The sequence below is a fragment of the Candidatus Zixiibacteriota bacterium genome, assembly GCA_034439475.1.
In the GTDB taxonomy this organism is placed as follows: Bacteria; Zixibacteria; MSB-5A5; order GN15; family FEB-12; genus JAWXAN01.
Window position 1 is genome coordinate 1 of record JAWXAN010000007.1, and the last position, 57,671, is coordinate 57,671.

52 protein-coding genes and 1 riboswitch (1 of these 53 running past the window's edge) are annotated in these 57,671 nt (G+C 48.2%); of the genes, 15 read left to right on the forward strand and 37 right to left on the reverse strand.

Annotated elements, in window-relative coordinates; genetic code table 11:
• Nucleotides 1-172 precede the first annotated feature (172 nt).
• The 3 genes from SGI97_00415 to SGI97_00425 all read left to right on the forward strand — a co-directional run bounded on the left by SGI97_00415 (nt 173) and on the right by SGI97_00425 (nt 2,132).
• Nucleotides 173-1,087, forward strand: a complete 915-nt coding sequence (locus SGI97_00415) for a hypothetical protein (GenBank protein ID MDZ4722365.1) — start codon at nt 173-175, stop codon at nt 1,085-1,087.
• A gap of 2 nt (nt 1,088-1,089) precedes the next feature.
• A complete protein-coding gene (locus tag SGI97_00420) occupies nt 1,090-1,554 on the forward strand; it encodes a hypothetical protein (GenBank protein ID MDZ4722366.1) in 465 nt (154 codons plus the stop codon).
• A gap of 68 nt (nt 1,555-1,622) precedes the next feature.
• A complete protein-coding gene (locus SGI97_00425) occupies nt 1,623-2,132 on the forward strand; it encodes an FG-GAP repeat protein (protein ID MDZ4722367.1) in 510 nt (169 codons plus the stop codon).
• A gap of 122 nt (nt 2,133-2,254) precedes the next feature.
• On the opposite strand, the gene SGI97_00430 is transcribed toward SGI97_00425, so the two are convergent.
• The 4 genes from SGI97_00430 to SGI97_00445 form a co-directional block, all read right to left on the reverse strand.
• On the reverse strand, nt 2,255-3,748 hold the full coding sequence (locus tag SGI97_00430; protein ID MDZ4722368.1) for a leucyl aminopeptidase: 1,494 nt from the start codon (nt 3,746-3,748) through the stop codon (nt 2,255-2,257).
• Nucleotides 3,749-3,832: 84 nt separating this feature from the next.
• Nucleotides 3,833-5,359, reverse strand: coding sequence for an aldehyde dehydrogenase family protein (locus SGI97_00435; protein MDZ4722369.1), 1,527 nt, complete (start codon nt 5,357-5,359; stop codon nt 3,833-3,835).
• A 67-nt stretch (nt 5,360-5,426) separates the two neighbouring features.
• On the reverse strand, nt 5,427-5,711 hold the full coding sequence (eutM, locus tag SGI97_00440; protein MDZ4722370.1) for an ethanolamine utilization microcompartment protein EutM: 285 nt from the start codon (nt 5,709-5,711) through the stop codon (nt 5,427-5,429).
• A 146-nt stretch (nt 5,712-5,857) separates the two neighbouring features.
• Entirely contained in the window at nt 5,858-6,826 is a 969-nt protein-coding gene (locus tag SGI97_00445) for a YafY family protein (GenBank protein MDZ4722371.1), read from the reverse strand.
• Nucleotides 6,827-7,060: 234 nt separating this feature from the next.
• On the opposite strand from SGI97_00445, the gene SGI97_00450 reads away from it, so the two are divergent.
• Genes SGI97_00450 through SGI97_00460 form a run of 3 tightly spaced genes read left to right on the forward strand, consistent with a single transcriptional unit; the run spans nt 7,061 to nt 12,200 of the window.
• Nucleotides 7,061-9,106: a hypothetical protein gene (locus SGI97_00450; GenBank protein MDZ4722372.1), complete on the forward strand. Its 2,046-nt coding sequence runs from the start codon at nt 7,061-7,063 to the stop codon at nt 9,104-9,106.
• A 15-nt stretch (nt 9,107-9,121) separates the two neighbouring features.
• A complete protein-coding gene (locus SGI97_00455) occupies nt 9,122-10,423 on the forward strand; it encodes a DUF5723 family protein (GenBank protein ID MDZ4722373.1) in 1,302 nt (433 codons plus the stop codon).
• A gap of 28 nt (nt 10,424-10,451) precedes the next feature.
• The gene (locus SGI97_00460) at nt 10,452-12,200 is read left to right on the forward strand and encodes a M6 family metalloprotease domain-containing protein (protein ID MDZ4722374.1); all 1,749 of its coding nucleotides are present in this window, start codon (nt 10,452-10,454) and stop codon (nt 12,198-12,200) included.
• Between the two features lie 93 nt (nt 12,201-12,293).
• Here the strand turns inward: SGI97_00460 and SGI97_00465 are convergent, their stop codons facing one another.
• The 3 genes from SGI97_00465 to SGI97_00475 all read right to left on the reverse strand — a co-directional run bounded on the left by SGI97_00465 (nt 12,294) and on the right by SGI97_00475 (nt 16,609).
• A complete protein-coding gene (locus SGI97_00465; protein MDZ4722375.1) occupies nt 12,294-12,494 on the reverse strand; it encodes a zinc-ribbon domain containing protein in 201 nt (66 codons plus the stop codon).
• Between the two features lie 127 nt (nt 12,495-12,621).
• Nucleotides 12,622-14,658, reverse strand: coding sequence for a hypothetical protein (locus SGI97_00470; protein ID MDZ4722376.1), 2,037 nt, complete (start codon nt 14,656-14,658; stop codon nt 12,622-12,624).
• 283 nt (nt 14,659-14,941) lie between these two features.
• Nucleotides 14,942-16,609: a hypothetical protein gene (locus SGI97_00475; protein ID MDZ4722377.1), complete on the reverse strand. Its 1,668-nt coding sequence runs from the start codon at nt 16,607-16,609 to the stop codon at nt 14,942-14,944.
• A 178-nt stretch (nt 16,610-16,787) separates the two neighbouring features.
• On the opposite strand from SGI97_00475, the gene SGI97_00480 reads away from it, so the two are divergent.
• From SGI97_00480 to SGI97_00515, 8 genes are read left to right on the forward strand one after another with little or no spacing between them, the layout of a single operon-like run.
• Entirely contained in the window at nt 16,788-18,530 is a 1,743-nt protein-coding gene (locus tag SGI97_00480; GenBank protein MDZ4722378.1) for an ATPase, T2SS/T4P/T4SS family, read from the forward strand.
• Nucleotides 18,514-19,728, forward strand: a complete 1,215-nt coding sequence (locus SGI97_00485) for a type II secretion system F family protein (protein ID MDZ4722379.1) — start codon at nt 18,514-18,516, stop codon at nt 19,726-19,728. The genes SGI97_00480 and SGI97_00485 overlap by 17 nt, the downstream gene beginning before the upstream one ends.
• 11 nt (nt 19,729-19,739) lie before the next feature.
• Nucleotides 19,740-20,234: a prepilin-type N-terminal cleavage/methylation domain-containing protein gene (locus SGI97_00490; protein MDZ4722380.1), complete on the forward strand. Its 495-nt coding sequence runs from the start codon at nt 19,740-19,742 to the stop codon at nt 20,232-20,234.
• 10 nt (nt 20,235-20,244) lie between these two features.
• Complete coding sequence (locus tag SGI97_00495; GenBank protein ID MDZ4722381.1) at nt 20,245-20,712, forward strand: prepilin-type N-terminal cleavage/methylation domain-containing protein; 468 nt, start codon at nt 20,245-20,247, stop codon at nt 20,710-20,712.
• A 12-nt stretch (nt 20,713-20,724) separates the two neighbouring features.
• Nucleotides 20,725-22,338, forward strand: a complete 1,614-nt coding sequence (gene pilM, locus SGI97_00500; protein MDZ4722382.1) for a pilus assembly protein PilM — start codon at nt 20,725-20,727, stop codon at nt 22,336-22,338.
• Entirely contained in the window at nt 22,335-22,907 is a 573-nt protein-coding gene (locus SGI97_00505) for a hypothetical protein (protein MDZ4722383.1), read from the forward strand. Before pilM ends, SGI97_00505 begins: the two co-directional genes overlap by 4 nt.
• A complete protein-coding gene (locus SGI97_00510; GenBank protein ID MDZ4722384.1) occupies nt 22,897-23,361 on the forward strand; it encodes a hypothetical protein in 465 nt (154 codons plus the stop codon). The genes SGI97_00505 and SGI97_00510 overlap by 11 nt, the downstream gene beginning before the upstream one ends.
• A gap of 5 nt (nt 23,362-23,366) precedes the next feature.
• Nucleotides 23,367-24,644, forward strand: coding sequence for a hypothetical protein (locus tag SGI97_00515; GenBank protein MDZ4722385.1), 1,278 nt, complete (start codon nt 23,367-23,369; stop codon nt 24,642-24,644).
• On the opposite strand, the gene SGI97_00520 is transcribed toward SGI97_00515, so the two are convergent.
• The 13 genes from SGI97_00520 to ribD form a co-directional block, all read right to left on the reverse strand.
• Nucleotides 24,645-25,088 carry a MauE/DoxX family redox-associated membrane protein gene (locus SGI97_00520; protein ID MDZ4722386.1) on the reverse strand — a complete coding sequence of 148 codons (444 nt, stop codon included), beginning with the start codon at nt 25,086-25,088 and terminating at the stop codon, nt 24,645-24,647.
• Nucleotides 25,076-25,591 carry a rhodanese-like domain-containing protein gene (locus tag SGI97_00525; protein MDZ4722387.1) on the reverse strand — a complete coding sequence of 172 codons (516 nt, stop codon included), beginning with the start codon at nt 25,589-25,591 and terminating at the stop codon, nt 25,076-25,078. Before SGI97_00525 ends, SGI97_00520 begins: the two co-directional genes overlap by 13 nt.
• An 83-nt stretch (nt 25,592-25,674) precedes the next feature.
• Nucleotides 25,675-26,418: a ZIP family metal transporter gene (locus SGI97_00530; GenBank protein MDZ4722388.1), complete on the reverse strand. Its 744-nt coding sequence runs from the start codon at nt 26,416-26,418 to the stop codon at nt 25,675-25,677.
• Nucleotides 26,419-26,580: 162 nt separating this feature from the next.
• Complete coding sequence (locus tag SGI97_00535; protein MDZ4722389.1) at nt 26,581-26,754, reverse strand: hypothetical protein; 174 nt, start codon at nt 26,752-26,754, stop codon at nt 26,581-26,583.
• 231 nt (nt 26,755-26,985) lie between these two features.
• Complete coding sequence (locus SGI97_00540) at nt 26,986-27,300, reverse strand: LuxR C-terminal-related transcriptional regulator (GenBank protein MDZ4722390.1); 315 nt, start codon at nt 27,298-27,300, stop codon at nt 26,986-26,988.
• A 14-nt stretch (nt 27,301-27,314) separates the two neighbouring features.
• Entirely contained in the window at nt 27,315-27,860 is a 546-nt protein-coding gene (locus SGI97_00545) for a hypothetical protein (GenBank protein MDZ4722391.1), read from the reverse strand.
• A gap of 388 nt (nt 27,861-28,248) precedes the next feature.
• Nucleotides 28,249-29,259 (reverse strand): lysylphosphatidylglycerol synthase transmembrane domain-containing protein, encoded by a 1,011-nt coding sequence (locus tag SGI97_00550; protein ID MDZ4722392.1) that lies wholly within the window; start codon nt 29,257-29,259, stop codon nt 28,249-28,251.
• The gene (locus SGI97_00555) at nt 29,243-30,379 is read right to left on the reverse strand and encodes a glycosyltransferase family 4 protein (protein MDZ4722393.1); all 1,137 of its coding nucleotides are present in this window, start codon (nt 30,377-30,379) and stop codon (nt 29,243-29,245) included. The genes SGI97_00550 and SGI97_00555 overlap by 17 nt, the downstream gene beginning before the upstream one ends.
• Nucleotides 30,376-33,354, reverse strand: coding sequence for a DUF2723 domain-containing protein (locus tag SGI97_00560; protein MDZ4722394.1), 2,979 nt, complete (start codon nt 33,352-33,354; stop codon nt 30,376-30,378). Before SGI97_00560 ends, SGI97_00555 begins: the two co-directional genes overlap by 4 nt.
• Nucleotides 33,355-33,495: 141 nt before the next feature.
• Nucleotides 33,496-33,930, reverse strand: a complete 435-nt coding sequence (gene nusB, locus SGI97_00565) for a transcription antitermination factor NusB (GenBank protein MDZ4722395.1) — start codon at nt 33,928-33,930, stop codon at nt 33,496-33,498.
• Nucleotides 33,923-34,399, reverse strand: coding sequence for a 6,7-dimethyl-8-ribityllumazine synthase (ribE, locus tag SGI97_00570; GenBank protein MDZ4722396.1), 477 nt, complete (start codon nt 34,397-34,399; stop codon nt 33,923-33,925). Before ribE ends, nusB begins: the two co-directional genes overlap by 8 nt.
• Before the next feature lie 406 nt (nt 34,400-34,805).
• Nucleotides 34,806-36,659 (reverse strand): bifunctional 3,4-dihydroxy-2-butanone-4-phosphate synthase/GTP cyclohydrolase II, encoded by a 1,854-nt coding sequence (locus tag SGI97_00575; protein MDZ4722397.1) that lies wholly within the window; start codon nt 36,657-36,659, stop codon nt 34,806-34,808.
• A gap of 2 nt (nt 36,660-36,661) precedes the next feature.
• A complete protein-coding gene (ribD, locus tag SGI97_00580) occupies nt 36,662-37,858 on the reverse strand; it encodes a bifunctional diaminohydroxyphosphoribosylaminopyrimidine deaminase/5-amino-6-(5-phosphoribosylamino)uracil reductase RibD (GenBank protein ID MDZ4722398.1) in 1,197 nt (398 codons plus the stop codon).
• A riboswitch (FMN riboswitch) is annotated at nt 37,843-37,966 on the reverse strand. Its footprint overlaps the gene before it by 16 nt.
• A 311-nt stretch (nt 37,967-38,277) precedes the next feature.
• Between ribD and SGI97_00585 the strand changes: the two genes are divergently transcribed.
• Nucleotides 38,278-39,039 carry a hypothetical protein gene (locus SGI97_00585; GenBank protein ID MDZ4722399.1) on the forward strand — a complete coding sequence of 254 codons (762 nt, stop codon included), beginning with the start codon at nt 38,278-38,280 and terminating at the stop codon, nt 39,037-39,039.
• Nucleotides 39,040-39,237: 198 nt separating this feature from the next.
• Here SGI97_00585 and rnhC read toward each other — a convergent pair whose 3' ends face one another.
• From rnhC to SGI97_00670, 17 genes are all read right to left on the reverse strand, one after another.
• Nucleotides 39,238-39,891: a ribonuclease HIII gene (gene rnhC / locus SGI97_00590; GenBank protein ID MDZ4722400.1), complete on the reverse strand. Its 654-nt coding sequence runs from the start codon at nt 39,889-39,891 to the stop codon at nt 39,238-39,240.
• Between the two features lie 3 nt (nt 39,892-39,894).
• A complete protein-coding gene (gene efp / locus SGI97_00595) occupies nt 39,895-40,455 on the reverse strand; it encodes an elongation factor P (protein ID MDZ4722401.1) in 561 nt (186 codons plus the stop codon).
• A 73-nt stretch (nt 40,456-40,528) separates the two neighbouring features.
• Entirely contained in the window at nt 40,529-42,370 is a 1,842-nt protein-coding gene (locus tag SGI97_00600) for an ATP-binding protein (GenBank protein MDZ4722402.1), read from the reverse strand.
• 54 nt (nt 42,371-42,424) lie between these two features.
• A complete protein-coding gene (locus SGI97_00605; GenBank protein MDZ4722403.1) occupies nt 42,425-43,207 on the reverse strand; it encodes a prepilin peptidase in 783 nt (260 codons plus the stop codon).
• 27 nt (nt 43,208-43,234) lie between these two features.
• Nucleotides 43,235-43,984, reverse strand: coding sequence for an RsmE family RNA methyltransferase (locus tag SGI97_00610; GenBank protein MDZ4722404.1), 750 nt, complete (start codon nt 43,982-43,984; stop codon nt 43,235-43,237).
• Between the two features lie 3 nt (nt 43,985-43,987).
• A complete protein-coding gene (locus SGI97_00615) occupies nt 43,988-44,872 on the reverse strand; it encodes a 50S ribosomal protein L11 methyltransferase (GenBank protein MDZ4722405.1) in 885 nt (294 codons plus the stop codon).
• Entirely contained in the window at nt 44,872-46,023 is a 1,152-nt protein-coding gene (dnaJ, locus tag SGI97_00620) for a molecular chaperone DnaJ (protein ID MDZ4722406.1), read from the reverse strand. Before dnaJ ends, SGI97_00615 begins: the two co-directional genes overlap by 1 nt.
• Nucleotides 46,024-46,060: 37 nt before the next feature.
• Entirely contained in the window at nt 46,061-48,019 is a 1,959-nt protein-coding gene (dnaK, locus tag SGI97_00625; GenBank protein MDZ4722407.1) for a molecular chaperone DnaK, read from the reverse strand.
• Nucleotides 48,020-48,095: 76 nt separating this feature from the next.
• Nucleotides 48,096-48,695, reverse strand: a complete 600-nt coding sequence (locus SGI97_00630) for a nucleotide exchange factor GrpE (protein MDZ4722408.1) — start codon at nt 48,693-48,695, stop codon at nt 48,096-48,098.
• 3 nt (nt 48,696-48,698) lie between these two features.
• Nucleotides 48,699-49,745 (reverse strand): heat-inducible transcriptional repressor HrcA, encoded by a 1,047-nt coding sequence (gene hrcA, locus SGI97_00635; GenBank protein ID MDZ4722409.1) that lies wholly within the window; start codon nt 49,743-49,745, stop codon nt 48,699-48,701.
• A 234-nt stretch (nt 49,746-49,979) separates the two neighbouring features.
• Nucleotides 49,980-51,794: a translational GTPase TypA gene (typA, locus tag SGI97_00640; GenBank protein MDZ4722410.1), complete on the reverse strand. Its 1,815-nt coding sequence runs from the start codon at nt 51,792-51,794 to the stop codon at nt 49,980-49,982.
• A gap of 148 nt (nt 51,795-51,942) precedes the next feature.
• Nucleotides 51,943-52,371, reverse strand: a complete 429-nt coding sequence (locus SGI97_00645) for a hypothetical protein (protein MDZ4722411.1) — start codon at nt 52,369-52,371, stop codon at nt 51,943-51,945.
• An 11-nt stretch (nt 52,372-52,382) separates the two neighbouring features.
• The gene (locus SGI97_00650) at nt 52,383-53,996 is read right to left on the reverse strand and encodes a DUF4384 domain-containing protein (GenBank protein ID MDZ4722412.1); all 1,614 of its coding nucleotides are present in this window, start codon (nt 53,994-53,996) and stop codon (nt 52,383-52,385) included.
• Between the two features lie 21 nt (nt 53,997-54,017).
• Nucleotides 54,018-54,899 (reverse strand): hypothetical protein, encoded by an 882-nt coding sequence (locus SGI97_00655; protein ID MDZ4722413.1) that lies wholly within the window; start codon nt 54,897-54,899, stop codon nt 54,018-54,020.
• A 189-nt stretch (nt 54,900-55,088) separates the two neighbouring features.
• Nucleotides 55,089-56,438: a sigma-54 dependent transcriptional regulator gene (locus SGI97_00660; GenBank protein ID MDZ4722414.1), complete on the reverse strand. Its 1,350-nt coding sequence runs from the start codon at nt 56,436-56,438 to the stop codon at nt 55,089-55,091.
• A 93-nt stretch (nt 56,439-56,531) separates the two neighbouring features.
• On the reverse strand, nt 56,532-57,209 hold the full coding sequence (locus SGI97_00665) for an outer membrane beta-barrel protein (protein ID MDZ4722415.1): 678 nt from the start codon (nt 57,207-57,209) through the stop codon (nt 56,532-56,534).
• Between the two features lie 454 nt (nt 57,210-57,663).
• Nucleotides 57,664-57,671, reverse strand: partial view of a M14 family zinc carboxypeptidase gene (locus SGI97_00670; protein MDZ4722416.1) — the final stretch only. The gene runs 2,161 nt beyond the window's last position; the window shows 8 of its 2,169 coding nt (coding positions 2,162-2,169); its start codon lies beyond the right edge, outside the window; it ends in the stop codon at nt 57,664-57,666.

The following is a 57,671-nucleotide window of genomic DNA, read 5'->3' on the forward strand; positions in this document are numbered from 1 at the left end:
AAATCTATGAATCAAATCATCAATGCTCACACTTGTAACTCTGTGCGGAGCAATCCCGCCACAGCGGGCAGGCTCAGCACAGACAACACAACCGCTATCACAGACCACAGGACACACTAAAGAAAATTGCGAAAGCCCTTGACATTAGTGTTGATGATTTAATAAACTGGCCATGAATATTCTTTTTTACATCGGAATCTTTCTATTCGCAGTTGGTGCTTGGCAAGCATTCATGCGAGGCACGCACTCTGAAGTTATCAGCGGGATATCGCTTATATTGGGAACGGTTTTTGTTTTTATCGGCAATTGGCACGCTGGCTTGTTCTTTATATTTCTATTTGCCTCACGGTTTTTGTTAATGCAAATATTTCGTTTTTCAACTTATCACGAATACTTTTACAAAATTTCTCTCGTACTAATCGGTTATGCTATTTTAGTTGCCTTTCTGCTTCTGAAATTTGGTTTTGAAAATTACTTTTGGTGGTATTTGATTCTAAGTGGTTTATTCTTGCTCATCAATCACAAAAAGCAACATCAAGCTAAGAATTTTCTTGATTTGCTCTCTGGGGACGACAAAGAAAAACGCGCGGAAGCAGAAAGTTCCTTTAACAAAACTATTAAATATCACCTTTTAAGTGCGGTGGTATTTATTATAAGTTTTGCTATAGCGTTTTCTTACTTCTCCGGCGGTATAAAAACAGATCAATTCTTTTTTAAAATTCCAGCGGTATCCGTTAGAAGTAGCAATATTGAACATTTCAGCAAATCAATAGATTTCGCCAATAAAGCGACTAAAATTTCTAATAGCGGTGGTGCGTATCAACAAATGGGAGCGGAAGAAATAAAAGGAATGGTTGAAAACTATAAACAAGCATTGTCCGAAACAAAACAAGTGCATATTCAAAAGCTCAATTCTGATTATCAAGGATTCGGCGACCATTATAAAAACGAACTCATCGTCGGAATGGAAATGTTTATAGATGGTTCTGAAAAGTCTGACGCGCAAAAATTCCTCCAAGGACAAGTGCTGTTATCGCAATGGGGCGATTGGTACGAAAGAAACTTTGACGCTATTCGCAATTTATAAATATGAAAAACAAGGGACAAATCGTAGAATTTTCGTGGAATGTGAACGACTTACTGTCTCAATATGTCGCAATTCACGATAATGTTTTCAAAGCTTCAATTCGCCACGTGATACCAATTCCCGGAATTTTCAAGGCGATTGATTTTGGTGCTCATCTTGGAAAGGTTGAAAACATCATCTTCGAATTAGAGAATTCCGACAACAAAATAAAATCCTTTGCTGAAAATGTAAGCGGGCAAGAACGAGAATACCTTGATTTACTCTTCCAATATGTTGATGCGTTAGTTGAGACAGTAAGTCGTCTAAAAATTGTTTTGGGGGCGCTTTACGCCAAGAGCCAAAGTTTCGCTAATTCAAATTACGATTGGAAAAATTACAAAAGTGATCTTGCGAAATACGAGCAATCAGTGCAAGATTATATGGCGATTGGCGGACACTTGAACGAATTGTTTGAAAAAATAAAATAAGGCGGCGCGCCAGTTTCACTGGCACGAAATTCGGCGGCGGCGGAAAAGCGAGGGCGGGCAATTATTATGTGCTGGGGAGCTCTCCCCGGTCGGTTACTTCCGCCGACTTTGACGGGGACGGGAAACCTGATCTGGCGGTCGCGAATACAGGCTCCCGCAATGTCTCGATCCTGAAAAACATCAGCAATTGGCCATCCTGCTGTGCGGGATTAACGGGCAATGTCGATTGTTCGTCTGATGATGTTTCAGATGTTTCGTACCTAACGGCTTTGATTGATTATCTGTTCATTTCGCTGACGCCGCTCTGTTGTCCAAGCGAGGGCAACATTGAGGGATCACTGGACGGTGTGGCTGATGTTTCTGATTTAATCCGGTTGATAGATTATCTCTTTATCACGCTTGCTCCGACCGCGGCCTGTCAGAGAGACAGCAGGGAATGGTGCAACCGTGAGATGGGTGGTGTTGTCGGTAGGAGCCGGAATGAACAGAGAACTGAGATTGCCGCGTCGCTTCGCTCCTCGCAACGACTCATTGGAAATGTCACCCCAGCGAAAGCTAGGGGATCCATCATCTATTGATTCTTGTACTACACCGCTTGCGGTGTGGTATTACCGATGGTGACTCGTACCACACTCAAAACCCGCCACGCGGGCAGGCGCGGCGGCGTAGTCGACTCCCCCCAGTGCCGTAACGGGGTGGGTTAGCCCTTCTTCCACCCCGATAGCACCTCAACCAGAAGCCGCACACCAAATCCAGTCGCCCCTTTAGGTGTATATGGTCTTCCCTTCTTCTCCATATCGACATAGGCGATGTCAATATGCGCCCACGGCCAGTCGCCGATAAACTCTTGAAGAAATGCCGCTGCGGCAAGTGTTCCGGCCACTGGCGGACCTGAGTTTACAAGGTCGGCAATCGATGATTTCATCTGCTCAAGATAATCTTCCCAGATCGGCAGTTCCCAAACACGCTCGGCTGTTATATCAGCAGCCCGTTCGAGAGATTCGATCAAGAGCTTGTTGTTCCCCATAATCGGTGCGCCGGCAAAACCAAGAATAAATCTGGCTGCTCCGGTGAGCGTCGCAATATCGATGACCGCTTGCGGATTAAAGGTGTTGGCGTAGTCAAGAGCATCAGCGAGAATAAGGCGCCCTTCAGCATCGGTATTGATTATCTCCACCGTCTTCCCATTGCGCATTTTCAAAATGTCACCCGGCTTGATTGCCGTGCCGGATGGCATATTCTCAGTGGTCGGAATCAGCGTAACGATATTGAGCGGTAGTTTGAGCCTTGAGGCCGTGAGGATCGTCGCAAGCATGACCGCCGAGCCGGCCATGTCCTGTTTCATCTCATGCATATCAAGAGCTGGCTTTATGGAAATACCGCCTGTGTCAAATGTTACACCTTTCCCAACAAGAACAATCGGTTTCGCTGTGGCAGCCCCACCTTTGTACTGGAGAATAATGAATCGCGGAGGCTCGACTGACCCTTGGGCGACTCCCAGCAGACCGCCCATTCTCTCCTTTGCGATCACTTTTTCATCGAGAATTTGACAAGATATCTTGTGCTCCAATGCGAGTTTTTTCGCCCGCTCGGCATAGATTCGCGGGGTCAGATCGTTTGGAGGAGTTTCAGCAAAGCGTCGAGCCAAAAGCTGACCTTCGGCGATTATTGCCCCGCGTGTGACATCGTCTGCAAGCTTTGCAACCAAAACCTTTCGCGTAGTGATGAATGTTAATTCCCCAAGCTTGCTTACTTTCTTGTCTGATTCCTTTGTCTTATAGTCAAGCATCTTATACGACCCGAGAAGATACCCTTCAACTGCCGCCTGATAATTCGCATCTTCCTCACAATCTCCCATATACACCGCGGCCTTGGTTGAACCGCGCAAACCTTTGTGACGTGAAAGATTTCCAAGGGCTTTCCTGAAACTATCCGGCAAGAGCTTTTTTGTCTCGCCAAGTCCCACGAGCATCAATCGTGAGCATTTGAACCCGGCCGGATGATAGATAACGGAAATCTCGTTCTCCTTGCCGCTAAATTCTTCGGACCCAAGCAATGTTGTCACCACTCCGTCCGATGCCATATCAATTTCTTTTAATATCGAAGATTTGATTTTATCTAACTTTGCAGCAGGGATGATCAGCGTATCGCCGGAGTATTCCTGCGGCCGAGTTGCAATGACATTAAATTTCATGAATTCTCCTCAAATCGAAGCAGATAATAAAGATGATAAAATCCAGATGAACGCCAAGAACACAATATCCGCGCGTCCGACACATCAGATTATTCGGAAATAGTCAACGAGGGTACATCGGCGCGGACGGGTAAATGTACTCGCTTTTGTGATCCCTTCACCAGTCGTTCCGGCAATGGACATGCTTGCATACCCTTCACCGCCAAAGCCAAGCCCGGCCATGTTCGAACCATTCTTTACAAAGATATTCGAGCGACAGAGTTGCGACATATTGGACAAATTAACAATCGAGGTTGAGTGCATGACAAATGTGTGCTTGTAATTATGCTCAGCAACCACCGCCTTCTCCATCCCTTCTTCGACTGTCTTGACACGCACAAACGGAATCACCGGCATCAATTGCTCAGCCATCACCATCGGGTGATCCCAGGCCGATTCGAAAAAGACAAGTTTAGTCCCGGGCGGCGGCACAACATCGATCTGTTTGAGAATTTCCTCAGGCGATTTTCCAATGAATTTTCTGTTCACTTGAACATGACGGTAGCCCGATTTCTCAAGATCGCTCTCGATGAGAATCTTCATCAGCTTGTCAATATTCGCGCCCACTAATTCGTACGCCCCATTGGCAACCATCTCATGTTTGAGTTTGTGGGCGACCTTGTCGACCACAAAGATTTCTTTCTCATCAGTGCAAAGAACATTGTTGTCAAAACTCGCGCCAACAACAATGTCCCGTCCTGCCTGGGACAAAATAGCTGTCTCATCGACCAACACCGGGGGATTACCCGGTCCGGCGCAAATGGCCCGTTTGCCGCAGGTCATCGCTTGCTTGACTACAGCCCCGCCGCCAGTCACAAGAATCAGATCAATTTTACGGTGCTTCATGAGCGTTTGCGCGGTCTCTATTGTAGGCGAAATCAGGCAGACAATCAAATTCTCAGGGCCGCCAGCTTCAGTAATCGCATCATGAACCAATTTGGCCATTTCAGCCGAAACACCTTTGGCCATAGGATGCGGACAAAACACAGCGCCATTTCCAGCAGATATAGCCGAGATGGAATTATTGAGTACAGTCGCCGCAGGATTGGTTGACGGAGTAATAATTCCCATCACTCCCCAAGGAGCCGGTTCGACAAGGGTAAGTCCTCTGTCGCCGCTATATGCGACCGGATGCAGATCCTCAGGTCCGGGAGTTTTGTTCGCACAGAGAATAATTTTGTTCATCTTGTCAGGCATTTTGCCCATGCCGGTTTCGGTCACAGCCATCCGGCCAATCCGCTCGGCCTGTGCCAGAGCATGAAAGCGGATATTCGCCACAACTCGCAATCGCTGTTCAAGACTGATATCGAGCCAGCGGCGTTGCGCAATCCGACAGGCATCGATTGCTTGATCCATTTCCGAAAAGAGAGAAAGGCCGTCGCGTTCTGCTGTCGGTCGGAGCCCGAGCCTGTTTTGGATTATGGATTGTCTAGGAAAGGCGGCCAGAGTTGTGGTGGATTCGTTGACAGCCGCTTTTGAAGCATGACCGTTTGTTGTCCCATTATCTGTAATTTCAGAAAGGACACGTCGGACGAGTTCTTCGACCGATTTTTGTTGTGTTGAATCAGCCATACACGGAGATGCAAAAAAAATATGTTACCGGATACACAAAGTCGTATCCGATTGATTAGTGTATCCTTTATTTCTCGCCTGGAAGTCGTGCCGGGAATATCTCAAAGACATTGGCATGCGGTCGCGGTATAACATGACAGGAGACCAGCTCTCCAATCTTTTGCGCCGCCGAGGCGCCGGCATCGGTTGCGGCCTTCACAGCCGCGACATCGCCGCGAACAATTGCTGTAACAAATCCTCCGCCAATCTTCTCGTATCCGACCAAAGTTACTTTGGCCGCTTTGACCATCGCATCCGATGCTTCGATCAGCGCGACCAGTCCTTTAGTTTCTATCATCCCAAGTGCTTCCATCGGTTCTCCTCAAAGGCAAATAGCAAAGATTACTTTACTAAAATAGTACGTTCGCCTCAATACAATGTCAAATAAAAACAGAAATTCTTTGGATTTGAACGTGGATTAGAAAAAATCGCTTATGCGTCCTGCCGCTCGGCAATGGATCACTGCCGAGGCGGTTTCTTCTTTTCTGGGTACGTGAACGAAAGGTGTCTCCCGACATTTCGCAGGTTATCTACCAATTCCGGAGGCGAAACAACCGATGCCTCGCTCCCAAAACCCAGTATCCAGCGCTGGATCTCCTGTAAACCGCTGACCGTCACTGTATAGAGAACTTCGTTCTTCCCGTGGGCAAGAACTGATTCGTTGGCATGATGTGTCGCGCTCTGCACCACTTTGGCCGCTGTGCCGGTCAGCCGGACGACAACTTCGACAGATTTACCCTGATATATTTCCCAGCTTCCTTCAAAATAGCTGTCGGCATTGATTCCCTTTTGGCGGTTGAACCGCGCGCCAGTCGTTGAAATACCAATAACCCGATCGATGCGGAATGTCCGAAACTCCTTGCGGTTAGTACAGTACGCTACAAAATAAAAAGATCGGCCGCGGAAGACTATAAAATACGGCTCGACCCTCCGCGAAGTCACACCTGAAGCCAACGAATCATAGTCTATATCAAGGGCGTTCGAATTCTCAATTGCCTCTTCGATTATAGAGAACCATTTTTCGACAGACTCCGAATTGTGCGATGTCACAATATCGACCTGCAGATTCTTTTGAGAACGCTTCTTCCCTTCTTTGACAGCCTGCGAGAGATTGGCCTCGATTTTGGCCGAAAGTTCTTTGATAATCTTTCGATACTTGGCCGTGCTTTTGAGTGGTGAGGAATCTATCATCAATTTTAGACAGGTATACTCGTCGAGATTAAAATTAAGCGGAGGCAAAAAATTATCGGTAGCCATTTTGTATCCCCGATCATAATAAATTGGGACATTGGCTTCCGACAAGGCAATCAGATCGCGGTAGATCGATCGTTCGGTCACATCGCATTCTTTAGCGAGACTTGCCGCATTCAGATTTCGCCGCGAGCGTAACAGATTCAGTATAAAAAGCAACCGGTCATATTTGGACATACCCATACGATATTCTCCCTGTGCGCAATATACTGGTATTCTCTTTTTCGTCAATATAGGGACTTCCCCATAGATGTCACTTGGGTTTCCCTTAGGTTTCGTGCGCGGCTATCGTTGATATCCCCGTAATGCCATGTCAACAAGCGCCTTATAAAAGGCGCGATCCCCGGCACTGGCTTTGCAAGAGAAACACTAAACCATAGCGAAGAAACCTCAAGGACTCGGGGGCAAAGAATGAACAAAAGAGTAAAAGACTTTTCATCGCGGGGCGGGTCGCATCAGGAATCAAGCCTCGCGCAGTTTGCAGCCAAGGCGATGTTTGCCATTGTCTATATCGTAATGTTATTGACCCTGGCCCAGTGCACAATCAAAAAGCCAGAAGCGCCGGAGTGGAACACTCAGCTCACCATTCCGCTGGTGCATCGCACCTATCAGATGGCGGAAATAATCGACAAGATTGATCAAGAAGGAATCTCAATCGATTCGCTTGACAATGTCGTTTTCAGTTTTAACCAGGAGACTGACACCGCGACACTTGACACCGACAAGCTGACCACGCCTGCGTTGTCCTATTTCCTATCACAACAACTTGGCCTTGTCAGCATTGTCCCGCCTGTTATTGCGCCTGTCGATCTGGCAATTTCTTCAATAGCTCCACTGGCTGCGGCAATACCGGGCAATATCCCAGCGATGAATTTCCAGGTTGACAACAACCTGCCTTCGATCACATCATTTTCAAGCGTGACTATCGCAAACGGACAGCTCTACGTTGTCATCGATAATACACTTGGCATTGATCTGGATGTTGTCACTGTGGACTTATTCGATCAGAGTGGCCCGACGCTTATTTCATCCCAGTCCTTTCCTACAGGAATTCCCAGTGGAACAGTCGATTCGGTCGCCATATCGCTGAATGGCCGGACTATCTCGAATAATCTTCTGGCACAGGTATCCTGCCACACACCGGGCGGGTCGGTTCTCTCCGCATCAAACAAGTCTTTGTCTACCGCCGTTCATTTCAGCAGCCTACTCAATGTGAGCGCAGCAACCGCGGAGATTCCGGCTCTAAATCGCAATTTCTCCCAACAGATTCAGTTGAATGAAACCGATGCCGTTCATAGCGCGACACTGTCGAACGGAACATTATCGCTCACAATAACAAACACAACACCTTTGCAATCATCGGTCACCTTGACTTTCCCCGACCTTGAACTTAATGGCACCCCGCTCTCCCTCATCCAGTCGGTCAATCCAAATGGCAACACTGTCGCAAATATAAACCTCGCGAACTACACTCTTTCACCTAATGACTTGTCAGTACCTCAGCAGATTGCAGTGATTGTGGTCGCTGCGGTTCCGTCGACAGCGCCATCGCAGGTCACTGTCGATCAAAGCCAGCAATTTTCCGTGACGGCTCAGCTCGACAATCTGACCTTCGGTTCGGTCACCGGAGTCTTCGCGGCAACCAACGCGACAATTGATCCAATAGTAAAGCTTGTAAATGTTCCCACAGGATTTGATGCCGTCACTCTTACCTCAGGCATACTCACCATAGAGATAGAAAATGCCGTCGGACTTCCAGGAAGTTTGGATCTTGTTCTCAATGGAAGCAACGGCAAGAGCCTAAATATAGGCGGAGCAGTCGCGCCTAAATCAGGCGGCAGTGCGACTGTGACTGTCTTGATTGACACAACCGTCGCGGATTTCATGACCCCGCTGCCTGACAGTGTGGTTATTTCTGGCACTGCGACCTTCGGTAATGGCTCAACCGTCGGGACGATAAGCGCCGGAGATTATATATTCGCCACAATCGGAATATTCGCTCCGCTCGAAGTTATTCTTACAGAAACCACGATTGAGACCGACATCGAGAGCCAGGATATTGAGCAGGACAATATTGATGCCATCACAGATCATGTTGTCGAGGCCCGTTTTATCTACTCAATTACAAACCACCTCCCGCTCGGTGTGCGGGTCAATATTTTCCTCGGCGGAGATTCTGCCACCGTTGCCAGCGCCCCACTGCTCGCCTTTGATACTATCGCTATTTTGGCCGCTCCCGTTGTCGGTGGTATTGTCAGCGACACCATCTCGACTGGCTACCGCACAATTATTCTTGACAGCGCAGATATTCAAGTGCTGAAGAATAATCCGCTTTTTATTGCCACCGAACTTGTTCTCAGCGGCTCAAACGGACAGCCTATCAAGCTTACCACAAACGACTACATCACTATCAATGCGCGAATCGAAGTCGAATATCGATTCGACGGTGAATTTTAAGGAGGGGTTATGAATATGAATAAATTTCAAACACAGACGCTCAAGGCGGTTCAAATCCTCAAATACTCGCTTTGGCTGCCTTCGGTTCTGATATGGCTTGCATCGACAGTAGTCCTGACTTACGAGGATTCTCTTGCCGCCGGACTCTCATCAGCGCGGACCATGGCGATGGGTGGAGCTTTCACCGGTCTTGCCTCCGGAGTCAACGCCGCAAAGTACAATCCGGCAAACCTCGGCCTTACTGGCTACAAGAATAGCGGATTACAGTTGATAGGCATTAGCGCCAACGTCTCAAACAATTCATTTACTTTGGGCGATTATAACAAGTACACCGGCGCATTTCTCACAGAATCTGACAAAAGCTATCTCTTGGCGCGAGTACCAAATGACGGTCTCAAGTTAAGGGCTGATGTCGAAGCTACTGCGATGTCACTCGCCGTGGGAAGCGTCGCCTTCACCCTGAGCGGAGTAGCCTCTGCAGATATAAATCTTTCGAGAGACGTTTTTGATTTATTGCTCAACGGAAACTCTTTCGGGGATACAATCACTATTACCGGATCCCACGTCGACGGAATAAGCTATGTCTCTGCAGGTCTCTCTTACGGTAGGTCCGTTTACTCCAATGGAAGCCGGCAATTGACTATTGGAATAACTATGAACTATCTGCATGGCTTAGGGGTTCAAAAAGTAATGGAATTGCGGGGCAACGCCACCACAAACGAAAGTGGCTTTGCAGGAGAGGGTCAGATAATATCACGCAACGCGATCGGAGGCTCAGGTTATGCAATCGATCTCGGCACAGCGCTCAGACTCAATTCGCACTATACGCTCGGCGCTAAATTGGAGAATCTGCGTGGAAGTATTTCATGGGATAAGAACACAACAGAGCAGGGCTATCTTTTTAGTTTCGACACAATGACAGTGGATAACTCAGGCGAGGACTATGTACTTACCGACGACTACGATAAAGAGATCGAGAGTTTCTCAACCTCGCTTCCCAGAACGCTTACCGTCGGATTTGCCAACACAAGCGGCAAGTTCCTCTGGGCCGTTGACTGGAAGCAAGGGCTCAACAATGCCTTTGCCGTCTCAACAAAACCGGGAATCGCTGTCGGCGCAGAGTGGAAACTCATTAATCTTCTCCCCTTGCGCGCCGGATACTCGGTGGGCGGGGATCGCAATCCAGTATTTTCTTTCGGATCCGGATTGAACCTGCTCGGCTTTTATCTTGATGCGGCAGTCATGACCGGCTCCTCATTTTCTAGTTCGTCAAGCAAGGGGGCTCACTTTGCGCTTTCAACTGGGCTCGTGTTTTAATAGGGAAGTAACAGAAGACAAGGGGTATATGATGAAAACTCAAATAACACAGAAAAGGCATCTCCTTTTAGGATTGCTGACAGTCGCATTCTGCATTACAGGAAGCGCATTTTCCGCGCCTCCCCATCCAGACCTCATTGAAAGGCGGCAAAGTGAAATTGCTTTGTCACTTCCGCTAACCCCGCTCCCGAGCAACGCGGAGATGCATCAACAAGGCATTTGTACGCCCGATGATGACTTCTTTGTCCGGTATATAAACGGCAAGCAAGAGTCGAGAGGCGCAAACCTCTCCGCCGCAGCTGCTGGATTTCGCATACTTGCGATTCTTGTTCAGTATTCAGACAAGAACTCCCTTGTCCCTTCCACCTCCTTTGATTCGCTTCTCTTTAGCAGCACCGGCAATACTGTCCGCGATTACTTCGACGAAATCTCATACGGACAGATTGATCTCATCACAGTCAACAATCCGTCATCTCTTGGCTGGAGAACTGCCCCGCAGACATATGCCTACTATGTCAACGGCCAAAATGCGACTGGCTCATATCCACAAAACTCGCAGAAGATGGTCGAAGACTTGGTGGATCAGGTCGATCCGCTTGTTAACTTTGGCGACTATGACAATGACGGCGACGGATTCGTCGATTGTCTCCTGATTATTCACACTGGCACTGGAGCCGAGTTTTCCGGAAACGCCAATGATATTTGGTCGCATAAATGGTCGATCACTCCCCGGCTGAAGGATGGCGTGAGGATAAGAAGCTTTACCGTGCAACCCGAGTATTGGAATGTCCCCGGTGATATGACTATCGGAGTATATTCACATGAGCTTTGCCATGGATTCGGGCTTCCCGACCTTTATGATATCGATAACTCCTCTTACGGAATCGGGAAATGGTGCGTTATGGCCGTAGGCAGTTGGAATGGACCCACTGGTCTTGGAAGTTCACCGTCGCACCCGTGCGCCTGGAGCCGCGCTAAAATGGGCATCGCAACACCAGTCAATGTCACGGCCAATCTCGTCTCACAGTCAATTGCCAATGTCGGTACAGGCGGGACAATTTATAGGATGTGGACTTCCGGCCTTTTGGCTAATGAATATTTTCTTGTCGAAAACCGTCAACAGACAGGATACGATACCCATATACCTTCCTCTGGTTTGCTGATTTGGCATATCGACGACTCCAAAACTGATAACAGCCAAGAATGGTATCCAGGCCAACCCGTGGCAAATCACTTTGCCGTCGCCCTTGAACAGGCCGATGGGTTGTTCCAACTCGAGCAGAAGACGAGCTATGGAAACACCGCCGATCCCTTCCCCGGCTCCGATAACAAGCTGAATTTTAACGGCACAACTACTCCCAATTCAAATGGCTATCTCTCAGGGGCTACATTTGTGGGAGTTAATAATATCTCAAGTTCCGGCCCGACCATCACAGCCGACTTGATTGTCGGTCTTGCGTCAGGAATCGACGACGACCAGTCGCTTTCAGGACTTCCGGAAAAATATGAACTGTCGCAGAATTATCCGAACCCGTTTAATCCATCAACAACCATCCAGTTCTCAATTTCAAACCCCGGACAAGTGAGCCTTGTTGTGTATAACACTCTTGGACAAGAAGTTGCCACCATCTTTGACGGCCCAGCGCCGTCTGGCATCACGACGACCACGTGGGAAGCTCAAGATGGAAAGGGCAGCGCCCTTGCATCAGGAGTTTATTTTTATAAGTTGGTTATTGATGAAACTGAAGTCGTCAAAAAGATGGTCTTGCTTCGATAGCCAGCCGTCCCGGCGTAAGCCTAAATCCCTGAAATTTGAAAAAGGCTCTGATATATTCATCAGAGCCTTTTTTGCATGTCAGAAGTTCCGAGCTTAAAACTCTTCGCTGACCGATTCTTCAGCAGGGCGCGGGACACGTCCGGATTTCTTATACTGCATATGACAGCTCTTGCACCGCTTCGGATCCTCACTATAACCGCGCTCAGCAAAATATTCTTGCGCGGCGATGGTGAAGACGAATTCTTCCTTGCATTCGGTACAAATCAGAACGCGCGATTTAGATCTCGTATCCATTCATCCCCCTCTCTGCCGTATGCGGCTTCTTCCCTGATAACCACCTGAACGGCTGCGGATTTTGGACAGCGGTTAAATAGTTGAATGCAATTGTTAAGTCAAGTAAAAAGCGAGAGAGGTATGTTTACTAATACGGGTTACAGGGCGAGGGCGCAAGGCTGATAAAGAGATTGCCAATCAGAGCTGTCAAATCGGAAATATCTACAGGGTCAGCGCAATCCATCTCACCGGATAATTGAATCGGTTGGGGTGGCGGCCCACCAATAAACAGATAGCTAATAAGATACGTGAGGTCAGAAATGTCGACTTGCCCATCGAAGTCCACATCACCGCGCTGAACCACCGTCACCGCCCGGCTGGTGTGACTGCTCGTGACTAACTGATCATTCAATGAAGTTGCTGTTCCAAGGAGATTGCTTACCACCCCAAGGGGCGTCGAGACAGGCGGCATGACAGGAATAGAATAAACAATAGTGTCCATTGCAGTAAGAAAGACATCAATGGAATCCAACGTTACCCAGCCCATATCATCTGAGTATTTCACTCGAATGACATCGCCGAAGCCCGACGTGTTAACTACTTGATATTCAAAATCGCGGCCGCCGCCCGAATAGACGGCGGTATCAGTTATTATTTCCGATGCTATAGAAAACGGAGAGGTCAGCCTCGCCGAATATGTAAATGACGCGGCAGCCCCAAACTGAGTCAGATTGACGCCTATTAAAGTCAACGATTCATAATTTTCTATGCTGTCGACGTGAATTGTGTCGGTGTACGTTCCGGATGCAAGTGACAACTTCACAAACTCATGGTTGTTGGACCCATCCGTTTTGACCAGCCAGGCGCCCCACTGACGGCTGTCGTCCCCATTGAATGAGATAGCCATCCCGCCGCTGAGCATCCCCGGGAGAAATTTGATATAGGTCGCGGCGTAGCCGGCTGGATTTTTGGGGGAAACTTGATTGAGCACAGGGAAACCTGAATATGTGGCGTCTATAGTCACAGCCGGATATTCCGAGCCCTCTTCATAATGCAGGCCGTCATCGCGTACGCCAGTAGCAAAATTCCATGCCTCAAACTCGGCGAACGCCGAGTCCTGTGTCCATCCATAGCGACCCTGAAGTGTGTCCGAAAGTGTGGTATAAACGTCCGAAGAGCGAGCACCCTCCCAGACAGCCCGAATAAGAGACGTATCGAATTTTTCACTCAGAAACGAAGCCCAGATGAAAGAGGCATACATATGCAGGGTCATTTCCATCAATGACTTTTCAGGATCATTCATGAACGTCCCGAGATAATTATAATTGTCATCGACCTGATTGAAGGTGATATCCTCCATCCATGTCGCCCCAAGCTCCATAAACCAGATAGCCTCATTCGGATCATAGCCGAACTGTACACAGTGATGGAGCTCATGCCCAGCAGTGGCCTTTGCCGCTCCCGCAACGTTCCCTTCCGGGTCGTTATTCTGAGGAAAACCTATAAAATCCCGATTGAGAACAAAATAGCTGAACTTGTCATTCCACAATGCTGGCCCGTCTCCCTCTGGCACAGCATAGCCGTAATACGGCATCTCTTCAAAATAGACATCGAATTTGCCGTCACCGCCAAATATCAGATCCGATGGCGGATCCAAATATCCAAGATCTCTGTGAGTTTCCAGCGCGCTATCACAGTATGCGGCGCACTTCTCCACATAATCAGGGATAGTATTGGCATTCCCATCCGCAGGCGGGACCGCATGCTCCCCTGAAATATCATAGTGAAGTTTAAAAAAGCCACTAGGGGAGTTATACGTAAATGCTGTCGAGTGGCGGGTCAGCATTGCGCCAACCGCCGATTGTGTCGATCTTGAAAGTTCGTCCCAATGATTGTAAATGTCGACAATGACCATTGTCGCGCATCTGTCAGGAAGTTTCTCGCCTTCGTCGAAACCAGCGCTGTAATGCGAAGGGAGCGACATGGGGTCCTTGATGGCCTGAATGAGCAAAATCGCCTTTTCATCCAGTGTCACCAAACCGGCTGAAAAATCATTTTCAATTCTTTGTATCGGGTCGGGAAGCGCTTTATCAGAATACCTAACTGCTGAGACGCTACCTGAAATTAGCGTCAGTCCGGAAATCATAATAAGAGCGAAAATCAGAATAACCCGTTTAACAGACATATATAGTGCTCCGTGCAAGTTCTGTGCCGATCCAAGCGCGTGGCTCGTCTCGTTATTAATAAGGATACATGAGTGGCGATGAGACCGCCGACGATCACTTGGCCGAAGAGCCCAAGGTCAGAAATGTCTATCGATTCGAAGTCCTTGGCGATTACTGACCCTGCTTCTTGAGAGGCTCACTTGAGCAACCATCCTTACTTTACGCCCAAAATATAGAAAATTCAACAGCCAAACTATCTGCACAAAATATACACCTGAGTAGCCATTTTGTCAAGTTTTATGACTAGAAAGCCGAATGTCTAAAGTATTGCCCTGTACCGAAGGTAAGTTGCCAATTATCGTCGTCATCGTGAGAAAGGTCGATCCGCAGTGACTCAGATTTGGCAAATTTTTCCAGCGAAAGCCTCAGCCCTACTCCAAGACTCTTGTTGTAACGGGCTAACCGAATCGGCGCATCTTTTGTCCAAATGGCCCCCACATCGGCAAATATGACCCCGCCAATTATAACCGAGGCGATCTCAGTACCCGGCCAAAAACGAGCCTCAATATTATAGACATTTATCTTGTCACCAGAGCGGAAGAATTGATTATATCCGCGAAGTCCATTCTTTCCGCCCAGGTTGAGGGTATTGTCAGATCCGGCGCTTGTGTTTGATGTGTACGAGCCTCTGCACGCTAACGTAAAGAAGTGTGAAATACTGCTATAATACAGCAGACCAAGATTTGAGGTCCTCCGGAGTTCATCACCACCATGAAAATAAATACTCCGTGTATAAGATGCCTGGATTACGTTCGCCCCAAAATGCTGGCCATAGAAGCCTCGAGCGAGAATTACATCATACTGCGAACTGTTGAAGTCAGGATTTAACGCGCCCCCGTATGCTCCTGACAGTTCAAAGCCAAGTTCAAAGTCCTCAAGATAATTATAGCCGTTTATTCGCTTGAGCGCTACAAATTGAAGATGCTGATACTTGATCTCGCACACGACCAAATGATACAAGGAATCCTGAGTAAAATTTCCGGCGTTAAAAGGGTTTGGCACACCGGATGTATCACCAGGCAAAGTATTGCGAGAGAGGACAACCTGTCTATTGTATTGATAGGCGAGACCTATGGCAATTTTTCGGTTGTATGTACCCCAACGATACTCCCCGTTTGCGGAAGCCAGTTCAATTCTATTCACTGATTCGGCATTTCGAATACCTTCGTTATAGTAATCTCGCCGACCTCCCAAGCGCGCTACACTTGTCGAAAAGGAATAATTCTGGGATAGATTATAATAGGGGCGGCTGATTGTTACACCACGGACAAGAGACATGGGGTCGCTCTTATAGTTGAATTCAACGCTCAGTGGTTTGCCCGCGATTCGCCCGTCCCGGAACGAAGTTGCTATGAAGTTTTCCTGCCGCCCTTTAATGAAATAATCGAAGGTCATCGACTGATTATAGCCAAGGAAATTGCGCTCTTCAACACCAAACTGATAGTCGGTCCGATTGCCATCTCTTCGAATCTTAGCCCCCCCCAACAAGCTCCACTGATCAATTGTTACCACCCTGACAAGCAGACGGTTGCCGGGTAACCGAATGGTTTCTATCCAAGCATCATTAAGTGAATATCGTTTTCTTAGATTACGAGCCGTTTCCTCGGCCACCTCGGGATCATATGCCTCGCCAACCCTAAAGAGAAGCTCGCGGCGAACGACATGCTCACGAGTCTTGCTGTGCAGACGATTTGCCGTTCGAAATGCAAATTTATTATATTCCTGTTTGTCGGTATCGTATATCTGACGGTTATCAATTTCAATTGAATCTATCGTGGACCCCTTGTCATTCTGCCCCGGAAGCTCTGGCTGCTTAAGGCCGAGCAAATAGAACTCAGCCGATTTTGCATTAACGCAAAGGCTGACGGTCAAGGCAAGACTGATAATGAATATTTGTAAAGAACGGCTCACGATTTCTCCGTGCACAAGAGCATAACTATTTGGCATAACTCCATCACTACAATGAACAGTTCTATCAAACAATTGGTTCAAAGCACAAAACCAGCCAAATGCACTCCCCCTTTAAGAAAATTCCCGTCTAGCCGATATTAATTGGAAAAGAAACCTTAAATCAAATATAAACTTATTTATGGCACGAAAAAGAATCGGCGATTTACTTGTTGATAAACGACTTATAAACGCCGCCCAGCTAAGTTCCGCTCTAACCGAGCAAAACACAACGGGCAAGCGTCTTGGGCAAATTCTTGTAGATGCCAATCTGATTACCGAAGACCAGTTAATCGATACTGTTGCCGAACGGCTCGATATTCCCAAAATTTCTATCGAAGCTCTTGTTATTGATGCTCAGGTCGTCCAGCGTGTCCCGGTGGAAATTGCCCGCCGGTATACCCTTATTCCGGTTTTCGCCAGCGGAAATACCCTAACCTTGGCCATGGCTGATCCCCTGAATATTATTGCCATAGACGAAATCAAATATCTCACTGCCTGCGACATCAAACGCGTCATTGCCAAAGCAAGCGAAATCCGCGAAGCCATCGACCGCTATTATTCGGTCACAGACACCCTCAATGAAATAATGGGTTCCTCCCGTGAGAGAGGCCGACCTTCCATAACCGACGAGCTTGCGGCTGAAACTCCCGTCGAGGCCGAGTCACCGATTATAAAACTTGTCAATCTTATCATCTCAAAAGCTGTCAAAGACCGGGCAAGCGATATTCATTTTGAGCCTGATGAGTCAATGCTGCGAGTTAGGTTTCGAGTACATGGCTCAATGCGCGAAGAAGCTGCGCCTCCAAAATCAATGCAAAATGAGTTCCTCTCACGAATAAAAGTCGCCGCTAATCTTGACCTCTCGGAGAAGCGTCTTCCGCAAGACGGTCGAATGTCTGTCACGGTCGACGGTTCCATTATCGATCTGCGTGTTTCGACCCTGCCAACAATCCATGGCGAGAAAATTGTTATTCGAATTCTTGACCGTCGAAATCTCCAGCTCAGCTTTAAAGATTTAGGCTTCCGTGACAAAGTCTTCCAAGAATGGCTCAACGTCATTCATAAACCAGAGGGGCTAATTCTTATAACGGGTCCGACCTCAAGCGGCAAGACCACGACTTTGTATACCACCCTTCAAGAAATTAATTCGATCGAAAAGAATATCGTCACGGTCGAAGATCCAGTCGAGTATTCCCTCCCTTTGATAAATCAGATTCAGATCAATGAAAAGGCGGGACTGACCTTTCCCTCCGCGCTTCGTTCCATCCTCCGCCAAAATCCTGATATCATTATGATCGGTGAAATACGCGACGCGGAAACCGCCCGCATGGCAGTCAGATCGGCCCTGACCGGACAGATTGTCTTCTCAACCATTCATACCAACGATGCACCATCGACCATAGGTAGACTAATCGATATGGGCATTGAGCCATACCTGGTCGCCACCGCCCTCAAAGGTGTTCTCGCGCAAAGGCTGGTCAGAACTAACTGCTCGAACTGTACCGAAGACCACACTCCGTCCGATACATTGATTGCCCGGGCCGGACTCACAGGAATGCGCGAGGTGCTCAGCTTCCGCTATGGCAAAGGATGCCGGCAGTGCAAAGGGACTGGCTTCAAAGGAATGACCGGTATCTATGAATTCATTCAGGTAACGCCGGCCATGAGCGAAGCTATCCTGACCAATCAGAGCACAAACAGTATGCGCGATCTTGCCTACCGTCAAGGATATCTTCCGTTATTTGAGGCGGGACTTGAAAAGCTTGCGACTGGTCAAATCTCGCTTGAAGAACTTCTCAAAGAGACGTCGAGTACGGATGACATTTCGTATTCCACCAGTGCTGGAATAATGCGGGAAAATATCGATGCCGTTAAATTATAAATATCGTGCAATGAGCCAAGATGGCTCCACTCTGCAAGGCGTCCTTTTCGCCCATAACTCTGAGCAAGTCGAACAGCACTTGGCCGAGCGCAATTTGCGGCCCATCCGCATTGAAGCCGTGTCCGCTCAAAGTTCCTCGTTTCTCTCATCCATGTTCAACAAAATCGACTATGAAAAGTTGATTATGTTCACCAACGGCCTTTCGACCATGTACAAGGCCGGTATTCCGCTTGTGCGGGCGTTGTCGATTATCCGCATCGGCCCGGTCGAAGGTCGCTTTAACACGATCATCGATGAACTCCGATCTGCCGTTCAGTCTGGCAGGCAATTATCCGAAGCAATGAGCGACCACGCCGATGCCTTCTCAAGCGTCTATACTTCGTCCATAGCGGCAGGCGAAGAGTCCGGAAAACTCGAGTATACCCTCGATGAACTTGCTGTCATGCTCGAAGCCGAGATGGAAATAACCCGCCAGGTGAAATCGGCACTACGCTACCCCCTGATCGTTATCGCAGTACTGGCATTGGCCTTTATTGTCATCCTGACCTTTGTCGTGCCTCGTTTTGTAGACTTCTTTGCGGCCTTCGATTCCGAGCTTCCCCTGCCCACACGGATATTGATTTACACCGGGGTCTTCTTCAAAAGCTATTGGTATCTCCTCCTTGCCCTTTGCGGATCGGCTATCTTCGGATTCAATAAACTCATCTCCCATGAGCCCGGCAGGTTATGGGTCGACCGCCAGCTTCTCAGGATTCCCATTCTTGGTGAATTAATTATCAAAGGAAATGTAGCGCGCTTCTCCTTCATGTTTCGCATTCTCTTTCGCTCCGGCCTGCCTCTTGTCAACTGCCTACGCGTCCTTTCGTCAACGGTCAAAAATGCCGCCCTTGGCCATGAGATAAAAAAACTCGAAGAACTATTCCGAAAAGGAAAAGACCTCGAATCTGCAACTGACACCTTCAAATGGTTCCCAAAACAAGCCCTGTACATGATGGCTATCGGGCTTGAGTCCGGAAGTCTTGAAACAATGTTAAACGAAATCGGGAGCCATTACGCCAAACAAGTCAGCTACACCTCACGCCAGCTTACAGCCATTATAGAACCCTTGCTCACTGTCGTGCTTGGCGGCTTTGTGCTCCTAATCGCCTTGGCAATCTTTCTCCCTATGTGGAATCTGATCAAAGTCGTAGGGCAGTGAATTCCTAAAGAATGTCTGAATTGCAGCCGATACTAAAAATGAAACAGCAAATAAACATATCTACAGGAGGAATGATGTCATTCTCAAGGATTTCTAACAAACGCGGTTTTACGCTTGTAGAACTTGTCATCATCATCGTGGTACTTGGCATTTTGGCCGCAGTCGCCATACCAAAGTACCAGGATCTCACCGGCCAGGCCAAAGACGCCGCGGGTCGCGCCACGCTTGGCTCACTCAGATCGGGTGTCTCTATTTTCTATGCGAATGCAGCCATTACCACCGGTACTGCAAGCTGGCCGACACTCTCCGAGCTTGGAACGGTGAACACCGTGATGGCCACTTCCATCCCGAAAAACCCTTACCAAGTAAATGCCAACGCCCCTGACTCAATCGTAACTGGCGTTACAAGAGGGACCGTTGTCGGAACTCGCGGCGGTTGGGCCTACAAGCCAACGACAGGCGAAGTCTGGTTGAATACCAGCACAACAGGCGAAAACCTCTGGTAGAAGTTGCTCAATGACAGCCTTCAACTCAAATCGTTTCTCTGGTCTCGATCAGGGTGGATTCACTCTGATCGAGATTGTTATTACCATGATTGTTGTGGGCATTCTGGCGGCTGTCGCCATACCCAAATTTTCCACTATGACTGATTCGTCAAAAATAATCGCAACCAAGGAAGAGTTGACCACACTCAAGAAGGGGATAATTGGAAACCCTGCAACCATTTCCGGTGGTGAGTTAATCGACCGCGGCTATGAAGGGGATAACGGATTTGCTCCCTCCCAGCTTCTTGACCTTGCAAAAAAGCCCGACTCTGTTTCTCCATATAACCGCCTGACAAGACTCGGCTGGAACGGACCCTACATCGACAGTTCAGGCGGCGTTTACCTCAAAGATGCCTGGGGGAACAATTACATTTACTCCTTGAGTTCACGTTATATACTTTCGGTCAACGGAACCGACAGTATCAAGGTCACATTCTAAGTGGCAAACAGCATGGATACTCCTTCAACAGACCAGCTTGAGAGCGAAATCAAAGAACTCTCAGCCGCAGTATCTCTCCCCGCTGATTCGTCAAACATAGAAATACCTCTCAAGGCCTCAAGAGACTTGGCTGTTGGCCGGCACCTGAGCTTTGCCATCAACGATGAATCAATCGAGATGGCGGCATCAATCCGCATCGCAGGCCGCACCAAATTGCTGACTGCCAGAAAATACACGTTCCCCTCATCAGACAACTCACGGGATCATCATAAATCTGAAACGCTTACAGCTATCAGCAATTTTGCCAAAGAGTATGGCGGACGAAAACCGATTATAACGCTCGTGGTCAGCGGGCCGAGCACTATCTCGCGCAATATGATAATGCCAAAGCTCAATGGGAAAGATCTTGACTCAGCCATTCTCTTTGAAGCCAAAAGACAAATTCCCTTTCGCATCGAAGATTGCTATTTCAGTTACCGTGTCATTTCCGAAATCAAAGGCCCCGCTCTATCAAAAGTGAAAGTTGCCCTTGTCGCCTGCCTCAAGAACCTTATTGACAAACAATTAGCGTTATTTGGTGAATTTAAATTTGAAGTTGCGCGGATAGTTCATGGCCAGGAAGCGCTTGCCAATCTTCTCCCTTTTATTGGAGGATTCGATTCTTCAAAAAGCTACTCGTTGCTCGATATTCAGAAGCACCGTTCGCTGATTTCGTATTACCGGGGTAATACTCTTGAGTTTTCACACATCATTTCCCTCGGCTCATCCTTTCTTGCCCATCGCGAAGATGCCACCATGTTTGAATATTTCGCAGAGTCCCTTGCCGGTGAAATTCAGAATTCCATCGATTACTACACCGGCCAACACACAACCGGCTTCGGTAACTCCGTCTATGTCCATGGTGATCTATCGACCAGCAGCGAGTTTATTGACCTGCTGAGCGATAGGTTCGGATTTGATTTCAAACAATTTCCCGTCCAAGAACTTTCCTTTGGAAACTCAAAAAGCGAAGGTCTGAAATCTCTCCCCCTTTGCCTTGCCGCCGCTGCCCCGACAGTTGCCCGCATACGGCCCGCCAACCTCCTCCCCCCGATTCGACTTGCCAAGTTAGCGCTCAAAAAAATCAATCGGCTATGTGCCACTGCGCTTATCCTCGTCGTCATAAGTTTGACATTTGCACTCTTTTCGCAACAGCAACGGTTTGCTGACGCGCAGACCAATCATGAGACCCTCAAAATATCCGTAGCCGAACTGCAAAACTCTGAACTCTATAAAACCTACCATGCCCTCCAGAAGCAGATTGCCATGGACGAAGCCTATCTTCTGGCCGCCGAGGCCCCGCTGAGTTTTCTCGGAGAAAACCTCAAAGAGTTGAGCATTATCACACCGACTGGAATACGGTTGTATGACTTCGAAGCCCGCAATGACCAGACCGAACAAAATTTTTATTTCTCTGGCGTGGCTTCGTCTTTACTCACACCGCCCGAAATAATGGTAGCCGAGTATGTTCAGATACTCGAAGCCTCGTTGTTCTATGAGAACGTCACAGTGGTTCGCTTTCATAAAAAGAAAGTCGGGGAACGTTTCGAGCTCGATTTTCAAATTGCCATGAAAGGCCGCGTATGAAAACCCGGCTGACTCTATTTTTAGGCATTACACTCGGTCTGATTGCAGCATGGTACCTCTTCCTCTTTGCCCCGGCGATGAATAACCAAAGCGCTCTTTTAGCTCAAGTCGCACAAACCGAATCCGAGTTGGCGCGGCTCAATCAGACTATGTTGGAAATACCAACCTATTTGGAAAAACGAAACAACCTTCTCAACAGCCGCATCGTCCTGAACTCCAAACTCTTCGGCAAAGCTGAGATTTTGTCCATGCTCGGCGATATTCGCGCGTGTGCGCGAGACGCCGGAATCAAGATAGTGGACATAACTCCGCCTGTCAGCGAGTTGCTTGCCATTCAGCAGGATGTTTCATCAGACAGTCTTATTCCGCTCTTTATCAACCTTGGCTTACAGCTCAACGGCGATTTTTTCAGGCTTGGCAGATTTGTTGAGCAGATAGAACAATCCCCCTTTTTCAGAACTGCCAACAGTTGCGGAATTGTCCAGTCACCCCAATCAGAGCATGACCTCAACATGGCCATCAGTATGAGAGTCATTCTCGCCGGAAAAGAGGCGGCTCGTGACCGATAAACGTCGACAACTTCTGACCTATTCAGTTTGTGGAATAGCTGTGATATGGGCAGCGTTCAATTTCGAATTTGGCCCGCCAAAATCCCCAAATCAGCCAAATGCCGTGCTTGCGACAATCATTCCGATTTCAGACCAGGCAGGCAAAAAAGCCGACGATCTCCTTGCCGCTAAACTTGATGAGTTGCACATGCGAAACTGGGGAATGGATCCATTTCGATCAGGATTTCGAGCCTTTGCTCTTGAGCCAACTGATCCACTGCAGACAGTAAAGAAGCCGCAATGGATTGTCAATGGCATCCTCTACACTGCCTCTTCGCCCATCGCTTACATAAATCAGAAGCCCGTTAAAGTTGGCGACCATGTTCACAATGCCAGGGTTCTTGAAATTGGAAAGAAAGATGTCGTTCTCGAATTTGAAGGACGCCGGATACGGCTTTCGGTTAACCAAGGATAAATTATATGAATCGTGTAACACTCGCTCTCTTGACATGTCTTCTGCTCACAAGCGGAGGCTCAGCCAATCAATTGGATACCGCCGAGCGATTGTCGCTGGATCTGAATAAGGTCTCTCTCACTTCAGTGATCGCAATGCTTGCTGATCAATACAAGCTCAACATAGTCATTTCCGGCGCGCTCGAAGGGGAAGTCTCTTTGCGACTTGACAGCGTGAGTCTTGCAACTGCTCTCGACGCAATTCTCTCTTCAAACGGGTATCGTTATTACATCAACGACGATGTAATTATTATCTCCGACGGAGAATCAACCTCTACCAATGAACTTGTTTCGCGTGTCATCAGACTTAACTACCTCGAGCCCGAAGCCGCCCAGAAGGCATTACTGCCCCGACTCTCAGGCCGCGGCTCGGTTGTTATCCTCTCCCAACAAGCCGAGGAAACTGCTGCCGATGTGAGTCGTTTTACTTCCAACAGAATTGTTATCACCGACTATGCAACAGTCATAGACGGTCTCAGCGGTTTCATTGACGATATGGATAGACCCGAACGGACAGTTCTTATCGAATGCAAAATAATCGAAACGAAGCTCGACTCGAATGATAAACTTGGATTTATATGGCCAAGCCAAACCAGCGCGACAATCAGCGGCGCGGGTTCTTCGGCCAGCTCTGGCGGGACTACTACCGTAGGGAAAAGCGCCGCAGAGTATGATCTCGAGTCCGAAAGCTGGACATGGGGAAAGCTCTCAGTCGGTCAGGTCTCGCTGGTGTTGGATTTCCTCAAGCAAAACGGAAAAAGCAAACTCATCTCAAATCCTCGCATTACTGCTACCGAAAATCATGAATCTGAAATAAAAGTCTCAACGATTATCCCGATCCAGACGCTCAACCGCTTTTCCGAAGGAGCAGTAATTCAAGACATTGTCAGTTTTCAGGATCAAGAGGTTGGGATTTCTCTCAAAGTAACTCCGCGAATTAATGAAGAAGGCAAGATAACGCTCGATGTCTTTCCTCAAATAGAAGATATTATCGGATTCACTGGCCCCGCCAACAACCAGCGGCCTATCACGGCATCGCGCTCTATACGAACACGAATTACCGTTAACGACGGTGAGTCTGTCGCTTTGGGCGGTCTACTGAAAGAAGATGACATCAAAAGGGTATCACGCGTGCCATTGCTCGGCCACATACCGATCTTGGGACGTCTGCTCTTTACCAATACGAGCACAGAGAAATCGACGACCGATTTGATAATTTTGATAACGCCAAGAATCGTTCAGTAGCTAACGGCAATACATCCACTTGCGCGACCGACTGAAGACCATCTGCAATGTAAAGAGTATCATTCCGAAATCGAAAAGCAAGGCTTTCCATGCGCTGCCTGTCGCCGCTTTTGATGCCTTAAAACATCCGCAATCGATACTAAGTCCGCGCTGAATAGCTGATGCCAGAGCGGCAATAAATACAAGCGTCAGCAAATTAGCCCATAGAACCGACCCTCGGTACCATATCCCAAAAATCAATCCCAGTCCAAGAAACAATTCCAACCATGGCAGAATGAGCGCCATAACATTTATCGTATTTCCCAGCACAAGGTGATAAAACCAGATGGATTTTGCAAACGCGCCCGGTTCAACAATTTTATATATGGAAGAATAAATAAAAATCCCGCCGATAAGCAGTCGAGAGAACATGGTCAGATAATCGTTGTCTATTATTCGACGCATTCAGCCCTCTTTTCAAGCGTCAATCCGACCTTGGCCCACTCTCTCGCCCCTCCAAAAAATATCGAGACGCCCGTATAACCTTCCTGCTGAAGATTCCGCGCCAGATGAAGCGACAAATCACACTCTTCACCCGAGCAAAAGACGATCATAAGGCGCTCTTTCGAGACCTGGGCTAATGTTGAATCAAAGTGAACTCCTAAATCTCCCTCAGGCAGATAGTCAAAGGGAATATGAATTGAGCCGGGGATTGTTCCGCAGTTGAATTCGGCCGTATCACGGGCATCGACAAAAAGCGAGGTTTTAGCCGTGAATTCCATCTGTGCAACACTGATATCAATAAATGGCGGGTCTCCCTCTTGTGCCGAAGGCGGCACTATCGGCCCTTCTCCTGTCAACAATTCGCGGTAATCGCCTACAACATCGATTTTGTTGGGGGAAACAAGATTGATACCCAAGCCGAAGGCCGAGGAGATTAGAAAAAGATAAATAGCCTGCTTAAGCATTGTGTCGGCTCACTGGTTTCGTATTCCGGCTGGTCCTCATTCCCCCATTATACTGCGAACCAGCAGAACGGTCGCATAAATCTTTAGTCATGCAGGTGAGCGGATTCAGCTTCAAAACTAATTAGCGTCATCATCGCTACTGCCGTGAGCAGCAGCAGCAGATTAATCAGGCGGTTTTTACGCGAATGAAAAGCCTCTGGCAGGAGTTCTCCGGTGGCAATATAGAGAAAAGTGCCAGTTGCTATTCCGGTAAGGGGGTGGATAAACACCGCATATTGCTCCCCCAACAACGGAGCTATCACCAACGCGCCAATTGGTGTCATCGCCGCAAACAGCAAAACAAACAGAAATATTTTTGAACGAGGAATTGCCGCAAGGTTCAAAAGCGACCCCAGCGCAAAAGCCTCGGACACTTTATGGGTAATTATGGAGATGAAAACTACTTCACCAAGCGCCTTATCCGCTGACCCCACCGCAAGGGCAAAACCATCGAACAAGGCATGCACGGACAATCCAATAAGTGCTGAGATCGACAACACGAAATGGTTATGTTCATACCCTCCATCGCCTCGGCTAAACAGGAACTTCTCAATAAAAAATATCAACAGAAATCCAAAAAGAACAGCGATCCCGGTCTCTTTGGGCAAATCGTGGGACATAACTTCAGGAAGCAGGTGGACAAAAACGGCTCCGAGAAACACTCCGGCTCCAATAGCCAAAAACATGTGGAGTGCTTCATCAGACCATCGCCGTACGAAGGGAATCATCCCTCCGACGATAGTGACGAGAAAAAGCAATCCGGTCTGTTGCAAAAGCTCACTATTCATAGGAACCGAAAAGAAGAGGCTTGGGCTGTATCAGTCAAGCAAAATTGACGCCCCAAAATAAAAAAGCGGAACTTACGGTGTATCTGTAAGTTCCGCCGTTTTGTCCTTATGCGGCTGCGCCATCAGCCTGTAGTCTGGGAAAGCAGGCTCGTCAGTCGCTGCTCAGGCCGGTGCCCCGTCTCGGGTACGTGGATTGACTACCACATACTGGCCGGAAAGTATCTTTCCTACAACCGAAACGAATTTGTTCGGAGCCAAGACCTGCAGGCCATAGAGGTTCCAGCAGTCTTTGTTTTTCCCCGGGACGTGTCTCTCGATCTCTTTTCTCCTTGGCATAATCATCTCCCTATTTCTGGTGTGAACGTAGTGTGCGTTAGTTACCAAAAATGTACTCGCTGAATAGCAGATATAGGGGACCTGAATTCGTAGAGAAATTACCACCTCCTCGGATTAGCTGACCATTACCATGTGCGATACACACATCGAGACTATTTCAAAAAAACCGTCTCGGATCATGCGACTCACACACAACTATTGCTTCATACTATATAGGAATTTGACATACAGTCAGGAGATCAGGAGCTTACCTAACTTATTGATAGCCCTATGCTTATAGATATTCACGACTTGTTGCTTGATCCCAAGTTCGTCCGCTATCTGCCGCTCTTTTTTGCCATTGAGAAAGGCTTTTATCACCTGTTTTTGACGTGCCGAGAGCGAGTGATTGATATGCCACTGCAGTCGGCTGTGAAATGAGTCGAGCCTCGCCTTCCCGGGACTTTCTTCTCCGGCTTTATAATACGCCGAGTTTTCATTCGAAAACGACTCAAGAAAGAGCCGATCGACTAAGACCTCTGCAAATTCAAATTCCTTGCGAGCCATGGCATGTCAATATATTAATAACTGAGCTTATGTTGATCCCGAATCTTGTCGAGTTCCGAAAGGGTAATTGCGAACTTCTGCGCGGTTTCATCCCGTATCTCACTTACTGCTACCTTGTTTTCATAGACAGAAAGATCTTTGGGGAGCGACTCAAAGCGCTGCTTGTAAAAGCCAAGAATCTGCGCATGCTTGTTTTCTGAGGCCGTTGGTTCAGGTTTCCTTGCAGCCTGCTTGCTAGCCGATTTTTTATACTGGACCGCCAGCCGGGCCAGCGAATCGATCGTCTGATCTTTCGACATAATGACCTCGCCCAGCGAATCGATGCCCCGGGAAAATACCTTCGACACCTCGCTCAATGAATCAGACAAGGTTCGCTTTGTGAACTCAAGCGAGTCATTCGCCGCTTCCATTGATTGCTCAAGAGCCGATGTTTTTTCTATCCCTTTGACAAATCCCTGCCGGTAGGCATTTTTGTTATCATCGGCATGCCTGACTGATTGAAAGTAATTGACGCCGAAAATAATTATAAGTAGTGCCAGCGCTATTAAAGCTTTTTTCACCACACTCTCCTCCGTTTTGGGAAAAAGTGTACAGGTGGAAGATTATTCAGTCAAGTTTGAACATCAAGAGAAATCTATATACATCATGACCCGTCATTGTCATCCCCTTCACAATGTCATTCCAGCGGACGCTGGAATCCAGGGTAAATAAGCGTGCAGGCCATCTTTGGCCTGCACCACATTACCGGACACCGCGTCCCACACGAATATATCGTGGCTGGTATACGTACTTGTGCACCAGCTTACCTTTAATGAGTCGTTGTGAGGAGCGGCTTCCGAGACGCGACGCGGCAATCGCAGTTCCATTCCGTGGCTGGTATACATCCTCGTGCACCAGACACTTTTGAACTGAACAAACTTTACAACCTATACGACCAGCATCCACCCGCTACAAATCCTCAGTCGCTTCTTCCTCAAGCTCTTTCAGCGAGAGATGCTCTTTTTTGAGATAGTAAAAACCCAACAGGGTAATCGGAATGTACTGCGCGGCATGGAGCACAAGCGCAAATGAAAGCGCCTGCTCAGCAGAAATTTTATAAATGCTCAAAGTTAGCGTGACCGCGGCATGATACACCCCGATGAAGCCGGGCGATGACGGAATCAGAATTGAGAGCGAGACTGTCACAAGCAGGACAAACGACGCCGAAAGCGGGAGATCGAAATTGAACGCTAAAAAAACAAAATAGTTGGATACTCCCATCACCAGCCAGATAAAAGCTGTCTGAACTCCCACCCCGGCCAATTTCTTAGGGCTTTTTATAAATTCAAAACCCCGAGAAAACTTAATGATTGTGCTCTCAACTCTTTCCTTCATTCCTGAAGGCAGGAATGGCAGATAGCGCACGATAAGCTTTCCGGACTTGGCCGGCTTCATTGCCAGCACGAGCATGAACAAAATACCCGCAAAGGCTACAGAGAGCGCCAGCACAAGTCCGAGATTGAACTTATTTCCAAGAATAGGATGGGCGATTGTAAACACGCCGCCAAAAATGATGAGCAAAGCGACCAGATCGAAGACCATTCGCTCGACAAATATTGTCGCAAGCGACGCCGATTTGGTTACCTCTTTATCCTGATTGGAAATCGAATAGGCACGGACGAATTCACCCAGCCTCAACGGAAGAACATTATTGGCCATAAAACCGATGCAGGTTGCCGAGAGCAGTTTTCTATAGGCGACAACTTTAATTGGAGACATCATAATCTGCCAACGGTACGCTCGCTGGTACATGGTGAACACAATCAATGCGATGTTTGGGATGAGCCAGTAATAATTGGCTTCTTTAAGCGCCCGCCCAAGTTCTTTGAGATTTATATTATAAAATAAACCCCAGAGAAAAATGATGGAAATAGCTCCGCCGACAATGAGATAGAACATTTTTTTATCGCGTTGATTCATACCGCTCGTTTTGCATCCCTGCTACCCGCATCAACAATGTTTCAAACTTTTTGGCCGCACTGTCCCAATTAAATGTCTCGGCCCATAAAAGTCCACCCTGTTCGAGCCTTTGCCGATACGCGCTATCTTGGAGAACTTTGAGCAACGTATCCGTCAACTGCTGGATGTTACCATACTCGTACAACAGTCCAGATTCATTATCTTTGACTGAGTCGCGCAGGCCCGGGGTATTGGCCGCAACAGCCACAGTCCCCACAGAATTGACCTCGATATTGGTCAATCCCCAGCCCTCCTTGAGCGATGGCAATACTGCGGCATGGGCGCGGCGCATTCGCTCGACCTTATTTGCAAGAGTGACAAAGCCTGGAAAGTCAACTGATGCCTCCAATCCGAGGGAACGAGTCAGAGCTTTTAGTTCACCAAGATAGTCGCCGCTACCGACAACCATGAGTCGCGCCTCAGGAAGTTGCTTCTTTACGCCGGCAAAGGCAGTAATAAGATGCTGAATCGATTTATATTTCTTTATGCGACCAAGGTACAATAATGTCGGCTGCTCATATTTTTTCACTGCGGGATCATAAGAATAAATAGTCCGGTCAACACCGCAATGAATTACGGACACATCCTCGTTGGGTATACCTCTCGCAATTATATCCTCGGCTGTCGATTCGGAGATGACATTGATCTGCCGTCCCTTGTACACTTTCGCAAATGGCTTTTCTGCAAGGTAGACGTAGGTCGCAAGCACAGGATTTACCTCATGGTAAACAGTCGTAGCGAAAAGATGCGGAACAACCACAAGTGTCTTGATATCCAAATAGAGCGGAGTATAAAAAGGAATCTTATTAATGTCTTCCACAAGGACGTCAAAATTGCCAGTCTTGACCAGTTTTCGCAGATGAATGGGCGCAATCAGATTGAAATGGTACCTGTTCCCCCTCCTGATAATCCTGATTCCTTCTATAGTTTCCTCCGGCAGACATCCCTTCCAACCTGAGCAGAAAAGTGTAACCGCGTGTCCATACTGTACAAGCCGTCGGAGCAATTCCTCAAGGTGGACTTCTGCCCCGCCGCCGAATGGATTTTTTAAATCATTCCAATTCAGCGCGAGAATATTCACTGGGAATCCCCTTGTGACTGACGCAGTAGGGTTGAATCGGCTCTTAGAGCTTCAAGAGCGCCATTTATCTCGACATCTCTGGGATTAAACAACATCCAGGTCTCAAGCGTTTTCATAATGCCCGAATAGTCTGACGTGGCAACATATATACGAATTAACTCATCAAGAGCCGGGCGATACGATGATTCATCTTTGATCAACGCTTCAAGCTCCTCTTTTGCTTCACTAACCTTGCCGTTCTGGCGATACGCCGATGATATAATTATCGTCAAATTCCTCTTGTCCTCAATTTGTGTCGTCGCGCGAAGCCGCAATAAACCGTCAATATTCGCAGCTTCGGCGTACAGCGTTGCAAGGTAATCAACAGCATCACTCGCATACGGAATCTTTTCAACGGTGAACTCAACAAACTCGGTTGCGCCTTTTATATCGCCTGCCCGACGCAAGGAATCTGCGGTCATAAGCATCCCATTGGAGATATTGGAAGTAACCTTCATCGTGACATCATCTTTATAAACCGTCGGATCATTAAGTCCCCGGTATGCCATTTGTCCTGAATCTGAAAAGAGGAAAAGCGAACGATCAACATTCACCGTCATCTGACTGCCGCTTTGCTTCAGCCGGAATACCATACCGTTCACCTCAAGCAGTGAGTCGATCTCCTTGCCGTTGAACTTCCGTGACCCGCCGCCAACTGTGACTGAAAAGTTCACCGGCCGATCATTGTCGCTTACCAGGATAGCGTCTATCACTTGGTCCTGAACCCGGAATATGCGACCGTCTGGGTATCTATAAGGCGTCAACTTGTCTATCTGTTCATCAGTCCATCCAAGGTCAACCCCCATATAATCGCGAATCTGTTTTATATACCAATCGGTATTGGCAAGCGAGAGATTGACATTTCTCACATCCTTTCTCACCCCGAAAACTTCCTGCAGGCACCACAGCGGAAAGGTATCATTGTCACCCGCGGTGAAAAGCACCGCATCCTTGTCGGCCGAGATGAGAATATTCCAGGCATAATCGAATGCTATATAATTGTTCGACCTGTCACAGACATGGTAATTGGCCGCGACTGCGTAAACCGGAAGAAGGAAAACAACAGAAGCGGCGGCCGTTATAAGTTTTCTTATTGAGGTATTGAAATTCACACACGCCCCCCGAATTGCGGATACCATTGCGGACAACCCAAGTCCTATAGCCAAACCGAAAAAGAGAAATGTCGGTGTGAAAAAATAATCACGGTCGCGCACTTCGAGATAGTCATCCCCCGTTTGCGGATCGATCCGTGTGCCGTCCGCAAAGTTCATGTACAATATTAACCCGACTGATGACAGTATCAATAGTAACGTCATGAGCAGACCATTCTCTGGTTTTCGTCGAACCGCCTGCCATATTCCAAAGCCGCCAATCAAGAATAAAGCAAGAAAGTGTACTCCGCCAAGTCCGTACTGTTTGCTAAAAAATGCCCAGAATCCCATCCGTTGATGAATACCGAACTGATTTGACCACTCTGCCCGACGTTCGAACATACGGTCTATCATCGACTGTGACCCGTATTGTTTCCTCTCGATAAAATTGACCGTTGCGGCAAAGCTCTGCGATGGATTGTTCTGATTAATGTAGGGATGTTCCGCCGAACGTATGGAAATGAACAGATGGACAGAAAAGCCAACCGCCCCCATGAGAATAAGAAGTATCCCTTCCTTCCACCCGGGTGTTTTCTTCCACACCCCTAAAACACCAAGCGTCAATGCGCCGAAGAACATGGCGTAGAGAAACGGAACAACCCCAATGACCACCGCCGAAACTGCGATAACGGCAATGAGTATCGGCACGTTTATATAGCGCAAAAACATCACCCCCAGAACTATGACCAAAAGAACCGCGCACAAAAGAAATGCCTCGTATCCGCGTATCGGAAGATACGTAACTATGGCGAGCGTAATAGACACAAGACTTACAATTGAGACCACAGTAATTGGGTGCGAATCCGCATTAGACTCAGTGCGGTTCGACCGGAGTCCAATCAGTTGTTTCACACTCAGCAACCCAAGTACAACCACCGCCCCTCCGCCAATCCAATTGAACCCTGATTGAAATTGAGGCAGTCTGCCTGAGATGGAAAAGAGCAATGGCGCAAGAGAAACAGCGAAGAGCGCGGCGTATACCAAAAGTATGCGCGGCTGCTGGGCAAGCGAAAGCAGATACAATGAGACGAGTATAAACCCTGCCGCAACCGGAATCAAAGGGGATACCTCTCCCGGGCGTGACGAAAGAGCAAAGATCAAATAAAGACCAACCGCGATACTTCCGGCAACCACAAACCAGGCCTTGGGCGGCGTCTCCTTGCTAAAAATAAAAAAAAGGGCGATAATAGGGAAGATCAGAAATGTCGTCATATGAACGCCCACTCCCAGCACCGCAAGAAAAACTATCAAGGCCATCAGTTTTGTCGCATGCGAATTGTTTCGATTTTCCAAATAAATGAGCGTAAGCCACACGATAAGCATCATGATGAGCATCGCCATCCCATAGACCTCGGTCTCAACTGAATTGTTCCACTGGGTTAATCCAAATGCCATAAAGAATGCCCCCGAAGCCGCGCCAGTATAGAGCAACACTCTCATCGCGAGGCTGCTGGTCTCCTCAAACAATGTCCGCCCGATGCGGACTGCTATCAGATAGCCGACCATCGCCGCAAAGGCGTTACAGAGCACAGAGAGAAAATTCACCCTGGCCGCAATATCGTCAAAGAGCGGAATAATAGAAAAAAGCCGGCCAATCAGAATATACAGCGGCGTTCCGGGAGGATGGGGTATACCAAGAATATAGCTTGTGGCGATAAACTCACCGCAGTCCCAAAAGGAAACTGTGGGAGCCATTGTCAACAGATAAACAATAAAAACAGTCAAACAAACAAAAGCGGCCACTGCCGCATTTATCGGATCAACAGAACGGTCGAACAATTTCACCAGTCACTAATCCTGTATATACTCGTAACTCTTCTCCGCATGTCAACTACTATATGACTGCCGGAATTAAAGACCGCTAATATATGGATTTGTGGGCATCTGTAAAGAGAAGGAATATCGTCAACCGATTACCGGACAGTCCTACTCAGCGGCAGGCTTCTGCTGCAACTCAAAGTTTCGTGCGAATTTATCAAGAATACCATTGATAAACGAGGATGACTCTGCGGTGGAAAACTTCTTGGCGAGTTCAATTGCCTCATTAATTGCCACTTTCACTGGCGTGTCTGGCAAATCCCGAATTTCCACCATAGCCATCCTGAGAATATTCCGATCAATATTCGCGATACGATTTATATCCCAGTTTGTCGCAAGAGCAGAAATATGTCCGTCGGCCCATTCTTTATGCTGTAACACCAAGCGAAATAACTGATGCGCAAATCCGAGCGTTTTTTCGCTCAGTGATTCATCGTCAACAACCGAACGGATAATATCCTCCGCAGCTATTCCGCTTACATCCTCGGCGTAAAGTCCTTTTAGTACCAGTTCGCGCGCCAAACGGCGTGGAGAATCATTCACCTTTTGCATCCAATTCTTTATAAACAGAAATCATTTCCATCGCAGCCATTGCGGCATCCCATCCTTTGTTGCCAGCTTTTGCCCCAGAGCGCTCAATCGCCTGTTCGAGCGTGTTGGTTGTAATGACTCCGTTAATAACGGGTATTGTGCCGCTCAACGCAACCTTTGCTATTCCATTTGAAGCCGCACCGGCCACATAGTCAAAATGTGGTGTTGCCCCTCGTATAACAGCCCCAAGACAGATTAGCGCATCGTATTTCCTGCTCTGAGCCATTTTCTGCGCCATCGGCGGTATTTCAAATGCTCCCGGAACATAGACAACAGAAATTGCATTGTCATCCGCCCCATGCCTAACCAAACAATCATGTGAGCCTTCGAGCAGTTTATCGGTAATGAAATGATTAAAACTGCTGACCACGATTCCAAACCGATAACCCGATGCATTAAACGAGCCTTTAATGACTTTCACTTTCTCTTCCAATCTTCACTTTCTCTTCTCTTAGTCTTGTAGCGATTCCGCCAACGGTTCGCCGCAGGCGAACGGTTCAGCGATTTCTTGGGCCACTGTCCCTCCCGCTAATGTCATACCGACGAAGGCCGGTAACCAGGGTTAATCATCGTGCAGGCCGTCTTTGGCCTGCACCACATTATCGGACACTCCCACCCGCACGAAACCATTCGTGGCTGGTGTACGTCCTCGTGCACCAGCAAATTCTTCCGCCCCGTCATTGCGAGGAGTCCCGTTTCAGACGGGACGACGCGGCAATCTCATGCCTGTCCGCTGTGGCGGATTCTCTTTCTGTCATTCCCGCGGAAGCGAGAAACCAGGCTTAATCATCGTGCAGGCCGTCTTCGGCCTGCACCACCTTACGCCATCACCCCTTCCTCAAATCCAGCAAATGCCCCATCTTATCCCGCTTAACCTCAAGATACCGATGATTAAAAGTTGTCGGATCAATTTGTATCGGCACTCGTTCACTCACTGCTATCCCATATTGCTGTAGTCCCGAAATCTTATTCGGATTATTGGTCAGCAACCGTACCGAAATAATTCCCAAATCATTCAATATCTGAGCGGCGGTCGTGTAGTTACGGAGATCGGCTCTGAATCCAAGGTCTGTGTTTGCCTCGACCGTATCACGACCCGTGTCCTGTAACTGGTAAGCCAAAATCTTATTGGCCAAACCTATCCCCCGTCCCTCTTGCCGCATATATATGACCGCACCCACACCTGTTTCCTCTATCTGCCTCATGGCCGACTCAAGTTGGGCTCCGCAATCACAGCGGCACGACCCAAGCACATCTCCTGTAAAACAACTCGAATGTATCCGCGTCAGAATATCCACCCCTCCATTGACTGTCCCTTTTGTAAGCGCAAGATGGTCCTCGTTATCGATATCCGAATGATACGAATGCAGAATGAAATCACCATGCTTTGTCGGCAGACTCACACTGGCCTTTCTGCAGACAAGTTTCTCATGCTTGCTCCGATAACTGATAAGATCATCAATGGTAATAATACAAAGCCCGAATCTCTCTGCTACTTCCATGAGTTTGGGTACTCGCGCCATCGAACCATCACTATCCATTATCTCACACAGGACACCGATAGGCTTGCACCCGGCAAGCTTAGCCAAATCGACCGCGGCTTCGGTATGACCAGCCCGGGCCAAAACGCCCCCATCGACAGCCTTGATTGGGAATATGTGCCCGGGACGTCCGAGCGCTTCCGGTTTAGTCGATTCATCGGCCAACATGCGAATTGTCAAAGCGCGATCGAATGCCGAGATTCCGGTGCTTGTCCCCACCAGAGCATCAACTGAAACAGTAAACCGCGTCCCGAGTTTAGCTGTGTTATGATCGGTCATCGGCTGCAGATGCAAAGCATCGAGACGCTCTTGCGGCATTGCCACGCATATTAGACCGCGACCATGAGTGGCAAAAAAGTTGACAGCCTCAGGAGTGACCATCTCAGCCACCATTATAAAGTCCCCTTCGTTCTCACGGTCTTCATCGTCAACAACGATTACTGGCTTCCCTCGCTTTATCGCTTCGAGTGCCTGCTCGATTGTACCGAAACGAATATCTCTGCCCATACTACAGCCGCTTTCTATGAGTTTCGCCTGAAGCATTTTTCCCTCTTTTTGGTTGGAAGACTTCAGGATGTATTTTGCCAACAGATCAAATTCAAGATTAACTTCGGAGCCATTGCCGAGACCTGCAAGATTTGTATGTACGGATGTATACGGAATCAGATTTACACTGCACATGTTTCCGATCGCTCTATTCACCGTCAGCGAAACTCCGTTGATGCAGACCGAACCCTTGTCGACAATTAAATGCTCGAAAGCAGAATCGAATGAACATTCCAATTCAAGAGATTCGCCTACTGGCCGGATCGAACATACGCGACCGGTCGTATCTACATGACCCGAGACAAAATGTCCTCCAAGTCGGTCGCCCACACAAAGGGATCGCTCAAGATTTATCGACTGTCCAATCTGATAATTACCGATTATAGTTTTCTGCAATGTCTCCTGGGATACCTCGACCGTAAAACCATGCAAAGTTTTTTCAACCACTGTCAGGCAAACCCCATCACACGCGATTGATTCACCGAGCGAAATCTCAGGCAAACCAATTTGCGTCTCGATTGTCAATATTTTGTAATTACTTCGCGAAATCAATTGCGTGAGTTTCCCGATATCTTCGATAATGCCTGTGAACATACCTATCTCCTCCGCTGCGGGTAGCCGATAAAAAGACTGTCCCTGCCGCATAATTCAAAATGTCCTTCAGAAAAACGAACCGCCTTTACAATCGAGGCTATCCCCAGATCACCCAGAGATTCCTTCCCCGTGCCAATCACTATCGGCGCCGTAAACTGAAAGTATTTGTCCACAAGCTGTTCTTTCCAAAAAGATGTCGCGAGCGTCGCCCCCCCTTCGACCAAAAGAGAACGAAAACCGAACTCCTTGGCCCTAAACATGAACTCATGAAGATTAAGTCGGCCTGCGCCAATCGTCCCGACTTCCCACAGCATTACCTGCGGTTTCTTTCTCTGCTTCAGAAACAGTTCGATTGAGTCAGCCGATGATACAAGAATCGTTTTGAAATCCTTGTTCTCTTGGACTAATCGGGAATGCTTTAGCGACACCAGATTGTTAGACAAAACTATTCGGTAAGGATTCTTCCCCTTCACATGCCGTACGGTAAGTGATGGGTCATCCGCTGTTACGGTGCCGCTCCCCACAATGATCGCATCGCACTCTGCCCGAAGTTGATGGCCGTAGTGGCGAGAGCGCTCACCAGATATCCACATCGACTCCCCGCTTAATGTCGCGGTTCGGCCATCGAGTGTCTGAGCCGATTTCAAAACAACAAAAGGTCGCCTAAGTTTTTGTGACATGAGATATGGCTCGTTGATTTTCGATGCTTCGGCGGCAAGCACTCCAAGGTTAACTTCGACCCCAGCCTCCGTCAGCCGCTTAATACCTCTTCCTTTGACCCGCCTGTCTGGATCAATTATCGCGACCACAACTCTCTTTATTCCGGCCTCGATTAGCGCATCGGTACATGGGCCGGTGCGGCCAGTGTGCGAACATGGCTCAAGTGTGACATAGATTGTTGCCCCACTCAGCGATTCCCCCAACTTCTTTGCTTTGTTTATAGCGATTACTTCAGCATGGTCAATTCCAGATTGCCCATGAAACCCCTCGGAAATAATCTCGTCTTCCTTGACAATGACTGCCCCAACCAAAGGATTTGGCGAAGTCCTCCCCTTGGCCCGAATAGCCAATTCTAAGGCGCGAGTCATAAATTTTTCATCTGCCGTGACGGCCATAAAAAAACCCCAATAGTGAACTTCGGGGTATACACAAACAGACAAAGCACCAAACAGAGCTTTTCTGCATAAACCTTCTTCCATCCGGACTGTTGCCGTCGGCGCCTGAGTTTCACAAGCTCAACCAGTGTTTTGCTGGTTCGCGGGCTGTTACCGCCGATCGAGGAATTTCACCTCACCCCGAAGATTTCTCTTAGTATATATAGTGACATCGTATGAAGGCAATCGTTTTGTTGCTATCATGCCGCTTTGCCGTCCTGTGAAAGACAGCGGGCCGTGAATCCAAAAAAGAGAATCTTCTCGGCTTTGTATCAGAAACCTATTGGTTTTCTACCATACTTTGCTTGATAACTTTTGTAAGTAAAGCTTTCAGTTACAGCTCTAATATATTGTCGTACATATGCTTCCTAAAACTATCCTTAGCCTCGGCATTGACCTTGCATCAGTTCTCAAGCTGAGAGGGTCTATGTTGTTTTTGATCTAAGTACGAAGGGAGAATTGTCATGAATAAACGTAAATCAAACTTTGCCTTTTTTGCGCTGCCTCTGATTGCGCTCGCCTTAGCAGTCGGCTGCTCAAAAGATACGACAACTCTTTTTACCAGTAACTCTATTGACCCTGAAGATTACTTCCCGCTTCAGACCAGATACACTACCCATTTTGATGTCCGCGAATATAACGGAAACATGCAAGAGCTTACCTTCCAAGTCGGCTCTCCTGTTTCCGTCGCGGGCCAACCCGGCTATCAATGGCTTGTGAACAGCTCAAATGGCGGCTACGACACCAGCTATTTTGTGGCTACGGAATCTGGGCTTTACCTTTATGGCAGCCTCTCCTCAATACCAGAACAAATTCTATCATTTCCGCTTGAAACCGGCGCGTCATGGAACCGATACGAAAGTTTTTCTGGCGACAACGCTGGGGATGAGACTAATGGCGGAGGAACTACAAACGGCGGTCTGAAAGACATAATCGACGGAGAGCAGGAAAATCAGGGCTTCAAAGATTCTTCTGATGCGGGAATAGCTTCGAGTTATAACTTTCCGACCGATGGCGCAAATACTCTCACCAAAGAAAGCATCGAAGAGGTTGCGTTGAAAAATGGCACAAAATTCAGCGAATCGATCAAGATTAAAAATGCCGGCTCAGATGGCTACAACTACTATTGGTTTGCTCCCGGCATCGGTTTGGTGAAATATATAATCGGGACTTCAGAGAACAACAGCGCCAACGGCCGCACCGTCGGCGAAATCTCTCACTACTAAGACAGCGCTCACGCCCGTGCGCCAACTAAGCTTTGTCACCGTCATTGCGGGCCGAGCCTTCTTAGGCGAGGCGTGGCAATCTCATATTCTCCAATATTTGTAGGTCAGTCCGCCGTGGCGGACTGACGTCCTTTCTTCGTCTTCTAGCGAGTCTGCCGCGCCTGCCCGCTGGGCGGGGCGGACTGCACCACATTGTTGTTACACTAATCTGTCAATCGGCACAACTCGCTCGGAATTCTTGAAATGTGTTTTGGCCACTTTTGGCAACACCGACAACCCGTATCGAGCCACAAGCTCCCGTCCGGCTGTATCCACCACCGGCGCGGCTCCCTTAGGAATTCTCATTCCGTAATGTTTAGATAGACTAACCATCTCCCGTATAAACGCAGCCCGAGCCAAAATAGATGCCGCGGCCACTTGCGGCAGTTGCTCACCTCGCACTAACTGTTTGAAGCTGATAGCTACTTTGAATTTCGCAAGCTCTGCGCTTATCAAATCTGCTTTCCCAAACTGATCAGAAATAGCCAAACCCGCCGGCGATAACTCATGGGCGCGTCGAATTACTTCAGCGTGGCACCAGGCCAGCAGCTTATTCAGATTTTTAATGCGGCTGTATCGCTCGTTGTATTCTTGGGGAGAAAGAATTAAAATGGCATGCGGAAACTCGCTTCGGAGTTTCTCATCAATACCGAGCAGTTTGGTTTCAGTTATAGTTTTGGAATCACGAACCCCGAGTTCAAGCAGACGCGCAAGTTGGGTTTGTTTTACAGAACAGGCCGCGACAACCAATGGCCCGAAAAAATCCCCTTTTCCTGATTCATCGACTCCGATAATATCAGAGAGAACCGCCACTGTTCAGTTGGCCCGCTCAAGATACGCGCCTGTGCGCGTATCGACCTTGACCTTGTCCCCTTCTTTCACGAATGGAGGAACCCGTACCTCAAGTCCCGATGTCAATTTGGCTGGCTTGGTCACATTCGTCACCGTATCCCCGCGAATCGCAGGCTCGGTTGATATAACTTCCATGATTACCGAGGCCGGCAAATCAATATCGATGGCTTCGTTGTCCAAAAAGTGGACATTATATTCCTGATTCTCCATCAGATACCATCTGGCATCCCCCAAACCATCGACAGGAATCTGAATCTGGTCAAATGTTGTGACATCCATGAAAGCAAATTCTCCAACATTTTCGTAGAGATATTGCATTCTTCGGTTTTCCAAATCGGGCGGTTTGAACGAATCGTTTGAAGAAAATACCTTCTCAATAACGGCCCCGCTTTTGATATGTCTAAGCTTGGTGCGAATTTTCGCGTTGCCTCGGCCCATTTTGAAATGATTGTATTCAACTACACGGTACGGCTGATCATCGACTACTATTGCCAAACCACGTCTAAAATCTGAAACGGTATACATCGGTCCTCCTTAAGAACAGCCCCCAATATAGACATCAGAAAGCCTAATCTCAAGCGCTTTCTCTTGCGATTTTTCAGACTGATGCCGGAGTTTTTAAATGACTATTGGGGTCAGGACGAAGTATTGCCTGTTTGAGGATTATGGTAAATGTGGTCCCGACTGTCTCTTTGGACTCAACCGAAACAGTTCCTCTGTGCAGATCGACTATTTTTGACACAAGCGAGAGGCCAAGCCCGGTTCCGTCAGGACGGCCCGAATAAAAGGGAGTGAATATCTTTGGAATAGTGTCATGCGGAATACCGGCTCCGTTATCAGTAATAGTCAAGCAAACCTTACCATCTCGTGATACGCCCTGAATCCTAATGAGTCCCGATACATTTTTGCATGCCCGTACTGCGTTATCTAGAAGATTTGCAAGCGCTTGTTTGAACAGAATCGAATCTGCGCTAAATATGATTCCCTTTTTCGCCTCTATAACGAATCGAACACCCGAACAATCTGGTCGGATTCTAAACGTCTCGACAGTCTCCGCGATAAGTTTTTCTAATTCTATATCCTCAAGCTCACAATGAAGCGGTTTGGCAAATGAAAGGAATCGGCCGATCATATCCTCGGCCTCCTTTGATTCGGATAAGAGCGATCCGATTGTTCCCAGAAAAGCATCCTCGACCGCATGCCCTTTCTTGAGCAATGTCGCAAAGCCCGCAATCGCGCCAAGAGAATTGCGAATTTGATGGGCAAGCCCCGCGGCCATCTCTCCGAGAGCCGCGAGTCGCTGTTTATGTTCAACTTCTTCGCGAAGCCGGCTTAGTTCTGTGAGGTCATTAAGCATAAGCGCAACGCCAATCACGCTATGCTCGTTATTTCGTATCGGCGAAATTGAAATACCAAGCGAAAGCGCATGTCCCGATTGATGGACAAGCCTCACCTCCTCATAATCGGGATAGGAACCGCGATTGATGCCAGCGCCGATTCGATTCACAATGGCGGGATATTGCGCGAAGTATGAATCGAAGTGCGCTGCATCATCGTTATTGTCGATCAATCCAAGCATTTCCTGCGCGGCTTGGTTGACCGAAATAATCCCGCCCTGAGCGTTCACAGTCACTATTCCCGAAGTAATCGACGTCAACAGAAAGTCATTAATTCTTTCCAGAGATCTCGCCCGTTCGCTTATCTCCGCATTCAGTCTCACCAAAGCGTTCTTGCTTTCAATCAACTCAGATATCATTTGAGAATATTCTTCAACTACCGATTGCGCGTCCGTAGATAAAACGTTGGCCCCCCTCCCGGCACGAATGGCGTGAGCCGCAATCTGCCTGAATGGATTAAATATCGTATTTGAAACAAGAAGATAAATAATCGAAACGAGTATCAAGGCGATACAACCAGCCCATAAGACAATCGAAGCGGAATCTTCAAGCAACGCTAAAAACGGCTCGTCTATCGACATGATCAAGATACCCGGATGCGACGAGACCTGAGTTTTGGATAGATAATAATAGATACTTTGTGCTCCGCGTTTCGGCTCATTGAGTATACCGCCTTGAATCCCCTCTACAATAATCTCGATATCCTCAGTGGAAACGTTCGAAAGATTTTTCGACAAGACCATTTGGGGGCTCTTACCAGCGCCGCCAATAGCATAAGCTGGCACGAACCAGACATTGTGTAGATTGTGCTGTTCTTTGGCTTTTAGCAACAACGAGGCTTGATCGCTGACATTGTCTTCGAGCGTCCGCGAAATAGAGAGAGCCGCTGAACGCAGATCAGCCGTGGTTAGTTGTTTTTTTTCCGTCCTGGCCCGGTAGAGAGTGTAGTTCGAAATAACATTGAGGAATAGCAGCAATCCTATAATGCACAATAATCCAAGATGAACCTCGGATTCAAACTTTGTTTTTGGTCTGTTTATCATAGAGCGTAGTTCATCACGTAATACAGTTGATCATCTGCAAACCGTTGGGCGCTATTATGGGATGCGAAGAATCGTCGAAATGTAGAACCCGACTATTCTATCGCCGTAGAGTATGGCAACCATTGCCGCAAGAGCCAAAAACGGCCCAAATGGGATAAGACGTTCCTTCCGCATTTTTGCCGAGAATGCCATGATTACAAGCGAAACAACAAGCCCGATACTGGCCGATGCAATAAATACAAAGAGCACTTTCTGCCAACCAAGGAAACTTCCAAGCATCCCCGCCATTTTGATATCACCGCCCCCCATCGATTCTTTCTTGAAAAGCCAGTCACCCAGAAGAGCAATACAATAGAGCGCTCCACCCCCAACCAAGAGACCAATTGCAGATTGAATGATGCCGATACCATCGGGCAGAAATGAAACGGCCATTCCAAGAATCATTCCGGGGATTGTTATCGAATCGGGTATTATCTGAAAATCAAGGTCGATGAAAAAGATGACTAATAGGGCCGATGCAAGTAGGGCAACTGTGAAAAACAACAGTGTCGGACCGTATTGATGGAAGAAAAAGAGATATGTTGCGGCGTTTATGGCTTCGATCAACGGATAGCGAGGAGATATTTTCTGGGCACAAAAAGCGCATTTGCCTCTTAGCGCAATGAAACTCAGCAGAGGAATATTGTGATACCATGCCAACTGCTTTGAACAATTCGGACAACGCGAACGATCCAAAAGAATCGTTTTTTCACGCGGAAGCCGATATATCACTACATTCAAAAACGAGCCGACACATAGCCCCATAAGCCCTAATAACACATAATAGATTGTTTCCATATCTATTAATATCGGCAGAATGGCCGTCTACCTGAATTCGCCCAATAGGTACATTATTAGAGCGCAGACCGCCGGCCCTGCAGTCTCGGTACGCAATATCCTCGATCCTAAAGTGACTGGAATAAAACCAGCGGATATTGCTTTTTCAATTTCTTCAGGCAGAAAACCCGATTCCGGCCCGACAAGCGCGGTAATTCGCTTTGGACACGGGTCAAAGGTAAGATCATACAGGGTTTTTGATTTTGACACCGAAGCATCAAAGATGAACTTGAAATCTTCGGGCTCACTCGATGCAATACATTCGCCAAACGAGAGCGGCAAAGAAATCGTCGGACAACTGCTTCGCTTGCACTGCTTGATAGCGGACAGCGCGACTTTCTCCAGTCGATTTTGCCTGCGTACAGAACGATCTTGTTCAGTCAGTTTAACTTTTGATTTCGCGCTGAGTACCGGAATGAAACGGCTCACTCCAAGCTCTGTCCCTTTTTGCACGACCGTATCGAACTTGTCCCCCGTCGATAGCCCTGCAGCCAAAGTAAGATGTACATTCGGTTCGCCATAATTTCGCAACTGAGAATGCCAGTGTACCTGTGCCCCATATTTTCCGCCACGCTCGAGCAGGCCATGATAGGCCATGCCTATTCCGTCCACAACTGTCACCGGCGAATGAGTTTTTAACCGAAGTACACCAAAGGCATGATGGCTTTCGTCTTTTGGTAAATCTATGATTGAGTCGATGCGGTTTTCAGGCGGGGCGTAGAAAATCGGCGTCTCCACCCCTTATCTCCGCGTCACGACAAAGCTGATCCATTTATTATCTGGAACAATGAGAAAATCAGCTTGACCTTCCATACTAAGGGCGGCAGCGATTTCAGATTCGTCTTCAATGAGAAGTCCGGACAAGACAAGTTTGCCGCTGATCTTTGTTATGCCCACAAGTTTGGTCAACATCGGGAGAATAGTACTTCGTATGATATTCGCGCACACAAAATCATATGGAGCGTCGGTCTCGCACTTCTCTATCGAGCCAAATAGTATGTCATGGGGCGCACGCACGGAGTTGAGCTCAAAATTTTCAGCGCAGTTTTCAACCGCCACAATATCGTAGTCAATCGCTTTTATATAAGAAGCGCCCATCTTGTCGGCAAGCATCGACAATATTCCCGAACCGGTCCCCACATCCAGAAAGCGCATCCCAGGTTGAAAAGACTTACGAATAATCTTCAGACAGCTTCGAGTTGTCTCATGACTGCCCGTCCCGAAGGCCATCTTCGGCTCTAATATAATCTCGTATTTGGTCTCAATCGGAGACTTTGCCCAGCTTGGACGAATGACCACATCGTCGGCAATCACGAGCGGGCGGATCGATGCCTTGTATTCATCCACCCAATGGACGTTGTTCACAAGTCGCTCCTGTATAACAGGAGTCGGCTGCCCTTTTAACTCAATAATCTCAGCCAAGTATGCCGCAAGCGATGGCTTGTACTGCGCCTGACGATCCCGAGGGACATAAAAGGTAATGCCTGTTACAGGCGAATCATCTTCCTCATCAAGAACAAGCCCGTTGGCAATGTTTTCTATGACAAAATTACACACTGCATCAGCCAATGCCCGAGGAACCTCGACCTTTGCTTCGATAAAGTCAGCCTGGCTATTTTGAATCACTACACTCCCAGAGTCTCACGAAGTTTGCCGAAAAATGACTTGTCCGTGTCAGGTGGTTTAAGCCGTTCTGAACGCGACAGAGCCTCAAGCATTTTCTTGTCTTCGCTGTTTAATTGTGTCGGAACCCAAACCATAAGTTGAACAAGTTCATCACCGCGCCCAGAATGATGAAGCCTTGGTATTCCCTTGCCGCGAATTTTTATTACTTTCCCGGATTGCGTTCCGGCCGGAATTTTCAAGTCCGCAGTTCCATCAAGTGTCGGCACGGTAACTTCGCCGCCAAGGGCGGCAACAGTGAAGGGAATCGCAAGTTCGTAAACGATATTATCACCAGCCCTCGTGAATTTGGGATGATCTTTTTCTTCAAAGACAACAACCAGATCGCCCGCGACACCGCCAAGCGGCGCGGCATTCCCCATTCCTTCGACCGTCATATAATTCCCGCTGGCAACCCCGGGAGGTACTTTGACATTTACTTTCGATGAACCGCTTACTCGGCCATCACCTCGACAGCTTTTACATGGATCAGCTATGACTTCGCCCGAACCTCGACATGTCGAACAGGTCGACATTTGCTGCACAGTTCCAAGGAAAGTTCGCGTCAGCGTCCTCACCTGACCGTGCCCTTTACAGGTCTGGCAGGTACGCTTCGACGACCCAGCCGCAACTCCGCTTCCAGCGCAGACATCGCACCGAACATGACGATTGACTTTGAGCGTCTGTTCCGTGCCTGTGGCGATTTCCTCAAGGGTTAATTTCAGTCGGAGCTGGAGATCCTCCCCGCGATTTACACGGCCTCGTCCTCCAGCAGTTCCGCCGAAGAAATCTTCAAAAACAGATCCGCCGCTACCGCCAAAATCACGCATGAAAGCCCGAAGAGCATCGCTGACATCAAATCCATCAAAACCGCCAGCACCAGCCCCTTGACCAAGTCCGGCATGACCGAATTGGTCATAGGTCTGGCGTTTGGCCGAGTCTTTGAGGACCTCGTAGGCCGAAGTAGCTTCCTTGAACTGCTCCTCAGCCTCATGATTTCCCGGATTGCGGTCAGGATGAAACTTCATTGCCATCTTACGATAGGCGGATTTTATTTCACTCTCGCTGGCGCCGCGCTCGATGCCCAGCACCTCATAGAAATCCCGTTTTGACATCAGGTCTTGTTAGCTTGTCCTCATCTGTACGAATAAACTATTTCTTGTCTTCATCAACAACTTCAAAATCGGCATCGACAGCTCCATCTTTGCCGCCGCCCTTATTCGAACTGCCGCTATCTCCGCCTTCGCTCTGGCCACTGGATTGGTCTGGGCCTGGCTGGCCCGATGCCGATTGTTGTTGAGTCTGTTTGTACATCTCCTCAGCGAGCTTATGTGATGCCGTCGTCAACACTTCTTTAGCTTTGTTTATCTCATCGACAGAATCGCCAGCGATTGCGGTTCGAAGCGACGCGATTGCGTCTTCAATCTTCTTCTTATCATCTTCAGACACCTTGTCGCCATGCTCTTTAAGTGTCTTCTCGTTCTGGTAGACAAGGGCATCTGCTTCGTTGCGCGCCTGAATAAGCTCAGCCCGTTTGGTATCTTCCTCTGCATGAGACTCGGCGTCTTTCACCATTTTATCTATCTCTGTTTCAGACAGACCGGAAGATGCTTCGATCTTAATCGACTGCTCTTTCTGTGTCGCCATATCTTTTGCCGAAACATGGACAATTCCGTTGGCATCGATATTAAATGAAACTTCGATCTGCGGCACACCCCGCGGAGCCGATGGGATACCTACAAGATCAAACCGGCCAAGTGTCCTGTTGTCGGTTGCGAGCTTCCGTTCACCTTGAAGAACATGGATATTTACCGCAGGCTGATTGTCGCTCGCGGTGGAAAATATCTGCGACTTTTTAGTCGGAATAGTTGTGTTCCGGTCTATGAGCTTGGTCATCACGCCACCCAGGGTTTCGATACCAAGCGAGAGCGGAGTAACATCCAACAGCACGATATCCTTCATATCACCTGAGAGCACACCCCCCTGAATGGCCGCGCCAATAGCGACGACTTCGTCAGGATTGACTCCTTGGTGAGGATCTTTATCGTGAGAATCTTTCATAAATAATTTCTTTACTGTTTCGAAAATCTTCGGCATGCGGGTCATACCGCCCACAAGAACGACTTCATCGATATCGCTAAACGTAAGTTTGGCGTCTGAAATTGCCGATTTACACGGCCCGACAGTCCGCTGTACAAGGTCATCGACGAGCCCTTCATATTTGGCCCGAGTCAATGTCAAATCAAGATGTTTCGGCCCTGACTGGTCGGCTGTGACAAACGGCAGATTGATATTGGTCTGCATCGTCGATGACAATTCTATTTTGGCTTTCTCAGCGGCCTCTTTGAGACGCTGAAGCGCCATCCGGTCTTTGCGCAGGTCAATCCCCTGTGATTTCCGGAATTCATCCGCCATCCAGTCGATAATTCGCTGGTCGAAATCATCTCCTCCAAGGTGCGTATCTCCATTGGTCGAACGCACTTCAAAAACGCCATCCCCTATTTCAAGAATGGAAATATCAAAAGTTCCGCCGCCCAAATCATAAACGGCAATCTTTTCATTCTTCTTTTTATCAAGACCGTAAGCCAGCGATGCCGCGGTCGGCTCATTGATAATTCTGAGCACCTCAAGTCCCGCTATGCGCCCAGCATCTTTGGTTGCCTGCCGTTGAGCATCATTGAAATACGCCGGTACCGTTATGACCGCTTGTGTGACTTCCTGACCAAGATATTTCTCCGCGGCCTTCTTTAAGTATTGCAGTATGAAAGCTGAAATTTCCGGCGGAGCCATCTGCTTGCCGTTTATCGTCACCATCACGTTCCCTTTATTATCTTCAGTTATCTTATAGGGAACCAGCTTCTCTTCGCTTTTCACCTCATCGTGGCGGCGGCCCATGAACCGCTTGATCGAGAATATTGTATTCTCCGGATTTGTCACCGCCTGCCGTTTTGCAGCGGCGCCGACTAAACGTTCACCGTCGCGGGTAAAGGCCACAACCGATGGAGTCGTCCGCGCCCCTTCGAGGTTCGGTATAACGACCGGGTCTTTTCCTTCAAGAACAGACACACATGAATTGGTCGTCCCCAAATCGATTCCAATAATTTTCCCCATTTATCACTCTCCTCTGTTTTATTTTTCATCCGACATTTCGTCGGCAAATACAAGTTACTCAAATATATTTCTACGCTTATCCTTTTCCCCCGGTGCTTACTCCGACTTTACTATGCCGCAACACCCGCTCTCCTTGCCGGTACCCTTTTCCTATTTCCAAGGCAATAATCCCTTCGGGATATTCTTTTGAATTGACCTGCATCAGTGCTTCATGAAGCGCGGCATCGAATGGCTTTCCAAGCGACTCTATCGGGGTCACATTGTTGCGCTTCAGGAGATCCATCAACTGGCTGTGGATGAGTGACACGCCTTTGCTCAGTGCATCCCCCTCTTTGACATCGCCGCTGTGGGCTACCGCGCGCTCGAAATTATCTATTACTTCCAAAAGCTCCACCATGAGCCTATCGGTCGCCGAGCGGCTCAAATCCTCAGCATGACGCGCTGAGCGTTTGCGGTAGTTGTCATAATCAGCCAGCGTGCGCAAAAGCTTATCTTCGAGTTCAGTCATTCGAGTTTTTACTGATTCATCATCGCCAGTCCCTTGCTCATCAGTTTCCGAAGCGTTCTCCGAAAACGACTCTTCCCGATCAAGCACTGACCCGCTCGAGTGTGAAGGTCGCTTGAGCGGTCGGCTTTCTTCGTCCATGTTAATCGGAATCTCTCTTTCATCAGCCATATTTTATGTCCCCTTCTTATTTTCCATTCCTGAAAGAACTTCGGTAATCGATTTTGCCGTATACTCCACAATCGACACCAATTTGTTATAGGGCATCCGTGTTGGCCCGATAATGCCAATTGCCCCGCTGATGTTCCCGACTTTGTACGACGACGTCACCAGAGAGCAGTTGACGATCTCATTTATCGTGTTCTCTTTTCCTATTGTGATAACCAAACCCTCATCCGAGGCATGGCTCAGAAAATCAGAAAGCACTCGGCCGTCTTCGAGCAATTTCATCAACTGGGAAAGCTTCTCACGATTCGCAAATTCCGGCATTGCCAGGAGTTTATCTGTTCCAGCAAAATGAATATCCTCGCCGCGCTCTTCTGCCCACAGTTTGTGATGTGAGTCCATCACAACCTGCAATAACCGCCCATTGCCGGTGTAGTCGGCAAGCCGGTCAACAATCGAAGTTCTGATTTGGGACAGTGTCAGCCCGGCAAGACGTTCGTTCAATATCTGCTCGACATCCTGTAGGGCCGATGCCGAGATTGATGTCTCAACTTCCAATACAACTGTCCGAGCAATACCCGAGGCGACAATCACAATAACCATGATCTTCCCCTCGGAGACCGGAATGAGTTTGAGTTGCCCAAGAACTCCTTCTTCGAAACGTGGGGCTATCGTCACGCCAAGCTGTCGAGTAATATCCCCAAGCACGCGCGCTGTCTGGCCGAGTATCTCATTGATCCCGCGACCTTCCTTTACAATTGCATTCTTAATCGTCTTCTTCTCCTCATCGGTGAGTACATCGGGCTTCAAGAGATAGTCGATATACACCCGATACCCCTTATCGGTGGGGACGCGCCCAGCCGAGGTATGCGGTTGTTCGACAAGTCCGAGGTCTTCCAAATCCTGAAGGGTGTTTCGTATGGTGGCCGAAGATAGTCCCATCTGAAATTTGGTTGCAATAACCCGCGACCCCACCGGATCGGCTGAGGATATGTAATAATTTATGAGATTCAGCAGAATCTGTTTTTCCCGGTCAGATAAGTTCTCAAACGCCATACTATTTTTACTCGCTAAACATAACATCCGGCCAAAAGGTTGCACCGTAGACTGCCATTATGGCAGAACTACTGCCAGACAACGCATTATAACGGAAAGCTATAACACTCGTCAAGTACTAATCATCGCATGATGGCCAAAAAAAGGGCACCTACTAAATAGGACCCTTTATGAATTACTACCAAAATGGTAGTTTTTTTGAAAACCAGAACTCAAGCCTAAAAGAAATATCTCTTAGACCGAGCGGGCTTTCTCAAGCCGTCTGCGCTGGGTATCGTCCAGAATCTTCTTGCGCAGCCTGAGGCTTTTCGGAGTAGCCTCCACATATTCATCCGGCCCGATATATTCCAATGCCCTCTCCAGAGAGAGTTTGAGCGGTGAAGTCAGTTGGATCCCCTTGCCATCCCCTTGCGAACGCATATTGGTCAGCTTCTTCTCACGGCAGGGATTGACGGCAATATCCTGCTCACGAGCATTCTCACCGACAATCATGCCAGTATAAATTTTGTCGCCCGGCTCAACCATAACTTTGCCGCGTTCCTGCACCAAATTCAACGCATAAGTCGTGGCAACCCCGTCTTCCATGCTCACCAGCGAGCCATTTTTGCGTCCCGAAATTTCCCCTCTAAAAGGAGCATAGGCGTGAAACAGATGGCTGATAACACCGAGGCCGCGTGTGGAGTTCATGAGATCGGTCTCAAATCCAATCAGGCCGCGTGTGGGAATAAAGGCATCGATACTGACATCGTCTCCATGATGCGATATCCCTTCGATTTCGGCTTTACGACTGGCCAGATTTTCCATTATTGGCCCCATTGAGTCTTTTGGAATCTCCAAAAACAGCTTTTCTATTGGCTCAAGCAGTGTTCCGTTTTCATCGTTTTTGTAAATAACTTCGGGACGTGAGACGAGCACTTCGTACCCCTCGCGGCGCATCTGCTCCACAAGAATCGCGATCTGCATTTCGCCTCTTCCGGCTACTTCGAACACGGTTGGGAATTCAGTGTCTGTAACGCGGAGCGCAATATTTGTCCGCATCTCTTTGACAAGCCGGTCACGAATATGACGTCCGGTAACAAGTTTTCCCTCTGTTCCCGCAAGTGGGCCATCGTTGACAGCAAATTGCATATGAATTGTGGGCGGATCAATCGGAACGAATGGGAGAGGGTCACGCTCGATTGAGTCGGTGATTGTTTCGCCAATAAAGACATCTTCAAATCCCGAGACTCCGATAATATCACCGGCAAAGGCTTCTTTAATTTCGATTCGACGCAGGCCATGAAAATGAAAGAGGGAGCTGGCTTTGGAAACTTCTCTGCGGCCGTCGCCATGAATACAAACGATTTGATCGCCCGCCTTTATTTTGCCTCCCAAAATCTGTCCAAGCGCTATTCGGCCGAGATAATCCGAGTAGTCAAGATTAGAAACCAGCATTTTGAATTCGCTGTTTTCGTCAGCGTTTGGCGGTGGAATATGTTTCACGATTGCATCAAAGAGCGGCTCGATAGTATCGCTATGCTGATCAAGTTCCGTTTTGGCATAGCCGAGTTTTGCGCTGGCATAGATAACCGGAAAATCAAGCTGTTCGTCTGTCGCATGAAGCGACATGAAAAGCTCAAAGATTTCGTCGAGCACCCGATGCGGATCGGCATTTTCTCGGTCGATTTTATTGATAACAACCATCGGTTTCGCGCCGGCTTCCATCGCCTTGCGCAAAACAAATCGCGTCTGCGCCTGAGGGCCGTCGAGTGAGTCGACCACCAACAGCACACCATCTATCATATTCATAATTCGTTCGACTTCGCCACCGAAATCGGCATGGCCGGGAGTATCAACGACATTGATATGGTAATCTTTGTAGGTGAAGGCGGCGTTCTTTGCGCGAATGGTTATCCCTTTTTCACGCTCAAGGTCCATTGAGTCCATCATCCGCTCGGAGGTGGACTGGTTGGCTCGAAAGGTGCCGGACTGTTTCAGCAGACAGTCGACAAGGGTGGTTTTGCCATGGTCGACATGGGCAATGATTGCGATGTTCCGAATATGGTGCATACTATATATACATGCGCGTATCGGGGACGATTCATACAATCGCCCGACAAGCGCATGTTCCTCTTAATATAACGCTGAATGTGGAAGCTCTACGAGAAATGCCTAAAAATCATTAAGACGGGATTCGCAGTTCATTGCCCCAGCAAGTTCAGGGTTTTTCCTTTTCTTTCGTTTCGACTTGTGTCTTCTTTTCCGTCGGGGCTTTTACCGCTGCCGGCGGAGGCTTCGTCTCTATGGGAGGGATAAGAGAGGATTTCGACTGAATATTCTCTTTCCTATCGTCGATTCCGTTGTTGTTTTTATCAACAAAGGAATCGTATCGCCGATCAGCCGTCGCAGGCGCTTTGAAAGCGGCCCGTTTCGGCTCTTTCTTCTTCTGCTTTCCCGCGCTCTCGCTCTTCTGTGTTTGGGACACTGTGGTAGAATCTGAAGTTTTTTTCTTCCGTTCGACCGCTTCGGCGTTCCCAATTATCAGAAGCGAGCAAAGCAGGCAGTATAAGCAGCATGATACTCTTCGTACTGCCTGCTTTTCCCACAATCCACTATTATAAGCTATCTGAACCAAAAAGTCTACCATATAATACCACCCTACTTCTTGCGTCCGCCGCCCTCTTTAGATTTCCCTGAACTTTGTTGTCCCGAAGACTGGGGTTTGGAGGTTGCCGATTTATCGTTTGAACCGCCGCCATCTGCTTTTTTGACTGTTGTGCTTGTCGAAGTCTGCTTCCGGCCTTCGGTTTGTTTGCTTTCGGTCTGCTTGCGCTCAGCGGAGTTATTATCAGACCCTGATTGCTGGGAACTCTTCTCCACGCGCCCAGCCTGCTGTCTATCGGCATCTGATCCGCTTCGTTTCTCGACTCGTTCGGATTGGCGGTCAGTTCCTGAAGACCCCTCCCTCTCAACTGTTTCGGTTGAGGATTTATAAGAAGAACGTTTGGTGTATGAGCCGTCTCTGCTGGTTTCAACAGTTGCATTCTGATCGCGTCCCTTGTCAAGAGTACCAGCGGTTTCGCTTCCGGTCTGTCCGCGGCTGACTTTAGAGCGGCGACTTGTGCCACCCTCATTATTTATAGCCGCATTGGTTTCATAACCCCGCGCGGTCTTTTTGAGTTCAGTCGATCCGCGTACGTATTTTCGGCTGAGCGATGATTCCTGGTCTACAGTCGCGATATTAGAGAGGGTAGATTTTGATCCTCCGTTTGTGCTCTTCACACCCCGTTTGTCGATAACCGTTGCCGTGGCGCGCTGTTTATAATTTGGATATCCTGAGCGAATCGGGTCGCGATAGCCAACTTCGCGCACTTCTTTATACTTCGAGACATAGGTTCGGCTCGGACGGATAACATGCCTGTCAAAGACTACAGTATTGTAACGGCTGATATGGAAATCCGACTCCCAGCAATAGCCGCGGGGGTCATAGACCGTAATGGTATGCCATCCCACAAGTATGCGGGGAATATAGAGCGGAGCGCAGCCCCAGTAGATGCCGTTGACATATATCGAACCGCCGTACGGATAATCAATGTAGGTGTTACCGCAGACCGACCAGTGGGGATATGAAGGATAATGCACGGGACGATAATAATTATCTTCCCATTCGTTGACAAAAACCACCGCACGGTCATAGGCAAAACGCTGACCATTGTAGCGGATAAAATATTGGGAATTGAGGTCATCCATGTACCCGTCGCGGTCGTCCCAATCACAGACAAGGCCTGAATTGCGATGCCAGCTTGGAATCGGAAATCGTTCTCGCGAAGCAATAACCTGAATATTCTCGCGTCCCTCAGGACCAGTCACGACGAAATCGAAATCATCGCGTCCGTCCGGAAGACGATAGGTGGCTCCGCCAGAGACAAAATTATCATCGGTTGAATTGGCCGGAAAGAGCAGGTTGACTCGTCCGCGGGTGTCTATCGAATAGACAGCGACAAAGGCATCGCGACTGGCGCGGAAATGGATAACGATATTATCCCCTTCGTAGTATTCGCCGTCGGCCTGGTCGGTCCAGACTTCGACATCGAGATAACGGTCGACCCGGGCGATACCCTCGCCGCGATTTTCGTCGCGGCCGTCGTCATCTTCGTCTCGGTTGTTATCGTCATCATAATCGCGCTGTATGTTTTGAGCGTTGGGCGTCATGGCGCCAAAGAGCACACTAAACATCAGCAGTAAGCCCGTCAACATTCTTTTGCGTAACATTGTGTCACACTTCCTTTCAGGTTATTCGAGCGCCGTTCTCAAGAGCGGAGCGGCTTTGCTTTTCAGATAATTTTGGTCGTGTTGTGGTTTCTCAAATCCATGCGGTAGTGACAATTCAAGGTTGCCTGGATCGGTCTGGTATGCCCAGTGGATATCAACCCAGCCTACTGCAAAGTTTGTTGCGGTAATACGTATCTTGGCAAAGTGATTGTCGCGCGTCCAGACAAGATACGTATGTCCGGCAATTAATTCGGAGTAGCCGAGTTCCGACCAGCCGGTGTCGGTGGCATAGCCAATTTCATCAAATCCGTTTGTGTAACCCATATCCTGAATGTCGGTGTCAATATCGGCCGCGTTTATATAAAATAGTCCTTCAAAATCGTCGATAAATATATCAACTCCGGCGGCATTAGCAGGACCGGGTGCTCCAGCACTTAAATTGAATCCGGTACGGGTTGAATCAACAAATAATGAATAAAGCCGGTTCGATCCCTCGGGCCGAGGAGTATCAAAGACATCCTCAGCGGATAAGTCGGATATTTGGTTTGCGAAATCCACCGCGGAAACGGCATAATAATATGTCGCTCCATTGGAGACATTATCATCGACGAAGGTGTAAATCAGCAAGTCCTGATTTGGATTGGATATGGCAGCAATTCGGCCGATTTCCAGATAATTGTCAACCGAATCAATTGAGCGCCAAACTATATACTGCTTAACATCAGCTTCGTATATACCATTCCATTTCACGGCAACTTCGAGGTCACCTGTCACGCTATATACTCCTTGAGGAGTAGCTGGAACCGGATCGCTCTCGGCGAGCACGGTTTCATCCTTATTACAGCCAACTACGCTTAAAGCGGTCAAAAGAACTGCAAGGGTCATCAGATTTCGGTGCTTCACACATTTCTCCATTCGGTTTTTCGATCAGTTCTGCGATTATATCAATCAAGTTTTACGCCAATTCACTTAACCGTTAATCGGACAAATAGTTAGCCTGTAATAGACTGATTAAGTAGCGACATGTTGCACAGATTTTGTGCATGCTAGAAAAAGTGATGCACTGAAACGGTGCAAGCTTTTGGGTGAGGCTTATTTTTGGAGGTTGAATTCTTTAATTTTTGCCCGAAGGGTGTTCCGGTGTAATCCGAGACATTCGGCTGTTTCGCCAAGATTCCACCCAAACCTATCCAAACAAAATCTGATATGCTCTTTCTCAACTTCTGAGAGAGGAAGAATTTTACCCGAAGGTTCTGGCGTTGTCTCTGAGATGCTCAACCCTGCCAAATCTTCTTTTGTGATTACGGTTCCATTTGCTAAAATTATAGCGCGTTCGATGACATTCTCAAGCTCTCTTACATTTCCGGGCCAAGAATACTGGATTAGAACTTTTGCGGCGTCGGCCTCAATTCCCCAAATCTCTTTTCCTATTTTTTTTGTGTATTTGTTGATGAAGTGCTTTGCGAGCAGAAGCAGATCGCCGCTTCGTTCGGATAATGGCGGGACATGGATCCTGATGACATTCAGCCGATAGTAGAGGTCCTCGCGGAATGTCCCGAGTGAGATTAGTTTTTCGAGGTCCCTATTTGTCGCAGTGATGATACGAATATCGAGAGGGGTGGCATTGACCGATCCGAGCCGTTCGAGCACGCGTTCTTCTATAACGCGAAGCAACTTTACTTGCATGGTGAGGGGCATCTCGCCTATCTCATCAAGAAACAGTGTTCCGCCTTCGGCTAATTCAAATCGTCCCGGCTTGGTCCGGTCGGCTCCGGTGAAGGCTCCTTTTTCGTATCCGAAGAGTTCTGACTCAAGCAGGCTTTCAGGAAAGGCGGCGCAGTTAAGGGCAACAAGTTTTCTGCCGGCTCGAGGTGAAAGGGCATGGAGAGCCCGCGCGACTAATTCTTTGCCGGTTCCCGACGGCCCGGTAATCAAAACAGTGGCATCACGAGGCGCAACAACACTAATCATCTCTCTGACTTTCTTAATGGCAGTCGACTCGCCAAGAATCTCAGTTCCGGGAAATAGTTCGTTGATTCGGCGGGTGAGGATTTCGTTTTCACGAATCAAACGATTGGCTTCGGCTGCTTTCTGCAGCTTCACGAGCAATTCAGAGAGTTCCTGAACGGGTTTGGTCAGATAGTCATAGGCACCGGCCTGCATTGCTGTCACGGCCGATTCAACAGAGCCGAATGCGGTCAGGACAATGACTTGGATAAGCGGATTAATTTCTTTGAGTTTCTTGAGCAACTCGAGTCCGCCCATACCTGGCATCTTGAGATCGATAAGAGCCACTGGCGCCAGGACTTTCCGATAGGTATCAAGAGCGCTCTCGCCGTCTGCGGCTTCGTGAATTTCAAAACCGTTTTGTCTTAAGAAACCGGCAAGAAGCTGGCGCGCGGAAGATTCATCGTCAACGACAAGAAGCCGTGTGTTTTTCATAATACAAAGTACTTATGAATGCAGAGAGTTTCCATAAAAAACCCGTCCTGTTTCTGTAACAGGACGGGTCGGTAATTCAAAAGGACGTCTGTTTCACTCAGAACCAAAGAATACTTTGATTCCGGCATTCAAGTTTAGAAGTCCTGTATTTTCGCCGAAGGTAAGGTTTTGCCCCTGATATTCAGCTTTTGAATCTTCGCTAAAGCCCATTTGGTATTCGGCCTCGACAAAAAGTCCGCTGTAGTCTGATGTATAGTAAAAAGCTCCTCCGGCAATACCGATGGCCAGCGAGGGTTCGTATGAGATCTGGCGGTATTTCATTTGGCCGACGCCGAGGTCATTGACAAGGGTTGTGAATTTGGCGTTATGCAGGCCTATCATACCTTTGATGAAAGGGGCGAATTTTGATTCGCTGAAGAAATAATATTTGCCGTAGAGGAACGGGTTATAGAAGCGATGTGATAATCCGGATTGGCCGTCGAAATCTTTTATGCCGAGTTGTGCGTAGCTAAAGTTCAGGCCGATAGCCAAATTTGGCGTCGCAAAGTAACCGACATCAATACCGACTGACCATCCTGACTTAGCGCCGACAGAATCTTTGAAATCACCGAGTCCACCCGAAGGAGATACGTATCCACCGTAAAGAGCGATTTCGAGAAAATCTTTCGCTTCCTCTTCAGTCGCCGTCTCGGTCACCGCCTCCTGGGCTGATACGGCAAAAGCGCTTAATAGTAACAGAGCCAGTGCGGCCATAACCGTGTCTCTTCTCATTCCACAACCCTCACCATGTTAGCACGAAATTTAACCTTTTCATTCCCGCCCGCGGCGCAATCATCTCGATTGTATCACCCAGCGAAGCGATAAGATATAGTCCTTCGGAACGGCTTGTCAACTGATTAAATAGAGTGACACAGAAGCAATTACGACAGCGTAATTGTTTCATATATATGTTTACACTACGCAGGTTATGCGACGCGGAAAACGCCATCAGAAATAGTTTGTGGCGCTCTATGTAGAAGTTGGCGTACGGGGAGGTACGCTAATTACAAAGTGGTGCAGGCCAGAGACGGCCTGCACGAAGATCCAAAGACGAATCAGCCTGAGAAATGACTTCGTGGGGGTTATCCCCGCCCCGCACCAAACTTCATCAAACAGTTTGTTCTCACACCGGGCATATAAAAACCCACCCGTTGGGTGGGCTACAGGAATATAAGATCACACCGTCCTATGGAC

Excerpts from the sequence above, each read along its gene's own strand:
- SGI97_00415 (MDZ4722365.1), top strand. The coding sequence starts at position 173 with ATGAATATTCTTTTTTACATCGGAATCTTTCTATTCGCAGTTGGTGCT.
- SGI97_00420 (MDZ4722366.1), top strand. The coding sequence starts at position 1,090 with ATGAAAAACAAGGGACAAATCGTAGAATTTTCGTGGAATGTGAACGAC.
- SGI97_00430 (MDZ4722368.1), bottom strand. The coding sequence starts at position 3,748 with ATGAAATTTAATGTCATTGCAACTCGGCCGCAGGAATACTCCGGCGAT.
- SGI97_00435 (MDZ4722369.1), bottom strand. The coding sequence starts at position 5,359 with ATGGCTGATTCAACACAACAAAAATCGGTCGAAGAACTCGTCCGACGT.
- eutM (MDZ4722370.1), bottom strand. The coding sequence starts at position 5,711 with ATGGAAGCACTTGGGATGATAGAAACTAAAGGACTGGTCGCGCTGATC.
- SGI97_00445 (MDZ4722371.1), bottom strand. The coding sequence starts at position 6,826 with ATGTCCAAATATGACCGGTTGCTTTTTATACTGAATCTGTTACGCTCG.
- SGI97_00450 (MDZ4722372.1), top strand. The coding sequence starts at position 7,061 with ATGAACAAAAGAGTAAAAGACTTTTCATCGCGGGGCGGGTCGCATCAG.
- SGI97_00455 (MDZ4722373.1), top strand. The coding sequence starts at position 9,122 with ATGAATAAATTTCAAACACAGACGCTCAAGGCGGTTCAAATCCTCAAA.
- SGI97_00460 (MDZ4722374.1), top strand. The coding sequence starts at position 10,452 with ATGATGAAAACTCAAATAACACAGAAAAGGCATCTCCTTTTAGGATTG.
- SGI97_00465 (MDZ4722375.1), bottom strand. The coding sequence starts at position 12,494 with ATGGATACGAGATCTAAATCGCGCGTTCTGATTTGTACCGAATGCAAG.
- SGI97_00470 (MDZ4722376.1), bottom strand. The coding sequence starts at position 14,658 with ATGTCTGTTAAACGGGTTATTCTGATTTTCGCTCTTATTATGATTTCC.
- SGI97_00480 (MDZ4722378.1), top strand. The coding sequence starts at position 16,788 with ATGGCACGAAAAAGAATCGGCGATTTACTTGTTGATAAACGACTTATA.
- SGI97_00485 (MDZ4722379.1), top strand. The coding sequence starts at position 18,514 with ATGCCGTTAAATTATAAATATCGTGCAATGAGCCAAGATGGCTCCACT.
- SGI97_00490 (MDZ4722380.1), top strand. The coding sequence starts at position 19,740 with ATGTCTGAATTGCAGCCGATACTAAAAATGAAACAGCAAATAAACATA.
- SGI97_00495 (MDZ4722381.1), top strand. The coding sequence starts at position 20,245 with ATGACAGCCTTCAACTCAAATCGTTTCTCTGGTCTCGATCAGGGTGGA.
- pilM (MDZ4722382.1), top strand. The coding sequence starts at position 20,725 with ATGGATACTCCTTCAACAGACCAGCTTGAGAGCGAAATCAAAGAACTC.
- SGI97_00505 (MDZ4722383.1), top strand. The coding sequence starts at position 22,335 with ATGAAAACCCGGCTGACTCTATTTTTAGGCATTACACTCGGTCTGATT.
- SGI97_00515 (MDZ4722385.1), top strand. The coding sequence starts at position 23,367 with ATGAATCGTGTAACACTCGCTCTCTTGACATGTCTTCTGCTCACAAGC.
- SGI97_00520 (MDZ4722386.1), bottom strand. The coding sequence starts at position 25,088 with ATGCGTCGAATAATAGACAACGATTATCTGACCATGTTCTCTCGACTG.
- SGI97_00525 (MDZ4722387.1), bottom strand. The coding sequence starts at position 25,591 with ATGCTTAAGCAGGCTATTTATCTTTTTCTAATCTCCTCGGCCTTCGGC.
- SGI97_00530 (MDZ4722388.1), bottom strand. The coding sequence starts at position 26,418 with ATGAATAGTGAGCTTTTGCAACAGACCGGATTGCTTTTTCTCGTCACT.
- SGI97_00535 (MDZ4722389.1), bottom strand. The coding sequence starts at position 26,754 with ATGCCAAGGAGAAAAGAGATCGAGAGACACGTCCCGGGGAAAAACAAA.
- SGI97_00540 (MDZ4722390.1), bottom strand. The coding sequence starts at position 27,300 with ATGGCTCGCAAGGAATTTGAATTTGCAGAGGTCTTAGTCGATCGGCTC.
- SGI97_00550 (MDZ4722392.1), bottom strand. The coding sequence starts at position 29,259 with ATGAATCAACGCGATAAAAAAATGTTCTATCTCATTGTCGGCGGAGCT.
- SGI97_00575 (MDZ4722397.1), bottom strand. The coding sequence starts at position 36,659 with ATGTTCACAGGCATTATCGAAGATATCGGGAAACTCACGCAATTGATT.
- ribD (MDZ4722398.1), bottom strand. The coding sequence starts at position 37,858 with ATGGAAGAAGGTTTATGCAGAAAAGCTCTGTTTGGTGCTTTGTCTGTT.
- SGI97_00585 (MDZ4722399.1), top strand. The coding sequence starts at position 38,278 with ATGAATAAACGTAAATCAAACTTTGCCTTTTTTGCGCTGCCTCTGATT.
- efp (MDZ4722401.1), bottom strand. The coding sequence starts at position 40,455 with ATGTATACCGTTTCAGATTTTAGACGTGGTTTGGCAATAGTAGTCGAT.
- SGI97_00600 (MDZ4722402.1), bottom strand. The coding sequence starts at position 42,370 with ATGATAAACAGACCAAAAACAAAGTTTGAATCCGAGGTTCATCTTGGA.
- SGI97_00605 (MDZ4722403.1), bottom strand. The coding sequence starts at position 43,207 with ATGGAAACAATCTATTATGTGTTATTAGGGCTTATGGGGCTATGTGTC.
- dnaJ (MDZ4722406.1), bottom strand. The coding sequence starts at position 46,023 with ATGTCAAAACGGGATTTCTATGAGGTGCTGGGCATCGAGCGCGGCGCC.
- dnaK (MDZ4722407.1), bottom strand. The coding sequence starts at position 48,019 with ATGGGGAAAATTATTGGAATCGATTTGGGGACGACCAATTCATGTGTG.
- SGI97_00630 (MDZ4722408.1), bottom strand. The coding sequence starts at position 48,695 with ATGGCTGATGAAAGAGAGATTCCGATTAACATGGACGAAGAAAGCCGA.
- hrcA (MDZ4722409.1), bottom strand. The coding sequence starts at position 49,745 with ATGGCGTTTGAGAACTTATCTGACCGGGAAAAACAGATTCTGCTGAAT.
- typA (MDZ4722410.1), bottom strand. The coding sequence starts at position 51,794 with ATGCACCATATTCGGAACATCGCAATCATTGCCCATGTCGACCATGGC.
- SGI97_00645 (MDZ4722411.1), bottom strand. The coding sequence starts at position 52,371 with ATGGTAGACTTTTTGGTTCAGATAGCTTATAATAGTGGATTGTGGGAA.
- SGI97_00650 (MDZ4722412.1), bottom strand. The coding sequence starts at position 53,996 with ATGTTACGCAAAAGAATGTTGACGGGCTTACTGCTGATGTTTAGTGTG.
- SGI97_00660 (MDZ4722414.1), bottom strand. The coding sequence starts at position 56,438 with ATGAAAAACACACGGCTTCTTGTCGTTGACGATGAATCTTCCGCGCGC.
- SGI97_00665 (MDZ4722415.1), bottom strand. The coding sequence starts at position 57,209 with ATGAGAAGAGACACGGTTATGGCCGCACTGGCTCTGTTACTATTAAGC.